This is a genomic window from Cupriavidus campinensis, from assembly GCF_905397395.1.
Lineage (GTDB): Bacteria > Pseudomonadota > Gammaproteobacteria > Burkholderiales > Burkholderiaceae > Cupriavidus > Cupriavidus campinensis.
Window position 1 is genome coordinate 1 of record NZ_CAJPVH010000037.1, and the last position, 57,671, is coordinate 57,671.

Genomic DNA, 57,671 nt, shown 5'->3' on the forward strand with positions numbered 1-57,671 from the left:
TGCATCTGGCTGTGGTCCATGCCCTGCATCGAGTCCATGCCTTGCATCTGGCTGTGGTCCATGCCCTGCATCGAGTCCATGCCTTGCATCTGGCTGTGGTCCATGCCCTGCATCGAGTCCATGCCTTGCATCTGGCCGTCGGTGGCAGCGGTGCCGCCAACCTTGCCCGAAGACTTTGCTTTCGGAATGGACTTCGCCTTTTCCGCGACGGCGGGCGACGAAGTTTGCGTTGGAACCGCTTCGGTGTGGGCGTGCTGGGCCCAAGCTGCGCTCATGCCAGCGGAAGCAAGCACGGCGGCAAGTACTGTTCTTGTTGGTTTTTCCATGTGCATATCGGTTAGGGTCAGGCCACCACCACTTCGCGGAACATCCCGGCGTCCATGTGCAACATCAGGTGGCAATGCCAGGCCCACCGGCCCAAGGCGTCGGCGGTGACGAGGAAGCTGATGCGTTGCGCCGGTTGCACCGCGATCGTGTGTCGACGCGCGAGGAAGGCGCCATCCGGCGATTCGAGTTCGCTCCACATGCCATGCATGTGCATTGGGTGCGTCATCATGGTGTCGTTGTGCAAAATGACGCGCAGCCGCTCGCCATACTTAAAGTGCACCGGCGTCGAATTTCCGAACTCCACCCCGTCGATGGACCACGAGTAACGCTCCATATTACCGGTCAAGTGCAGTTCCACTTCGCGCCCGGGACCGCGTTTGTCCAACGGACCGCCAATGGTGTGCTGATCGGCCAGTGTCAGGACGCGGCGCCCGGTGTCGCGCAAACCGATGCCCGGGTCGTCCAAGTTGGTGCGCGCCATGTCAACGCGCATATCGGTGGTGGCGCCATACTCGGTCTTGGCGTGGCGCGCCTTGGTGCTGGGCACCTTCAGCGACGCATCGGTCGCCATGCCCCCCGACATGCTACCCATGGCATGCTGGCTGTGATCCATGGCCATAGCGCCATGGTTCATGCCTTGCATGCCCATCGAGCCGTGGTCCATGCCTTGCATGGCCATGCCGCCATGGCTCATTCCGCCCATGGCGCTGTGATCCATGCCGCCCATGCCTCCCATACTGCCCATCATGTCGGCCATGGTGAGCCACTGCGGCTTATCCACGGCGGGCACCGGTGCCGCCAGCCCGGCTCGAGTTGCCAGGGTGCCGCGGGCATAGCCGGTGCGATCCATCGACTGCGAGAAAATGGTATAGGCCTCGTCGCGCGGCTCGACCAGCACGTCACAGGTCTCGCCCGGGCCGAAGCGGAACTCATCGACGGTTACCGGTTCGATGTTCTGTCCATCGACTTGGATGACCTTAAGCTTGAGGCCGGGAATGCGCACATCGTAGAACGTGTTGCCTGCGCCGTTGATAAACCGCAGACGAACCTTCTCGCCCGGCTTAAACACGCCGGTCCAGTTGCCGGCCGGTGTGACGCCGTTCATCAAGTAAGTCAGCGTGGCGCCCGAGAGATCCGCCAGATCGGTCGGGCTCATCCGCATCTCGTTCCACATCTTGCGCTTAGCGAGCGCGCTCTTCATCCCTTCACTGGAGACGTCGCGGAAAAAATCGATAACCGTCGGCTGGTTATAGTTGTAGTAGTCGCTCTGAACCTTCAGTTTCGAGAGCACGCGCATCGGATCTTCGTCGGTCCAATCCGAGAGCAGCACGGTATAATCGCGATCGGCTCGCACGCCATCCACGCCGGTGGCTGGATCGATGACAATGCCGCCATACACGCCGGTCATCTCCTGGAAGCCCGAATGCGAGTGATACCAATAGCTACCAATCTGGTCGACCTTGAAGCGGTAGGTGAAGGTCTCGCCCGGCGCAATGCCCGCAAAGCTGATCCCCGGCACGCCGTCCATCTCGAACGGCAGAATGATCCCGTGCCAATGAATCGACGTGTGCTCGCGCAACCGGTTCGTGACCCGAATCGTCACCGTTTCGCCTTGACGCCAGCGCAGCGTCGGCCCCGGCAACATGCCATTGATGGTGGTCGCGACGCGTGGCGTCCCGGTGAAGTTGACCACCGACTCGCCGATCACGAGGTCGAAGTCGGTCCCGCGCAGCACTGGTGCTGTGCCGGATAAGACATCTGCCGGTCGGCCTGACGGCTGAGCCCAGGCCGCACCGCCCAAGCCAGACAGCCCCGCCATCACGCCACCGGCGGCCAGACCCTGTACAAAACGGCGGCGCGGCAGATTAGGCAGCACAAGGCCAGACGGTCGATCACGTCGCATGAAATAGTCCTTTTTGCTTGAATGGCCGCGTCGGAAGGCGGCAGCAAGAGAGTAACGACAGCGAGGCTACCGTCAACTTACCCAAACATTACATTCCGGTAAGGTCTGGGTTACCCACAGAGCGTCTCGGTAGACTACCCCGTATTAGAGCCGGTCCAACAGGCGGGCACATAATCCGAAAGACGAGGGGGAGGGCACGAAGATGAAGCTGCTGGTGGTAGAAGATGAATCCAAGACCGGCGAGTACCTGCGCCAGGGGCTGACCGAGGCAGGATTCGTGGTCGACTTGGTCGCCAACGGGCTGGACGGACAGCACTTGGCGCTTAACGAAGCGTACGACCTGATTATCCTCGACGTCATGCTACCCGATCTCGATGGCTGGCGTATTTTGCAGACGATCCGCGCCGCGGACAACCCGGTTCCGGTGTTATTTCTGACCGCCCGCGACAGCGTGGCCGATCGGGTCAGGGGGTTGGAGTTGGGCGCTGACGACTATCTGGTCAAGCCATTCGCGTTCTCGGAACTACTGGCGCGCGTACGTACGCTATTGCGGCGCGGTACTGTACAGCTAGCGATGGACCGCATTCAGGTGGGCGATCTGGTGCTGGATTTGGGCAGGCGCCGGGCGTCGCGGGCCGGGCGCCGCATCACGCTGACCAGCAAGGAGTTTGCGCTGCTGGAGTTGCTCGCTCGCCGGCGCGGCGAGGTGCTGCCACGCTCGTTGATTGCCTCCCAGGTCTGGGACATGAACTTTGACAGCGATAGCAACGTGATCGATGTGGCCATTCGCCGCTTGCGGGCGAAGATCGACGATGACTTTGATATTAAGCTGATTCAGACCGTGCGCGGCATGGGCTACGTGCTGGAAGCGCCGGAGGAGCAGGCATGACGCATCGCCTGTCCCTGACGATGCGTCTGACCATCCTGTTTTCGCTCTGCTCTGCCGTGGTGCTGCTGGGCTTGGGCGTTCTCATCTGGCTGGCGATGGACCGCCACTTCGCCACCGAGGATTATGTGGTGCTCGGCGACAATATTCGCCTGATCGAAAAGATCGCGCAGGAAACGCCGGCCGAGCGCTTGCCCCAGCGGCTTCGGGAAATGGTCGATCACCATCCTGGCTTCGTCGCGCAGGTGCAGACCGCACAAGGCCACAAGCTGTATGCGACCAAGGACTTCGATTTTGCGATTGCTTTCGAGGCGATTCCGCGCGAATTGGCGCGTGACAATACCTTCGTCTGGCAGCAAGGCGAGCAGGAGTATCGCGGCATGCGCGCGCAGGTTGGTGCGGCTGACCCGCGCATTGCACCTTTGCGCGTCGTGGTCGGCATGGACACGGAAATCCACGCGCACTTCATGCATGCATTTCGTCGTTCGCTGGCCTTCTATACCACATTGGCGGTGCTCGCCAGCGGTCTCTTTGGTTGGTGGGCGGCGCGACGCGGGCTCGCACCCCTGCGCATGATGGCCTCACGCGCCAAGGGCGTCACCGCGAACAAACTGGATGCGCGCATGCCGGTCGAAGCCGTGCCGGTCGAGATGGCAGATCTGGCGATCACGTTAAACGCGATGCTGGAGCGACTGCAGGATGATTTTCGGCGGCTCTCGGAATTCTCCTCCGATTTGGCGCATGAGCTGCGCACGCCCATCACCAACCTGATGACGCAGACGCATGTCGTGCTATCGCAGCCGCGAGATGCCGCCAAATATCGAGAGGTCCTGGCCTCGAATGCCGAGGAATTGCAGCGGCTTGGGCGCATGGTGTCCGATATGCTGTACTTGGCCAAGATGGAGCACGGCATCACACTGCCGAATGAGGAAGCGATCAACGTGGCTGATGAAGTACAGGCGCTGTTCGAATTCTACGACGCGCTGGCAGAGGACAAGGGCGTCAATCTACGGCTTGATGGGCAGGCGAAAATTACCGGCGACCGTCTGATGTTACGCCGAGCGCTCAGCAATCTGCTCTCGAACGCTCTACGCTATACGCCGTCCGGCAAAGAGATCCGGGTCGAGACGCGCGAGCAGGGCGGCAGCACGTCGATCGTAGTCGAGAATGAGGGCGAGGAAATCAGTCCCGAGTTGCTGCCATCGCTATTCGACCGCTTTTTCCGTGCCGACAAATCAAGGACCCGTGCGGAGTCCGAAAGCGTGGGACTGGGTCTCTCCATCACGCAAGCCATCATGTTTGCGCACGGGGGCCAGATTTCGGCGGAATCGTCGGAAGGCACTACGCGCTTCATTTTGACGTTTCCCCGCCAGCGAAACGCCGCCCGGAGCTAGACGGTTGGCCTCCAGCGCGTCGCCGCATAAAAATAGCCACGGCGTTGCGGCGCCGTGGCTAGTGGTCCTTCGGTAAAAGGACCGTTCAACCTATTGATCCGGCATTGTATCTAGAATCTCATGCGGCATCACGAAGCGGTTTGGGCTCGAAACTCGCTTTTGGTCCGCTCGGGCTGTCGTTGACACCTTCACAGGTACATGGACGTCGCCTTGACCAGTTGCAGCTTGGTGCGCGCCGGCGCCAGCGTTGTGACGGCCGGCTTGAGGTCGGCGAAGGCCCTCTCGTCCGGGGTTGAGTTCGGGTCTGTAGCTTGGCCGGTAGAAGACTTCGATTTCGTGCTTGTGCTCGGCCAACCACGCCTTTACGGGCTTGCTGTGATGCACGCGCAGATTGTCCAGGATCAGGTAGACCTTGCGCTTAATACCCTTGACCAGCCGTTTCACGAACTTGATCAGGATGTCGGAATTGAGCGCGCCGTCGAATATCTTCCAGCGCATCGTTCCCTGGTTGGTAACGCTGGAGATGACCGACAAGCCATGGCACTCGTTGTTCGCCCGTACCACCGCCGCCTGGCCTTGCGCAGCATGGCCGCGCATGCGTACGTCGTTGCTGCGCAAGCCGGTCTCATCGCCCCAATGGATCTCGGCGCCTTCTGCCTTGGCGCTCGCTAAAATGACCGGATACTCCTCATCGAGCCACTTCTTCACTGCCGCTGGCGGCTCGTAGGCCTTCTGGATCGGCCTCTGCGGCGTGAAGCCCCAGCGTTCGTGGTAAAGACCTAGGGTGCGTGCAGCGAGTTCGATGCCGTAGCGATCGCGGATCAGTTTTGCCACCGCCTGGCGCTGCCACAGCGGGTACCCCATCTTCATCTGATCGGGCGTACGGTCGCGAATCAGGCGCAGCACTTCACTCTCCTGCTCGGCCGTCAGCGTGCGTCCAATGCCGCGGGGTCGTCCCGGCCGCGTAGTGTCCACCGCCTTCCAGCCGCCCGCTTCATACGCCTTGAATGCCGCACTCACCGTCGCGCGCGTCAGCTCGCACTGCGCCGCCGCCTCGTTCACGCTCACGCCTTGAAGCCGCATTCTCACCGCTCGCCGTCGCCGCTCGTTCAACGCGTCGACCGACAGCGTCCTCGAGTCGATTTTGTCATGCATCATCTGACTAACCCTCTCGAGAACGTCCCCTATTTGTGTGCCGGATCAACAGGTATTCAGGCGGCTTTGCTTAAAACTTATGGCGTAGACCCAGCACGACACCGGTCTGGTTGTCGCCCGGCACGACATTGACCGGCGCGCCACTGCTGGCGTTAAAGCCGTTCAAGCCCAACTGTGAGCCACCTTTGTTACGGACATAGCCGACATTGAAGTACATGTCGGTGCGTTTGGAAAACGCGTAATCGGTCGAGGCCACGAACATCAGCGGATCGGCGCCGGAACCCCGCACATCGGTATAGTACGCTGCGCCGGTGAGCGACAGCGCCGAGGTCAGCTGATAACGCAGGCCTGCCCAATACAAGTTGGAGCGCATTGCGCTTACCGCGCTCGAGATATTTCCGTTGAGCCAACGATATCCGGCATACAGCTTTGCTGGTCCGATCCCATAGCTGATCCCCACTAACGCGCGCCGGTCCTTTTGCCCCTGCGATGCAACGGTTGACCCCTGGTACTCGTCGTACAGGGCGCCCAGGGAAAGCGGTCCAGTCGAATACACCAGACCCGCACTCATCTCCCGGTCCACCTTCAGCTCGCCGGGGACTTCGCCGCCGCCAGTGCGGCCGAAGCTGTACAGTGCCATGGCGGTCACGCCGCCAAACGTGCCCTTGTACTTGACGGAATTGTCCGCGCGACCGGCAATGGTATCGTCGCTCTTGAAAAGCGAGTATCGCGGCGCGAAACCCATCGGATCAAACTGAATGGCGGTGTCGTATAGCACCGTGGTCTGGCGACCAAGGGTCAGCTGACCATATGGGCTGGACAGCCCGACCAGTGCGCCCCGGTCAAATAACCGGCCGGCGCTACTCGACTGCGCGGTATCAAGGGCGAAGCCGCTCTCCAGTTCGAACACCGCTTTGAGGCCACCGCCGAGATCTTCCGTACCCCGCAAGCCCCAACGCGAGGTCGACATATTGCCGGCCGACATGCGCACCTGGTTGGTGCCGCCGCTCGACGATGGCACATTCGATAAATATTCGATGCCGACATCGGCGACGCCGTATAGCGTGACACTCGTCTGCGCATAAGCCCCCAATGACAGCGACCCCAGCAGCATGCCAGCGGCGGTCATCTTTCTTCTTTTCATAGCGTCTCCAGTTCGCCACGTTATTGGTATTCGATAGGCACTGAAGTCTAGTGAGACCAAGCTTACTGCGACATTGCAAGCCGGTTACATTGTTGGGGCGGATGCAACTTGTGCAGCGCGCAGCGGTCGCCCATTCCCACGGAGTTAGCAGGCATGCGCTCGCGCTGGGCTAATGGGAAGTAGACGACAGGAGAGTGCGCGATGGCGGGATGATGTCTTGTCATGTTCTCGTAATCTCTGTGACAGACCGGCCGCCCTAGAATCAATCGCGTTGCCGCCTTGGGTCAACAGGAGCGCCCCGTTCTTTCCAGGTGCCAGGTGGCATGCCGCGTCATGATGCTGGCCGTCAGATCCCACGAAGACAGCCTGCGTCCAGTTCTTTTTTAGGGAGACTTCGATTGAATCTGATCCGAACCGGCTTATCGGCGTTGCTTGTTAGTCTTAGCGCTTCTGCGTTGGCGCACGCCCCCATTTTGGATCTTGATCGGGGTCCTGCCGCTTTCGTGCCCGGTGGCCTGGCCGAGCCGCGCCCTACGGAGTGGCTGATCGACGTCGGGGCGCGGGTCAACGCGACCTGGCGCCGAACACTTGGTGCGGGGGAGGGGTGTGTGCTGGTTTTGGACAATCCCCGCAACGAGCCAGCCGAGGTCACCGTAGTGATTTCCCAGGATGACGCCGGACACGCGATGCCCGGAACGCGCCCGGTATCGCTGCGCATCCCTGCTCATGGTCGCCATGCCCTGACACTGCAGGCCTCTCGGTCGCTTAGCGTGTCCGTGTACGCTGAGAAATAATGCAGCGCTCGCTCATCGCTCGGGCCGCGTGGGTGACGCTGAGCATGGCAAGCGGCCCGGACGGGCTCCGAGCAAGGGCACTGCACGGCGCCCGCTTGCTCAGAGCCCGTGTCAGGTCGCCCGCTTAGCCGCCTTCGCGGTGACCTTTGATGAGGGCGTCGTCCAGACGGAACACCTCATTGCCCTTCATCAGGATCTTGCTACCGTCTTTGGTCTCCATGACCTTGCCTTCTGGCATGCTGACGGACTTGCCGTACTTGTTCTCCATGCCCATCTTGCCGTCTTTGAAAACGTGGACTTTTGATCCGTCTTTGAGCTCATAGGTTTTCACGACCGTGCTCAAATCGGTCGCGGCGGCAGTAAGCGATACCGCGGCAATCAGGCTTGCAACGACAAGTTTGCTTTTCATCTTCGAGATCTCCTTTGGCTCGGTGGCACAGGTTGAGACTGCGTTGGCACACGCGGAAAGCGCGTACCGAAAAAGGGGGAACGTCTAGACTATTGCGGTGGCGCCGGTCGGGGCTGGCCGCAGTCACGGTTTTGTCGCTTCGCCTCTCGCGACGGCTTAGATTTGGCAGTATTCGATGGCGCCGCGGCGCCGTTGCCGTGCTTGAATAAGCGGTGCCGGGGGTTCACGGCAAGCGCATACTGCGGGGTTTCCTTGTCCCGCTGCGCTGTACAGTCCAGCGACCTGCTTTCCCATTCATGGTCCACGGCAGGCCACATCGCGGGCGCGGCAGGAGCCGGCACGCCACCGCACTGCAGCCACCAGTTACTGCTGAGCTCTTGCCTGGGCTCCCAGCCGATTTGAATGGCGCCAATCGCACCGGGCGCGATGCCCATTGCCGCGCCACCGAGCAGGACCAGCAGCTTTCCGGCTTTCATGGGTCCTTTCCTGAGTTGGCCGGCGACGTGTGCCACGCGCGCCAGCATGGCACGCGGAGAGGACGCAGACTAATGCCCCATCAAACGGGGCCCCCCTATGGCTGCTTGCACGTGCGTCATAATGACCATTCTATTTTCCCGCGCGCGGCCTTCGCAGGCGTGATACGAAATGTAATCGCACAGTAAGTTGGCGGTTAACCAGCAGCGGGCTTGAACCTGGCCGGCGTCTCAAATGGGTTCAGAACCAGATTCGCACGCCGGCAACGATTTGCTTGTCGGTGGTCCGCTCTCCGGCAGCACGCGCAAAATCCGCGGTATTGCCCAGCTTCTTGCCCCACACCACGCCTAGGTAGGGGGCGAACTGGCGACGGATCTCGTATCGCAGTCGCAAGCCAAGCTTGAACTCGGACACGCCGCTGCCAATGCCTCGCGCCTCATCTGCCTTGCTATAGGCGTTCGCCTCGAACTCCGGCGTCAACAGCAGACGTTGGGTGAAGCGAATATCGTAGGTAGCCCGCACTCGGGCGGCAGCGCGTCCCGACGACCCCAGATAAGCCGTGGCTTCGATATCAAACCAATAAGGCGCCAGGCCTTGCACGCCAAAGGCGCCCCAGGTCCGCGGCGGCCCATTGCCGAAATCCTGGCGCACGCCCAGTTGCCAATCCCAGAACGGCGCAAAGGCGTGTCCCCACAGTGCCTCAGCTCTGGCATCCTCTGTGTTGCCATACAGACGCGTGCCTTCCGACTTGACCCATAACCGGTTCAGATCCCGTCCTACCCAGGCGAGCATGTCCCAGGCCAGTCCAGAGCCGCCGGGTGCCTTGACGTACTCGAGGCGATCGAATAGCACCTGATAGTAGATATCGTTATCGGCCATCGTATCCCCAGGCATGGGAATGCCTCGGTTCGGATCTGCCATCGGCACCGGGGCCTCATTCACCTGGATGATCGCATTCGCGCCGCCGGGCACTGAGGCAGATTCTGTCGGACTGACTGCGGGATGGCTTGGCGCTGGCTTCCCGGCTGGAGCTGCGGTCTTTGGTGGCATCGGGGCATCGTGCGCCATGCCTGGCATCGGCGTATCGTGTGTCATACTTGGCATCGGCGCCATCGTCTGCGCCGCCACGCTGTGGCACTGCACGCTGGCCAAGAGAGCCAGGCTTGCGAGAAGGATGAGACGGTGGTTGGGCACGTCAATCTCCCTGGCGTTGGCGAGGTTCAACCCGCTCATGCGACCACGACCTTGCGGAACATGCCGGCTTCCATGTGGTAAAGCAAGTGACAATGAAAGGCCCATTGTCCCGGCGCATCGGCCGTCACCAGGAAGCTGACTTGTTTGGACGGCTGGACGTTGATCGTGTGCTTTCTGACCAGCGCCTGGCCTTCGTGATTTTCCAGCTCGCTGAACATCCCGTGCAGGTGCATCGGGTGGTTCATCATGGTGTCGTTGATCAGCGTGATGCGCAGGCGCTCCCCGTAGTAGAGCCGGATCGGTTCGGCTTGGGAAAACTTCTTGCCGTCGAGGCCCCAGATGAAACGGCGCATATTGCCGGTCAAGTGCAGTTCCAACTCCCGGCTGGGCGGGCGCTTGTCGATCACCGGGCCGAGCGTTTTAAGGTCCGCGTAGGTCAACACTCGCCTGCCGTTGTTGCGCAGTCTTGGCCCCGGATCCGACAGCGAGCGGGAAGGGTTCATCGAGCGCATGTCGACCTGTGGCCCCATGCCAGGCATATTGCCCATCTTGCCCATGTCATGCCCCATCTCGCCACCGGTTTTCTGCATCCCCGGCTTCGCGTCGGACTTGCCGTGGTCCATGCCGGCCATTCCGGCATGGGCGTCCTTCGCTGGCCCGGACATGGTCGACATGTCATGCCCCCCCATGCCCCCCATGGCGCCCATGCCCGCCTCCGGCGTCATTGGTTGCATCGTGGGTGCGCCACCCATGGACTCCATCCCCATGCGATCCATGGCCATGGATGGTTTCTGATCCATCTTCATGGCCCCCATTTCCATGCTGCCCATATCCATGTCCGCCATGTCGCCCATGCCCATATCGGCCATGGTGAGCCAGGTCTTCGGATCGAGCTTGGGCACGTCGGCTTCCATCCCGACTTCCGGTGCAAGTGTCGCCCTGGCGTAGCCGCTGCGATCGATCGACTGAGCAAAGATGGTGTGCGCCTTATCGTCCGGCATCTGCACCACTACGTCGTAAGTCTCGGCGACGGCAATGCGGATTTCATCCACCGGTACCGGTTCGACATCCTGCCCATCAGCCGATACCACCGTCATCTTCACGCCGGGAATTCGGACGTCAAAGTTGCTGGTCGCCGAGCCGTTGATAAAGCGCAACCGCACGCGCTCCCCGGCTTTAGCGATCGCTGTCCAATTTTTATCTGCGGGCGTGCCGTTGATCAGGTAGGTAAAAGTGGCTCCCGAAACATCGGCCAAATCGGTCGGATTCATTCGCATCTGGTTCCACATCGCGCGCTTAGCCAAGGCCTCGGACAGCCCCATTTCGGACACATCTCGGGCAAAGTCGCCCACCGTCGGCATCTGAAAGTTATAGACGTCGCTCATCTTCTTGAGCTTCGCGAACACCATTTCCGGGTTTTCATCCGTCCATTCGCTGAGCATCACGACATAGTCGCGATCGACCTTGATCGGGTCTGGATGCATTGGCTCGATGACCAGCGGTCCGTACAAGCCGGTCTGCTCCTGAAAACGGGTATGCGCGTGGTACCAATAGGTGCCGGCTTGCCGCACTTGAAAGCGATACACGAACGTCTCGCCCGGCCCGATGCCGGGAAAGGAGATACCGGGCACGCCGTCCATCTGAAACGGCAGCAAGATGCCGTGCCAGTGAATCGATGTTTGGGTATCGAGCAAGTTGGTCACGCGCAGCGTGACCTCGGTGCCTTGCTTCCAATGCAGAATCGGCGCGGGGATGGAGCCGTTCACACTGGTGGTAGGCCGGATACGGCCGGTAAACGACATGGGCGTCGCGCCAATGGCCAGGTCAAACGTGGTCCCTGTCAGCACGACCGGATAGCCTTGGCTCTTCAAGGCCCAAACGGCGCGTGGATACGCGCCCAGGCTCGCCAAGCCGCCTCCGGCGATCAGACTTCCCAGCAGTCGGCGGCGGCTCAGTGAGACGGGGCGAAGCATGGCATCGCTAGGGCGTTCGAACACGTTGTCTCCTCGCGCAATGGTGAAACGTCCACTTAGCATAGTGCGCGCCACGTCGAAGCAAAAGCTCCTTTAGCGTCATCAGCCTGGCCAAAACATGTGCTGTCACCGGTTTCGTCATCGTCGCGTAATGCTCCTGTAAGGCAGTCGCTCCCATGCTGTCGTCTGCTTCCTGTGGCGCGCGAATTGCTCTCAATTTGGCGGCGTCTCGCAACGCTGGTCGAATTTCTTTAGGAGCTTTGCCATGCCACATGAAAACTATCTATCTTGTATTGAAGCCTGTCACGCCTGCACAGTCGCCTGTCATCACTGTGCTGCGTCTTGTCTGCGTGAGCCAGAGGTTGAGGCCATGAAACGCTGCATCGCACTCGACCTGGACTGTGCCGAAACATGTGCCTATGCCGCGGCGATGATGGCGCGCGACAGCCAGTACGCGCGCGCGATATGCGCGCTGTGCGCGAAGGTCTGTGAAGAGTGTGGGACGGAGTGCGCCAAGCACGAAGCGCAGCATTGCCAAGAGTGCGCACGTGCCTGTCAGGAGTGCGCGCAGGTCTGTCGCGCCATGGCGTAGATCCAGGTAGCCCAACGACTCGATCTTGGACGGCAACGCGCGGCTCGGGTGGTGAAGCCATGGCACGCCGCGAACTTGAGCCGTGTAACGGCAGGCATAGCGCGTTGTAGTTCTTTCCCGCGCTAGCGCCAGATGTAAGCCAGGATCCCGACCTCGGCAACGCGTGTTGCCAGCGTGGCGAGGGTCAAGGAGACGGAGTGTTCACCAACCCCAGGTATCCGCCCATTGCCGACTATGCCGTCATTGGCAACACGCATAGCGTGGCGTTGGTGAGCACGTCGGGATCCATCGACTGGTGCTGTATGCCGCACTTTGACGCCGGCGCCGTATTTTGCAGATTGCTCGATGCTAACCGAGGAGGCTACTTTCAAATCCGGCCGACGGGTCGTGCGATCAGTTCGCGCTATTACCGGGTCCCAGGGGGCGTACTGGAAACCATGTTTGAAGCCAGCGGCGGGATCCTTCGCCTGACCGACTTCATGCATAGCGAGCGTCTCGCACGCAGTCGGCTGGACCATGACTCACCCGAGTGCCATCGGCTGTTGCGGCGCATTGAGGCGACCGTTGGCGAGGTGAGGGTGGAACTAGTGTTCAGTCCGAGCTTTGACTATGCGCGCAAGCCCCACCAATGGGAAGTCGGTTCGCATGGCGTGACCGCTGTATGCGAACACCAACGTCTCAGCCTGGTATGTTCGCCGCCGCTGCCGCTGGCGACCGAAGCGCACCGCGCCAAAGGCGTGGCCATCGTGCGGCCCGGCGCGCCGCTGTGGGCGATTGCGTCCTTCCAACAAGACGGGCCGGACCGGCCTGTGCACGACCCCCAGGCGGTCCTTGATGAGACCCTACGACATTGGGGCGAGTGGCAGCAGCAATGCACCTATCGCGGTCCCTTCGAACGAGAAGTGCGCACCAGCGCCTGTGTTCTCAAGTTGCTGACGTTTGGCCCGACCGGAGCACTGGTGGCGGCGCCAACCACCTCGCTGCCGGAGTGGATCGGTAGCAGCCGCAATTGGGACTATCGGTTTTGTTGGCTGCGCGACTCGGCCATGGTGCTGCGCGCGTTGATGGCGCTGGGCCATCACGAGGCCGCAATGGACTTCTTTCGTTGGATCGAGCGATTTTGCGATCTCAAACGACTGCAGATCATGTACCGGATCGATGGCAGCCCGAACCTGCCTGAGCAGGAGCTTCGCCATCTTGACGGGTACCGTGCGTCCCGTCCGGTGCGTATCGGCAATGCGGCGGCGGAACAGGTGCAACTGGATGTCTATGGGCATGTCCTCGACGCGGCCTGGGTGTGCCAACAGGGCATGCCAATGACACTGTCCGCCCCAATGCGGCGCGTGCTCGCCCGGCTAGCCGACGCCGCCGCGGCGCGCTGGCGTGAGCCGGACCAAGGATTCTGGGAAACGCGCGGGGTGCCCCAGCATTTCGTATCATCCAAGCTGATGTGCTGGGTCGCGTTGGACCGTGCCATTGCGCTGGCACAGGCTGGGCAACTCGACGGAAACGTTGCTGTCTGGAAGCTCGAACGGGACGCGCTGCGTCGCGTCATCGAGGGGCAGGGGTTTCACCACGGGACTGGCGCGTTCACGCAAAGTTTCGGATCGCCAGCTTTGGATGCGAGCGCGCTACTGATCCCGCTGACCGGCTTTCTCCCCCCAACTGACGCGCGCGTGAAAGCAACCGTGGCCCGCATTCAGCGGGATCTCACCAAGGATTCGCTGGTCTATCGGTACCGCATCCACGATGGCGTGCCAGGAGAAGAGGCGACCCTCGCCATCTGCAGCTTCTGGCTGGTACAAGTCCTGGCCCGACAAGGCCGGGCCAAGGAGGCGATCAAACTCTTTCGGCACATCTGCTCGTTTGCCAGCGATCTCGGCTTATTCGCGGAAGAGATCGACCCGGATAGCAAGGCGCTGCTGGGCAACTATCCGCAAGGCTATACCCATCTGGCACTGATCCAGGCTGCGCTGGACATTCAGCAAGCGCAGCAACGCGGGGAGGCCTGAATGCATCCGCCCAACGTTGTTGTCGTCACCGGTGGCACCGCAGGCGTGGGGCTCGCTGCCGTGCGGGCCTTTGCGCAGCGCGGGGACTGGATCGCAATCCTGGCAAGAGAGCCGGATCGCCTGGCCCGGGTCTGTAGCGAATTGCGCGACCTGGGGATCCTGGCGCTGGGCATCCCCGTCGATGTCGCCGATGCCCAGCAGGTGGAGGCAGCAGCGTCGCGCATTGAGCTCGAACTGGGACTGATCACGATTTGGGTGAACAATGTCTCGACGACCGTGTTTGCGCCGGTCGCCGAAACAACGGCGGCCGAGTATCGCCGCGTCACGGAAGTGGTCTATCTGGGCGCGGTGCATGGCACGTTGGCCGCGCTGAAACGCATGTCGGCGCGCAATCATGGCTGTATTGTGCAGACCGGCTCGGCGCTGGCCTATCGGTCCATCCCGCTACAGTCAGCATACTGTGGGGCGAAGGCGGCGATCCGTGGCTTTACCGATTCCCTGCGTTCGGAACTCGTTCACGATCATTCGTCGGTGAGACTGACGATGGTGCATTTATCGGCGTTCAATACGCCGCAATTCGATTGGTGCCGCAGCAAGTTGCCACGCCGTGCCCAACCAGTGCCGCCAATATTCCAGCCGGAAATCGCCGGCGAGGCCATTGTCTGGGCAGCCACGCACGGCCCTCGCGAGGTATGGGTGGGCTGGCCAGCCGCCAAAACCATTCTGTCCAGTCGATTTTTCCCAGGCCTGGGTGATCGTGTGGCGGCCAGACAGGCCTATGAGGCACAGCAGACCCAGGAACCCGCCCACCCCGATCGGGCCGATAACCTGTTTGTACCGGTCGTGGGCTTGTTTGCAGCACATGGCCGCTTTGACAATCAAGCGAAGTCAACCAGTGCGCAGTGGTGGATCTGCGTGCATCGCTGGCAAGTGTCCGCAGCGATCGGTGTGGCCGCCGTGGCTGGCCTGCTCGGTCTCTTCATGATAGTCAGATAACACCCCGGCAAGGAGTCGGCGTTGGCACATAGCACGGACACGATTTTGGTAGTGGGGGCAGGATCGCTGCTCGGCCGCGCCGTAGTGGCGCGCCTGTTGCAGCAATACCGTGTGGTCGCGCTCGATGGCGAAGACCTTGCCGCAGCGTTCCCCAGTGCGCTAGCGCTTCGCATCGACGCGACACGTGAAAAAGATATGGCGCAGGCATTCGATGCGGTGATAGCCGGTCACGGCGAGCTTATAACGTCGGTCGTCTATGTGGTCAGCGAGATGGAAGACGCGCCCAATGCGGACGGCAGCGTGCAGCGGATCGCGGCGGAACTCGACCTTGTCGGCAACCTGCAACGCATCATTGTTGAATTGCTGCGGTGCGCGGTGGGTCAATTCGTGCTGGCCGGCACCTTGCTAGTCCATGCCCCGTCGCAACCCGGCAATCCGATCAATGAAGCCTCGCCCATCGATCCCAAATCGCCATTGCGGGCGATGATGATCAGGGCGGAGCACCTGCTCCAGCACGAACTCGGCGCCGTACCGCGGTTGATGCTGCGGCTCGCGCCGCTCTACGACGATCTCGGTCATAACGCTTTCCTGGTGCAGCAGATCGCGGCAAGCTACGAGTCCAGCCTTGTCGCCCGGGCCGACGCACATCCGGACACCGCCCATGTGTTCCTGCACGTCGATGACGCGGCAGCGGCGGTCGCGCACGCTGTCGCAGCGCGCGGCCAGTTGCCTTGCAAGTTGTCGTTAGTGCTTGCCGAGGAGGAGGCAGTGACACCAAGGCAACTGCGGGCAGCAATTTTGCACGCACTGGATGGCCCGGGCGAAGCGATGCGGCCGCAGGCCGGCGTCGGGGCGCGCCTTTACTCACGCTGCCAGCATGCGCGAAATGTCGGTGACGCCTCTGACCCGGAACTGCGATGCCTGGCAAGCGATCATTATGAAGTGGACAGCGCCAGCGCGCGCGAGAGGCTAAATTGGCGGCCTGAGCGCCGAATTCTAGAAACGATGCCTCGCATCATCGCGGCGCTGAAGCAGGACCCGGTCAGTTGGTATCGCGCTAACCGGCTAAACACGGCCATCATCGCCGACCATCACCCCGTGGTGCGACACGGCAGCGTGACCGTCAAGGGCGCGCCGGAAATCAGCGGCTCCGCCGCTAAGCACGAGCACGAGCACGAGCACGAGCACGAGCACGAGCACGCGCAGCATATGCGCGACGCCCATTACAGCCTGTTATGGGCGCATTATCTCAACATCTTGCTTGGTGCCTGGTTACTCACAAGCCCTTTTGTCTTGGGCGCCTTTGATACTCGGGAGTTTGGCACGCTGGTAATGCAAGTGACCGCAGAACGCGGTCTTGCGCCCCCTGCGTTGCGCATGACGTGGCTGGGCTGGAGCGACATGGCCAGCGGCAGCCTGATCATGGGCTTCGCCACATTGTCTCTTTCGCGTCGCTTTTCATGGGCGCAGTGGGGCAACGCCTGTGTCGGGCTCTGGTTGCTGTTCGCGCCACTGGTGTTCTGGGCGCCGTCCCCGGCCGTCTACAACAACGATGTGATCGTCGGCGGCTTCCTCATCGCCTTTGCCATCCTCGTACCCATGATGCCAGGCATGAGCATGGCGTCGATGAAGGACCAGTCCGATCTGCCGGTCGGGTGGACGTACTCGCCGTCCACCTATTTGCAGCGGCTGCCCATTATCGGGCTGGCCCTGTTCGGGTTCCTGATCGCACGCCAGCTCACGGCGTATCAACTCGGCCATGCGGCGGCGGTTTGGGAGCCGTTCTTTTCTCCTGACGCGCAAAAAAACGGGACGGAAACCATTATTACCTCCGCCGTGTCCCGGTCCTGGCCGATTCCGGACGGTGGCCTTGGCGCGGTCAGTTATCTGCTGGAGGTGTTGATGGGCGCGATGGGTGGGCGCCAGCGTTGGCGCACCATGCCTTGGATGGTGGCGGCATTTGGGATCGTCGTCGTGCCCCTTGGCGTGGTGAGCATCTATTTCATCATTATCCAGCCAATCGTGATCGGGACCTGGTGCACGTTGTGCCTGATCGCTGCGGGCGCAATGACGCTGATGATCCCTTATACGTTGGATGAACTGGTTGCAATGGGTCAGTTTCTGGGACAAGCGCATCGGCGCGGCGAGCCGGTACTTCGCCTCTTCTTCGTGGGCGGCGCCTCGCCAGGAAGCCAGCGCGACCGGCGTCCCGGTTTCGATAGCGCATTGTCCGACGCGATGGCGTCGGCGTTGCGTGGTGTGCAATGGCCCTGGACACTGGTTGCGTGTGTCGGAGTTGGCATCGCGCTGATGTTCACGCGCCTGTTGTTTGGCACCATTCCGCCGTTAGCGGACAGCGATCATTTGATCGGTGCGCTCGTAATTGTTGTCGCTGTGGCCGCGCTCGCAGAGGTAGCAAGGTTACTGCGCTGGATCAATGTCGGCTTTGGCGCTTGGTTGGTCATCGCACCGTGGGTGCTCAGCGGCGGAAATTCCGCGGCGGCGGCATTTGGGGCCGTCGCAGGGCTTGCGTTGATCGGATTGAGCCTGCCGCGCGGCTGGCGCAGCCGGGAGCACTATGGTAGCTGGGTCGGCTCATTCGGTAGCGGAATGCGGCGAACTGGCGGCGGAGTCGCCGCCAGTTTGACCGTCGGCCAGCGTGCCTTTGTTATCGGACCTCGCCTTCATGCATCATGCCTAACAATCATCTAGCCATCATTAACCTCTCCCGCCTTGACATCCTGATTGCGTCGCTTCAGGCAAACGCCGCCTTGCAACGTCGCCGACTTGTGCGCAGTCGGCCAGCAGCAGCGAAGGACGGCCGGGCGCAAAACTTGCTGGAAGTACAACTCGCAGCGCTCACCGCCCTACGGGCGATACGCTTTAATCTAGTAGAGTCGGCACCAGCGCCACGCAATGTTGATGGCGCCGCAATATTTGATCAGGCCGCACGGCGGCAGTCTGGCTGCCATCGATACGATCCGGACGATGAACGTCAACGATGTGCGCAAAGTCCCGGCCGACGCGCCGACCTCCTTCATCAAGAAGCGCTGGGAGCCACTGGTACGCACCAAGAACGGCATCGATCGTCGCTACTATGAGCTGTGCGCGCTGTCCGAACTCAGAAACCGCCTGCGCTCCGGCGACATCTGGGTCCAGGGCTCGCGCCAGTTCAAGGATTTCGATGAGTACCTGCTGCCCGCCGAGAAATTCGTCGCACTCAGACAGAGCCGCTTGCTGCCCCTGCCCATCGCCACCGATTGCGAGCGCTACTTGAGCGAGCGGCGCGGGCTGCTTGAACTGAAGCTGGCCACCGCCAACCGGTTGGCCGCCGCCAACAAGCTGCCGGACGCGATCATCACTCAGTCGGGCCTGAAGATCTCGCCGCTCGATGCGGCCGTCCCGATGGAAGCGCAGACCCTGATCGATCAGACCGCGCTCATGCTGCCGCGCGTCAAGATTACGGAACTGCTGATGGAAGTCGACGGCTGGACCGGCTTTACCCGGCATTTCACGCACCTGAAGACCAGTGAGCCTGCCGCCGACAAGACGCTGCTGCTCACGACCATTCTTGCCGACGCCATTAACCTCGGGCTAACGAAGATGGCGGAATCCTGCCCGGGCACCAGTTACGCCAAGCTCTCCTGGCTGCAGGCCTGGCATATTCGGGACGAGACCTATGCTCAGGGCCTGGCGGATCTGGTCAACGCGCAGTCCGCCCATGCGTTCGCTGCCCATTGGGGCGATGGCAGCACCTCATCGTCGGATGGCCAGCGATTCAAGGCGGGCGGCCGTGCCGAAAGCACCGGCCACGTCAACCCAAAGTATGGCTCGGAGCCCGGCCGGATGATCTACACGCACATCTCGGATCAGTACGCGCCGTATCACTCCAAGCTGGTGAACGTCGGCGTCCGTGACTCCACCTATGTGCTCGACGGCCTGCTGTACCACGAGTCGGACCTGCGGGTCCAGGAGCACTACACGGACACCAACGGCTTCACGGACCACGTCTTCGCCCTGATGCATCTGCTCGGGTTCCGGTTCTCCCCGCGCATTCGCGACCTCGCGGACTCAAGGCTGTACATCCCCGGCAATCCTGACGACTATCCGGCATTGGCCCCTATGATCGGCGGCGCGTACAAAGAGAGACTGATTCGCACGCACTGGGACGAGGTGCTGCGCCTCGCGACGTCGATCCGGCAGGGCACGGTCACCGCCTCGCTGATGCTGCGCAAGCTCGGCAGCTACCCGCGACAGAACGGACTGGCGGTCGCCCTCCGCGAGCTCGGCCGCATCGAGCGGACGATATTCACCTTGGACTGGCTGCAGGACCTGGAACTGCGTCGGCGCTCCCATGCGGGGCTCAACAAGGGGGAAGCGCGCAACGCCTTGGCACGGTCCGTGTTCTTCTACCGGCTTGGCGAGATCCGCGATCGCAACTTCGAACAGCAGCGCTACCGTGCCAGCGGACTGAACCTGGTCACCGCGGCCATCGTCCTGTGGAACACGGTCTACCTTGAACGTGCCGTGCAGGCGCTGGTGGAGCGCGGCATGCCCATCGATCCGTCCCTGTTTTCGTACCTGTCGCCGCTCGGCTGGGAACACATCAACCTGACCGGCGACTACGTGTGGCGTCAGAGCCAAAAGCTCCAAGATGGAAAATTCCGCCCGCTGCGATCGCTTCCGGAGGTGCGTTGGCCTAGCGCTGCCTGAACCCGCAATTCACCGGCGTTACGACTTCACGACCGTTCTCGGGCAGGGCCAACACCGGCATGGCACTTACACGGCGCCACATTGTCGTATCCAACCACTGGGCCGCCCCTCGTTGGCCAAGCCGAGGGCGTCGTAGAGGAATGTACGACTGGATCTTACAGCACAAGCGCGCCTTGCAAGCGCTGCGCCCGCTGGTGCCGCTTTGTCCCCCCGACGATGTCTGACTCGACTAGGTCGCTTGCCCCTCGATACGGGGCATATGAGGCTGGCTGCGCCGAAGCCGTACAAAAGAAGCCGGAACGAACTGGGGCAGCGTAGCCCGCGTCCACTACGTCCTTTGGCGCACTTATCCCGCTTGCAGCGCTGCGATCAGCGGGCAGGATACGTTACCCTGGCTGGCATGACAGGCGCCCACCAGTTCGGACAGCACGGCCTCCATGCGTCTCAGGTCGGCCAGCTTTGCGCGCACGTCATTGAGCTTGCGCTCGGCTAGGCTGCTCGCTTCCTCGCAATGGGTGCCGTCCTCCAGGCGAAGCAGTTCACCGATTTCTTCCAGACTGAATCCCAGCCGCTGCGCCGATTTCATGAAGCGCACCCGGACCACATCCGTTTCGCCATAGCGACGAATCCCGCCGGCGGGCTTATCTGGCTCTGGCAGCAGCCCCTTGCGCTGGTAGAACCGGATCGTTTCCACGTTGACACCAGCCGCCTTGGCGAAGGCGCCGATGGTCAGGCTCTCCAATCCGCTCCGCATATCGCTTGACTCCGTACATAAGTACGGAAGTAAGGTTACGCTATCCCTACCTACTAAGAAAGGAAAAACGCATGTCACGACTGCAAGCCGGGCGCCGTGCGCTCTTTGCCGGTGGCATCGCCGCAATCCTCGCCTCCACCTGCTGCTTGGGGCCGCTGCTCCTGATCGCGCTCGGTTTCAGCGGGGCCTGGATCGGGAATTTAACGGCGCTGGAGCCATATCGGCCGCTGTTTCTCGGCACCGCAGTGCTGGCTCTGTTCGTCGCCTGGCGGCGCGTTTTACGCCCGGCGCAAGTCTGCAAGCCGGGCGAGGCCTGCGCTATCCCGCGGGTACGCGCCACCTACAAGCTCATTTTCTGGGTCGTCGCCCTGCTGGTTCTGGTTGCGCTCGGCTTTCCCTACGTGATGCCATGGTTCTACTGATCAGGAGTTCGCCATGAAGAAGCTGTTTGCCGCCCTCGCTCTCGCCGCCGTTGCTCCGGCGTGGGCCGCCATGCAAGCCGTCACGCTGTCCGTGCCGGGCATGACTTGCGAAACCTGCCCGATCACGGTCAAAAAGGCGCTCTCCAAGGTCGACGGCGTGACCAAGACCGAAGTGAGCTTCGAGAAGCGCCAGGCCGTCGTCACCTTCGACGATGCCAAGACCAGCGTGCAGAAACTGACCAAGGCGACCGAGGACGCGGGCTATCCGTCCAGCGTCAAGCGGTAAGCCCCGGATCGAACATGGGAGTGACCGCATGGGACGGATCACGCGCGTGACCAACAAGGCAGGGGCGCTCGGCGGTATCGTCTCGGCGATGGGTTGCGCGAGTTGCTTTCCCGCCATCGCCGGCTTGGGCGCGGCTATTGGCCTAGGCTTCCTGAGCCAGTACGAAGGGCTGTTCATTAGCGTTCTGCTGCGGGTGTTCGCTGGTATCGCGCTACTCGCCAATGCGACTGCCTGGTTTAGCCATCGGCAGTGGCAACGGACCGCACTCGGCGTGATCGGCCCACTCCTGGTACTGACGGCGGTGTATTTGACGGTTGGCCGGCGCAGCGAGGCGCTGCTCTATGTCGGCCTGAGTTTCATGGTCGGCGTATCGATCTGGGACTTCATCTCGCCGGCAAAGCGCTGCGGGGCACCGAACGCCTGTGAACCCCCGGTCAAGCGCGGCTGACCGCATTGGCCGCTGCCGAAGTGAACATTGGAACTGTGGTATGACCCACTTGAAGATTACTGGAATGACCTGCGACTCGTGCGCCGTCCACGTCAAGGATGCCTTGGAGAAGGTGCCGGGCGTGCGGTCTGCGGTCGTGTCCTACCCGAAGGGGACGGCGCAAATCGCCGCCGAACCCGGCACGTCGCCAGATGCGCTGACTGGCGCCGTGGCCGGACTCGGCTACCGGGCCATGCTCGCCGAGGCCCCGCCGGCGGAAAAGCGCGGCAGCCTGCTCGACAAGGCGTTCGGCTGGCTGGGCCGCGGTGAGAAATCCGCAGGCGAAGGCTGCGGGCTTCGCATCGCCGTCATCGGCAGCGGCGGCGCCGCGATGGCGGCGGCCCTCAAGGCCGTCGAGCAAGGCGCCGAGGTGACCCTGATCGAGCGCGGCACCATCGGCGGCACCTGCGTCAACGTTGGCTGTGTGCCGTCCAAGATCATGATCCGCGCGGCCCACATTGCCCATCTACGCCGCGCAAGCCCGTTCGACGGGGGCATCCAGGCCACGCCACCGGCGATCCTGCGCGAGCGCCTGCTCGCCCAGCAGCAGGGGCGTGTCGATGAGCTGCGCCACGCCAAGTACGAGGGCATCCTCGCGAGCACGCCGGCCATCACGGTGCTGCGCGGCGAGGCCTGCTTCCAGAACGGACACACCTTGAGCGTGCGCCTGGCCGAAGGCGGCGAGCGCGAGGTGGCGTTTGACCGCTGCCTGATCGCTACTGGTGCCAGTCCGGCTGTGCCGCCGATCCCCGGTCTGAAGGACACCCCGTACTGGACCTCGAACGAGGCGCTGGCCAGCAACATCCTTCCTAAGCGGCTGGCCGTGATCGGCTCGTCGGTGGTGGCCGTGGAGCTGGCGCAGGCCTTCGCCCGGCTCGGCAGTCAGGTCACGATCCTGGCCCGCAGCACGCTGTTCTTCCGCGAGGATCCGGCCATCGGCGAGGCCGTCACGGCCGCCTTCCGTGTCGAGGACATCACGGTGCTGGAACACACGCAGGCCAGCCAAGTGGCCTACGCGAACGGCGAATTCGTGCTCACTACCGGGCACGGCGAAATCCGCGCCGACCAGTTGCTGATCGCCACCGGCCGCGCGCCGAACACGCGTGAGCTGGCACTGGAGGCGGCGGGGGTGACGGTCAACGCGCAGGGCGCCATCGTCATCGACAACGGCATGCGAACCACCGCGCAACACATCTACGCCGCCGGCGACTGCACCGACCAGCCGCAGTTCGTTTACGTGGCCGCGGCGGCCGGCACCCGCGCGGCGATTAATATGACCGGAGGCGATGCCGCGCTTGATCTGAGCGCCGTGCCGGCGGTCGTGTTCACCGACCCGCAGGTCGCCACCGTGGGCTACAGCGAGGCGGAAGCGCACCACGACGGCATCGAGACCGATAGCCGCCTGCTCACGCTCGACAATGTGCCGCGCGCGTTGGCCAACTTCGACACGCGCGGCTTCATCAAGCTGGTTGCCGAGGCAGGATCGGACCGCCTGATCGGCGTGCAGGCGGTGGCGCCTGAAGCGGGTGAGCTGATCCAGACGGCGGCGCTGGCGATCCGGGCGCGGATGACCGTGCAAGAGCTGGCCGACCACTTGTTCCCATACCTGACGATGGTCGAGGGGCTGAAGCTCGCGGCGCAGACCTTTGCCAAGGACGTCACGCAACTGTCTTGCTGTGCGGGTTGAGAAAAAGCCAACCGTCTGGAACTCGGCGATGGCCAAGCTGGCCAACTGGAATACCGCCCTCGAACTGTTCCGCGGGGACTACCGGGTGCCGCTGGTGCCCTCGAAGTCTGCGGCCTACCTGGCGGTGTCAATCGAGCTGACCGCCCCAGCTCTGCTGTTGCTGGGACTAGCGACCCGCGCCGTGGGGATGGTCCTGCTCGGCATGACGGCGGTGATCGGCGTCCCCTTGATTTCGGTGCAATTTACCGGGGTAGCCACCCTTAGCATTCACGCGGGTTTCCGGGCGGCGTCCGGGAAAATACCCCAGTAAATCAATAAGTTGCTGTCTACTGTCGCCAGTTGGGCGCGATTGCCTCATAGCGCACTTATTGTGTCGAAACGTTGCGTCCCGGTCTCATTGCCGATAACCTCAGCGGTCCGTCTTACGCTTGGGAGAGCGCGATGGATCACTGGCAACTGGCGTATCTGGGCATGCGGCAGATTCCGCGCGAACTCAGCGAGTTTGAGCTTACCACGTTCTTCACCTTCTCCGCCAAAGAGCGGGCCCTGATCCATGCGCGGCGCAGCCATTTGTACCGCTTGGCCTGTGCCGTTCACATTGGCTTTGTCCGCATGACGGGGCGCACCCTCGATGCCTACAAGCAGGTGCCAAAATTCCTCTGGGCCTTTGTGGGCGCGCAACTCGGCATCACGCCGCCGGACATGGGCACGCTGAGCGCGCTGTATGACGGGCGCACCGATACCTTGGTGGACCATCAGATGCTGGCCTACCAAGCCCTGGGGTTCAGCCCGATGGCAGAGCATCAGCGACGTTACGTGACGCGCTGGCTCAAGGAGCGGCTGGCAGGGCAACCGAGCCGCAGTGACCTGCTGCACGAGTTGAAGCGCTGGCTCTACGAGCATCGCATCCTGATTCCGCATGACCGAGCGCTGAAGCGGCTGATCAGCCAGGCCGGAGAGGCATTCGAGTCGGCCCTGGCTGACGCGCTGGTGCAGGCCTACGGCGAGGTTTCCCTCGATGCGTGGGGTGCCCTGCTACCGCGGCCAGAAAACGACCGGCCGAGCCTACAACAATGGCTGTGGGCTGTCCCGCTACGCAATTCGACCCATCAGATGGGCGAGTTGTTCGACAAGATCGACCGCCTGTACAAGCTGGGCATCCACAGCGGTTGGCCGGCAGCCTGCAATGAGGCGGTGGTGCGGCACTATGCGCGGCGCTGTGCCAACCGCCCGGCGTCGGTCAGCAAGCGGGTCGCGCAACAGTCCCGCCGCCTGGAATCGGCTTGCTTTTTACGCTATGCCTTATGCGCGGCCACGGATCAATTGTCGTCCATGCTGCGGCACTGGATTCGCAAATGCGTCAACGATGCCGGACGCCTAATTGACGCGGGCCGACCGGACCCAGGTACCAAGTTGGGGGAATTCGCTGCCGCCGTCAAAGCGCTGGTCGCAGACGAGACGCAGACAAGGGATGCCCTCTGTCAGCAACTGAGCAATCTGGCTGACGAGGCAGCTGGTCAGCATCTAGCGAGCCGTGCCAGCCTCATCCGCGCGCAACTCCTGTCGCGACACAGGCTATCCCGTGCCTTGCTGGGCAGACTGGTTCATCTGCCATTTGCGGCACAGTCGGCCCACCCGGTGATCGAGGCAATGGAGGTACTGCGCAAGCTCTATGCGCGCAGGGCCGACTGGCTCCCTGATCGGGTGATGGTTCGATTGGGACGCGCCTGGCAGCCAGCACTAGAGGGCTTGGATCGCAAGCGGGCCCTGGCCGCCTTCGAGTGGGGGACGCTGTTTGCCCTGCGGGTGGCGCTGCGCAATGGCTCGGTCTTCCTGGACCACAGCTTCGCCTTCCGCAGTCAGGCGGCCCTACTCATCTCCAAAGAGGATTGGCAAGCCCGGCGTAACCATTTCTACGGTCATCTCAAGCTGCCGCAGGACGCCAAGGCGTTCCTCGATCCTGTGGTGGCGCACCTGGACGCGGGGCTCGCCAGGTTGCGCGATGCAGTCCAGCGTGGGGAGCTGAACATTGATAGCGCCATCCATATCGATCCGCTCACGGCAAAGAAACCGGAAGCCTCTGTGGAGGCGCTGCGACGCGCGCTGTTCGAGCGGCACCCCGGTGGACAATTGCCCGAAATCCTGCTGGAGATTGACAGCAGCACCCACTTCAGCTGGCTCCTGCTGGGTCGGGAACCGCATTCGCGCAGCGAGCTGCTGATGATCTACGCTGCAGTGCTGGCGCACGGCACCTCAATGTCGGCGGCGGACCTCGCACGGATGGTGCCGGAGTTGTCGCCCAGCGCGATCCGGCAAATGATGCATCGCATCGCGGACGAGCGCAAACTGCGCCAGGCCGCCGATGCCGTCCTGATCTTCATGCATCAGCACCCGATCGCCCAGCACTGGGGGCGCGCCGATCTGGCGTCGTCGGACATGATGTCGCTGGAGACCACGCGCACAGTCTGGCGGGCACGGGCTGATCCGCGCCGGCGCACGGCATCGATCGGTATGTACACGCATGTCCGGGACCGCTGGGGCATCTTCTATGACCAGCCGATCCTACTGAACGAGCGGCAGGCCGGTGTCGCCATTGAGGGCGTCATCCGCCAGAGCGGATCGGAAGACGTGGCACAACTAGCGGTCGATACCCATGGCTACACCGATTTCGCCATGAGCCTGTCCCGGCTACTTGGCTTCGATCTCTGCCCGCGGCTTGCCCACCTGCGCGATCGCCGCCTGCATGTGCCCAGGGATCACGAGATACCGGCGGAATTGGCTGCGGTGGCGGACGCGGATGTCCGGCTGGTCTTGATCGAACGTGCCTGGGACGAACTGGTCCGGATCGCGGCATCGGTGCAAAGCGGGGCAATGTACGGCAGTGCAGGCCCTGATGCGTTTCGGTGCAGCGGCGAAAGGTCAACCCATCTATGAGGCTGGCGTGCATCTCGGGCGGCTGTTTCGCACGATCTTCCTCATCGACTATTTCACCAATCCCGCGTTCCGCCATGAGATGCAGCATGCCTTGAACCGCGGCGAGGCGGTCCACACGGTGCAGCGGGCCATCCACTATGGCAAGATTCCGTTGGAATTGACCCGGCACGATGCGTCGCTGGCGGCGGTGTCGTCGGCTCTGACCTTGTTGTCCAATGCCGTGATGGCCTGGAACACGCTGCACATGCAGCGCGCGCTGGACGCGATTGAGGCCATCGGCGGCGAATCCATGCGTGCCGAGGATTTGCGCCAGATTGCGCCGACTCGTCTGGAAGGCATCAATTTGCGTGGTACTTTCGATTTTCCGATTGCACGTTACGCCCATCGGCTGCTGCCGAGTGCGACGAGCACGCCGGACTCACCATCGCAGTGGCGCACTGCATAGCCCATTTTTTTTCGGATTGTGCCGTTATCCTCGCGGGTTGGAGTCGGTGATGTCATCCTTAGGGCCTGCCTTCCTTACCGAAGGCGCGCTCGAGGCTATCAAGGAAACGCGATGCGGATTGATAGCCGATGACCCGCACCGGGCTCTCTCGCCCATCGGCGCCGAACAAGATGATGCCGGGCGGCCCGAATAGGCCGAAGCGCTTTAGCAACGCCTTGTCGTCGGCGTTGTTTTGTGTCACATCAGCTCGAAGTACGACAACCCCGGCCAACTGCGTCTGAACTCCGGGATCGCTGAAAGTCGTCTCCATCTCCTTACAGCTGACACACCAGTCGGCATAGAAATCGAGCAGTACCGGCTTGCGGGCCGCAACGGCCTGCGCCAGACGTGCGTCGAGCTCGGCCACCGAGCGGATCCGCGCGAAGTGCACCACCGCGTGGTCGGCGGCGGTGGCTGGCGACGACTGGCGAGTGCGCAGGTGCGACAGAGGCTGCAGCAGATCCCGCCCGCCCGACGCCAGCCCGACCAACAGGATGGTTCCCGCCAGCGCGGCGATCAGGCCCAGGCCCTTGCCCAGCCGGGCCACGCCATGCGGTTTGGGGCCAAGCGAATCGAAGGCGCCCAGGAAAACTGCGGCGATCAGCAGCAGAGCGGCCCACGTTGCCATCACGGCCCAGGGTGGCAATAGCGGGGTGATCACCCAAGTTCGCCTCGCCCAGCAGCAGAAAGCCAAGGCAACGCTTGGTCACCTCCAGCCAGTGCCCGGCGCGCGGCGGGAGATTGCCGGCGGCGACGCCGGCCAGCACCAGCGACAACCCCATGCCGATCGCCAATGCGAATAACGCACCGCCTCCGGTCATGGCATCACCGGTTCGTGCGAGATAGGCGAGCGTGCTCGATAGCGGCGCCGGCATGATGCGCGCGACGGCCAACGCGGACATCGCCCCCAGTGCTGCGGCAGCCCGACGATCCAGCTGCTGTGCGGATGTCGTCGATCGGGGCTGCCGCAGCAGCGCGCGGAGCCCGAACATCGATAGCGCCAGGGCCACGAGCAACGTGGCGAAGGCCCCGAGCGCCCAGGGCGTCAGCAGCCCTGTCAAGACCCTCTCACCGAGCCACCCGGTGGCCATGCCGACGCCGGCATAGGCTACCGCCGAGCCGAGCACGTAGTCTAGCGAGATGATCAGCGCACGGCTGCGTGTCACGTGCTCGCCCACGACGATGGACCAAAGGATCGGCACCATCGGCAGCACGCTCGACGTGACCGTCAGCAGCAGGCCGAAGCCGAGGAAGAGCAGCGCGATTGCCCCAAGCTGGTGGCTGGTCAGCGCGCGAATGATGCGGTCGCCGTCATCGCCATGTGGCACGATCTCCGGTATCGCATGCCCGCCCTGGTATTCGCCCGCTCCGGGAGAGGTTACTGCAGTCGGTGGCACAAGCATCGCCATTGGCGTGCCACCCTCGCGCTTATCAAATAGGCCCGCCGAGCGGGCTGCCGCCCACCTTGTATACGCTCTCCATCGGTGGATAACAGATTCCCTTGTCGGCGCAGCCTTGCGATGTCACGACCAGCGTCCATTCGCCATCCGCAGGAGTGACCTCCACTGGCACGCGAATCTTGACGCCACCATGGTAGATCTCCATCTCCTTGCCAAACGCCTCGTCGTACTTAACCTGCCCTGGTGGAAGCACAGGTGTACCGAGCTTCACCCCTGCCGGCCGGGCAGCAAAGGCGAATCGCTCACGGTAGAGGTGATAGCCGTCCGCGATGTCGAAGTGCACCTCGATGGCGTGTTCGTCGAGTTGCCGGGCCGCAAAGCGCAAGGCCCGCTCAGGCGGCAGAAGATCTTCCTCGCCCACGGCGCGGGAAACGCCAGCGGCGCCCGCGATACAGAGCCACGTGACGAGGAGCAGCCCCAGGAGGAATTGCCCCGGAGCCAAGCGCCATACTCGCCCGGTGTCGCCCGTACGCGCCACTGCCATGCCAGTTTGCATAGCCCACCTCTGGAACTGAATTACCGGCCACGCAATGCCGCGGCTCGTGCCACTTGCATTCCGACCGGTGCCACGTGCCGCCGCAACTCCGTTCAACGGGCATCGTTATCTGGCCCTGCGGCCGATCTGTGCCTCGCCGCATTCATGGGCGCTCATCCCCGCCGGCACCCAACGCACCAGCCGATTCGGGTCATTCGGCTGTATCCACTGACGCTCCCGGGGGAACGTGTAGATGCAAGAACCTCTCGACGGCGATTACCGCCACAATCCCGGCGCCTGGCACGGTGGATTGTCCTACCTCGATGATCGCTTTGGTGATGGCCTCGACGTCGCTTTCCTCCGCGAAGATCTCGATCTTGGTGTGCACGGGTGGTCAGATCGCTCGAGAAGAAATTCCGATACTCGCCGTACCCCTTGACTTTCGTTGCGGTCAATCCGGGCGCGTGGACGGTTGCGAGGCGCTTCTCCAGCTTCTCCAAAAGCTCAGAGGGCACGATGGCAATAACACATATGGTACTCATGGGCGCCTCCTTGACAACGCAGGGTTGGACGATCAGCAGTGCACTGTCGGGGTAAGTCATCATCCGGTTCCATTGCGATCCTGGCCGATCACCAGACGGGTTTCGCCTTGATACGCGTGCGGTGGGATCTCCAGATTGAGCGGCGCTGGGACGTTGCGGAACACGCGGCCGGCCAGGTCAAACTTGGAACCATGGCAAGGGCAAAAAAAGCCACCAGGCCAGTCATCCCCCAAGTCCGCCGCGCCGACGTCCGGGCGATAGGTCGGTACGCATCCCAGATGGGTACAGATGCCTACCGCCACAAAGAAGTCCGGGCGGAGCGAGCGTGTCGCATTACTCGCATACGCGGGCTGCTGGTCCTTCTGGGACAGGGGATCGCTCAACAGGCGATCGTGCCTGCCCAGACGCGCCAGCATGTCGCGGGTCCGGTGCAGTATCCAGACGGGCTTGCCGCGCCAGGCGACGGTGACGAGTCCCCCTGGCTCCACGGCGCCGAGCCTCACATCGACGGGCGCGCCCCGCGACCTTGCGGCGTCGCTTGGCGCCATGCTGGCCACGAATGGCACCATGGCGCCGACCAGGCCTACGCCTCCCATGGCGCCGGTGGCCAGCAGAAGCAATCGGCGCTGGCGTGCGCTCTGTGTGTCTGCCGTCGGATTGTTCATGGCGATTTACTCCAATCCCGGGGGGGCATGTGGCCAGCAACGTGACTGGCTGCCCAACCGCTCACTCCCAGAGCTTGCCCAATAGCTGCGCCCATTGGCAGCGGCCCGGCAAGAACACGGGCACCCGCTTGCGATACGCCTCATAGTCCGCCGCGAAGCGGTGGGCCAGGTCTTGCTCTTCCTGCCTTGCAAGCATCAATTTCCCACAAGGTTGCCGAGTCCCCTTGCTTCGCCATGGCAGGAGGGCACGCACTTGCCCGTCTACTTCAGGCGCTGCTCCCCAGCTTGCACCCGGGCTAGCAAAGACTGAACCCGCCCATCATGCGTTGATGCATCACGAGCATGCCTACCGCGCCAAAGGATGCAGCACGCCGATGATGGCGAACACGATCAAGAGGACTCTCCATATCAACGATTTGTTCACGTGTTACCTCTCTCTTCGTTGGCGGCCCGGGTACGCGTCCGCCATGCGTGCCAATTGCTCTGCCGTCCTGTCACTCCTTGATTCGAAATGGATGGGGCTTCTGCTTTGGCGCTTGCTCGGTCATTCCGCCCACTTGATCGTCCTGCGCGCTCATGCTCTTCATCATCAGCCACATCGACAATGGGCAGATCAAGAGCAGGAGATACGGCCCAATACCCAGGACAAGCGCTCGGACCGGCGGCAATAGGGCATAGGCGGCTGCCAGCATTGCCGCCAGAGCGATGCCTGCGGTGATCATTGCTTTCGGATTGCATTTCATGGTGGTGGTACTCCTTTTCAAATGGTTCGGATCTGGACAGCGTCCTTACTTCGTCGGTGGCGTCTGGATCTTGTCCGCGTACTTGCGCATGATCTCGCCCATCGCCTGCATCATGTCCGCATGCATCTGCATCGAAAGCTTCTCGTTGCCAGGTGGCAGGCCCATCATCGGGCAGCTTCCCATCATGCCGCCGCCCATCATGTGGTCCATCATCATGTCGTGCCCCTTGTCCTGTGCACCCGTCTTGGCGCTTTCGGCGCCACGGGTTGCACCGGCCGCTGCGGACCAGCCGCTGGCGCCAAGCATCACCACGGCTAGGGTTGCGGCTACTAGTGATTTCGTATTCATGGCGATCTCCTTATCGATCGCGATTCAATGACCACGCGCCAATCCAGTACCAGACAAGTGGGCGGGCAGACAGTCAGTCCGGCTCCCTCAGGGCGGATGCCAGAGGCCGGATTGCACGGATGCATGCTTTGCCTGGTCGGCCGAAGCACCCTCAGTCACTTGGACTCGGAAGGCCCCATCGGGCTGCCGCCGCCGGTCGACTGGGAATCCATTTGTTTCATCATTGCATTGCAGCGCGCCAACATCGATGCCTGAGAGGCTGATGTACTGGAGGTCGCCGCAGGGTGTTGCGCTGCAGTGCGCGCGCGATTGATGACGTCCCAGTCGGGACCCGCGAGCGCCTGCGCGGTCGCGACGGCGAGTGAAATGAGAACGAGAGTCTTGAGAGTGGAATGCATGATGATCTTCCCCAGTATTCGGTTTTGTCTGGCTCAACCGCAACGGGTCAGAGCACCCACGCTCGGGTAGAGCCACCAAAGTCAAGCACGTGGCCGAAGTGGGCCACGCGTAGGGATAGATCAGATGCGCAAGCGGGCCGTTGCGAGATAGACCGGACCAGGCGAGTTGTTCGCGCTGTCAGCCGTGTGGAAGATGCGGAAGGTGTATGGCGTGGGCGGCAGAACGTGTTCAAGCCCAGCCATAGTCGGCAAGACACCGAGATCGGGCCCGTGACCGTTGCTGTCGGCCCAGTGCCGACCGTCCTGTTGATGGTCAGCGCACAAGGCCAACAACAGCAGCGCAAGCAAGCGAGTGAAGGGGCTGCGGCTATGCTTCATGAATCACGCCAGCATTTGTCCTAGTCTAGCCCCCCGATCTGGGCAGCAAGGCAAGGAGACACGGGTTGGTAGAGTCGAATTCACACATGACAATAGCTACGCCACGCGGCGTCTGAGTCGTAGCGCATTGGAGATCACTGAAACGGAACTCAGGCTCATGGCCAATGCCGCGATCATCGGCGACAGCAACCAGCCGGTGAACGGGTACAGCAACCCCGCCGCCAGCGGGATACCCAGCGCGTTATAGATAAAGGCGAAGCCCAGGTTCTGCCGCATGTTGGCGATAGTGGCCTCGGAGAGTTCGCGTGCTCGGGCGATACCGCGCAGATCGCCCTTGACGAGGGTCATCTGGGCGCTGTGCATCGCCACATCTGTGCCGGTTCCCATCGCAACGCCCACATCGGCCTTTGCCAATGCCGGCGCGTCGTTGATGCCGTCGCCCGCCATCGCAACCACGCGGCCTTCCCCTTGCAGCTTCTCGACGAGCGCCAGCTTGTCGGCCGGCTTCACTTCGCCATGAAACTCGTCGATGCCCAGGCGACCGGCTACCGCCTTCGCCGTGACAGCGCCGTCACCTGTCGCCATCACCACGCGGACCCCGGCTTGCCTGAGCGTCATCAGAGCCTCGGGCGTGCTGGCCTTGACGGGGTCGGAGACGGCAAGCAGACCGGCCAATGTTCGATCTGCCGCCAGATACATGACACTGGCGCCTTGCTGCCGCAGGGTATCCGCCTGAGACGCCAGTGGTGCAACGTCGACCTGTTCCTGCTGCATCAGGGCGGTGTTGCCCAGCACGAGCTGGTGGCCACCGACGCGGCCGCGTACCCCCATGCCCGTGTCCGAGGCGAAATCCTCCGCCTTCGCCAGGGCCAGGCCGCGCTCACGCGCGGCGGTGACGAGGGTCGCGGCTAGCGGATGTTCGCTGCCCTGGTCGAGGCTCGCGGCCAAACGAAGCACCTCGGTTTCCGTGAACGGATCGACACGATAGGCCCGTTCAAAACTCGGACGGCCTTCTGTCAGCGTGCCGGTCTTGTCCACGATCAGGGTGTCGACCTTGCGGAATTGCTCGATGGCCGCCGCGTCCCGGAACAGAATGCCCTTGGTCGCGCCATTCCCGCTGGCCACCATGATGGATGGGGTGGCCAATCCCAGCGCGCAGGGACAGGCAATGATCAGTACAGCCACCGCATTGACCAGGCCAAAGACCCAGCTCGGCTCGGGGCCGAAGACGCCCCAGGCGAAGAACGTGAGCAAGGCGATGGTTACGACCACCACCACGAACACGCCGGCGACCCGGTCCGCCATCCGCTGCATCGGCGCCTTGGAGCGCTGTGCCTGGGCCACCATCTGCACGATCTGCGACAGCACCGTCTGGGCGCCGACCTTTTCTGAGCGCATCACCAGGCTGCCCGAGGTGTTGATGGTGGCGCCGATCACGTGGTCGCCGACGCGCTTGGAGACGGGCAGAGGCTCACCGGTGATCATCGATTCGTCGATGGCGCTGGCCCCTTCGTTCACGACGCCATCCGTGGGCACCTTTTCGTCGGGCCGGACCCTCAGGAGATCGCCGACATGCACGTGCGTGAGCGGAATATCGGCCTCGCTGCCGTCCGGATTGAGGCGGCGTGCCGTCTTGGGGGCCAGGCCGAGCAGCGACTTGATGGCTGCCGAGGTCTGCGAGCGCGCCCGCAACTCGAAGATCTGGCCGAGCAACGTCAGCGAAATGATGACGGCCGCGGCTTCGAAGTAGACCGCGATCCGGCCGTGCATGAGAAAGGCGCGGGGAAACAGCTCTGGGGCAACGGTGGCGGCGACGCTGTAGACGAACGCCGTACCCGTACCCAGACCGATCAGCGTCCACATGTTCGGGCTGCGGTTTCGGAACGACTGGAGGCAGCGGACGTAGATGGGCCAGCCTGCCCAGAGGACCACCGGTGCGGACAAGACGAGTTCCACCCAGCTTTGCGTCGCGGGCTCCAGCACCCCGAGGCGGTCCCCAAGCATCACCAGCGACACGACGGCGATCGTCAGCGGCAAGGTCCACCAGAAGCGATGGCGAAACGCCGCGAGTTCGGGATTCTGGTCGTCGTCGAGGCTTGGCATGAGCGGCTCGAGTGCCATGCCGCACTTTGGGCACGTCCCGGGATGGTCCTCGCGGATTTCGGGGTGCATCGGGCACGTATAGGTCGTGCCCGGCGCCGTCTCGCCTTCATCGGGCGCCGAAACGCTTGGTGTCTCGACATAGCGCGTCGGCTCGGCCTCGAACCGCTTCTGGCAGCCGGCACTGCAGAAGAAGTATTGTGCCCCGGCATAGCTTGCCTGGTATGGCACATCCCGCATGACCGTCATTCCACACACAGGATCGCGTGCACTGGCCCCACAGACGGCAGCGCCGTGACTGGTGGAATCATGGTCTCGTCGATTCGGCGCATTTCCGCTGCCGTGCCCTACGTGCTCATCGTCTCGCGCTGCTGCCATCGCGTGATGTGAGGCAGGGTCGAGAGATTGCCGTTGTCGATCGCTCGTGGTCATCGCGCTCACTGCCTGGTTGCACGTACTGCCGCTCGATGTTTCGGCGGTTCGCCGCTGAACTCATCCAGGATCGGGCATTCGGGGCGGTCATCGCCTTCGCAATGTCGCGACAAGTACAGGAGCGTGTCACGCATGCTGGACAGTGAGGCAATGCGGGCGTCCAGCTCCTGGATTCGCTGTTCCGCAATCGCCTTTACCGTTGCACTCGCGCGCCGTTTGTTTTGCCACAACCCGAGCAACTCGCGGATCTGGGCCATCGAGAAGCCCATCGCCCGCGCTCGCCCAATGAAGCGCAGGGTATGAATGTCAGCTTGACCATACACCCGGTAGTTCCCCGCGCTGCGTGCGGCTGAAGTCACAAGACCAACGCTTTCGTAGTAGCGGATCATCTTGGCCGAGACGCCGGATGCGCCGGCGGCTTGTCCAATATTCATGATGTGCTCCTTACCTTCAATCCCTGTTGTCTCGGACACGCAACTTGAGCAAGCTGCGGGGTGGATGGCATCCAGGGTTCGATGACTCAACGATAGACCTTGCCCCGGTGGGAAGGTCAAGGACACGATCCTTCGGAAACTTGGGCCACGTTGCGAGAAGACCCGGGGCGAAAGGTCCGGTTGCATTACCCGCAAAAGACAGTATCCTTGCGACTATCACGCCCACCGCAAAGAACTCTTGCGTCACTCGGTCCGCCGGCATCCCTGGTTCGCCGGCCTCCTTCTCGTTGTGTTTCTGACAGTCCAACTGGCAGCGGCCGCGTACGCCTGTACCGGTAGCCGCTATCAGGTGGAAGGCAGCGGCACGACGGCGGCAATGACCGAATCCTGTGCCGATATGGCGGCTGGCGGTAGCGACCAAGGCACTGACCAGAGTGCGCTCTGCCTGGCGCACTGCCAGGCAGATTCCAAGAGCGCGGACCATGTTTCACCGCAGCTTCCGGCCTTCCTGCCAGTGCTGAAGAGCGTCGTGGAACCCACGCGCGTGGTCACGGCCGAGGTTCGCATCGCGCTGCGCGCCGAGGTCGAGGCGCGCGGCCCGCCGCCCCTGAACATCCTTCACTGCAGTTTTCAAACGTAGCCTCCAGATCGACGCCCATTCGGTGCTGCCCAGCTAGACTCGGGTAGCTGTCGTCGTTCACGGAGGCTTTATGCTTTTTCCTCGTCGCCTGACGCTGGCGCTGCTTTGCGCGCCTGCCTTCAGCATGGCGGTGTCGCATGCCGCGGCTGCGCAATCTGCCCCTTCTCTTTCCCTCGAGGAGACCGTCGCGCTCGCGACCACTCACGCCGGCGATGCCGAATCCTCGCGAGGCGCCGTCGAGGCAGCCGTGCAAATGGCGGTTTCCGCCGGCCAATTGCCGGACCCGGTGCTCAAACTTGGACTCAACAACGTCCCCGTGACCGGGCCGGACCAGTTCTCGCTCACGCGGGATTTCATGACCATGCGGTCCATCAGCGTGATGCAGGAATTCACGCGCTCGGACAAGCGCCGCGCCAAGGCGGCGCGCTTTGAAGCCGAGGCGACTGCCGCCGAGGCGCAGCGCGCGGTCGGACTGGCCAACGTGCAACGGAATGCCGTCGGTGCCTGGCTCGATCGGTGGTATGCCGAGCAGACCGGTGTCCTGCTAGGCCATCACGGCCATCCCCTGGACCTGGCGCTCCAGGCGGCGACCGCCGCCTATCGCAGCGGGCGTGGCACGCGTGCGGATGTCTTGGCGATGGAGCTGGAAGTCCAGAAGCTGCATGACCGCCTCGACGAAAACCGGGCCGCCGTAGCCACCGCCATGCTTAATCTGCAGCGCTGGGTCGGGCCTGCGGCTAACCGCACACTGTCGCAGCGCCCGCCGCTCGACGTACCCCAGAGCATTCAGCAACTGGCGAAAGACGAATTCGACGCGGTTCCCGAGATCGCGGCGGCACGGCGCGACGTGGCCCTGGCCGAGTCGGAGATCCAGGTGGCAACGGAGGCCAGGACACCAGATGTGACGGTCGAGCTGATGTACAGCCAGCGCGGCCCAGCCTTCTCCAACATGGGGTCGATCAACGTCAGCTTCCCGGTGCCCTGGGACCGGGGCAATCGCCAAGACCGCGACGTCGCTGCCCGGCTGGCACAGGCCAATGAAGCGCGTGCCAAGTCCGAAATCATCCGGCGCAATACCCAGGCCATGGTAGGCGCCAAACTTGCCGAGCTGCAGCGCAACCTTGAGCGGCTCCAACGCTACGACGAGAAGACCTTACCGCTCGCCAATCAGCAGGCGGAGGCAGCGCTCACGGCATACCGGGCCAATACCGGATCGCTGCTTGCCGTCGCCGAGGCCAACCATCGCGCCATCGACACAGCGGTGGAGCGGCTGACGCTGGAGGCCAGGACGGCAAAGCTGTGGGCCGACTTGACCTTCCTGATCCCGCTGCCTACCGCGCAGACCGAGCCAGCCACCAAGGAACGCAAATGAAGAAACCAGTCATTGCCGCGGTCGCCGGCGTCGTTGTCATCGGTGCCGCCCTCTATGGCGCCTACCACCTCGGCGTCATGCGCGGCACACAATCTGCGCAGACGGCCGCGCCAGGCGCGGCGTCTGCGCTCAAAGCAGGCGACACCGATCCGAACACTGGCAAGAAGATCCTGTACTGGCACGATCCGATGGTACCCGGCCAGCGTTTCGACAAGCCAGGCAAGTCCCCTTTCATGGACATGCAGCTCGTGCCCGTTTATGCGGATGGGGATGCCGGAGGCAGCGGAGGCAGCGGCGTCACGGTCGACAGCCGTGTCGCGCAGAATTTGGGCATCCGCACGACTGAGGTCAAGGCGAGCCGGATGAGCGCCGTGCTCGAGGCACCTGGCAATGTCGCCATTGACGAGCGCAGTGTCCAGGTGATCCAGGCGCGGACGAATGCCTTCGTCCAGCACGTAGCGGTCAAAGCGACCCTCGACCCGGTCCGGCGCGGCCAAGCACTGGTGACGCTGTACTCGCCCGATTGGGTGGCCGCGCAAGAGGAATATCTTGCCGTGTCCCGCATGGCCGCGGGTGGCCAATCCGACCTGCGCAGCGCGGCCAAGGCCCGCATGCTGCAGGCTGGCATGACCCCCGGCCAGGTCAGCACCGTCGAATCATCCGGCAAGCTCCAGCCTACTCTTGGCATTGTGAGCCCCGTCGACGGCCTTGTGACAGAGGTTGCGGTCCGGGAGGGCATGACTGTGTCTCCTGGCATGACCCTGTTTCGCCTGGCCGACCTGAGCCAGGTCTGGGTGATTGCCGAGGTACCGGAGGGACAAGCCCACGCCATCGCTCCGGGCCGGGCGGTCAAGGTGTCGCCGACCGGCGCAACCGAGTCAATCGTTGGCAAGGTCGATACCGTCCTGCCCGATGTCAATCCGGCCACGCGAACCATCAAGGTGCGCATTGTCCTGCCCAACAAGGGCAGGCACCTGTTGCCGGGGATGTTCGTGACGGTCCGGTTTGACAGCGGTGATCAGAAGGAATTGCTGATGATTCCGCTGGAGTCCGTCATCCGCACCGGCCAGCGCAGCATCGTCATGGTCGATGCGGGCAAGGCCGGCTTTGTGGCAACCGAAGTCAAGACCGGGCGCGAGGCCGCCGGCATGGTCGAGGTGCTGGACGGGCTGAAAGCGGGGCAGAAAGTGGTCACCTCCGGGCAGTTCCTCATCGATTCGGAAGCCAGCTTGCGTGGCACGGCCGAACGCATGAGCGCCACGACAGCGGCTTCCGCGCCGGCTGCGGCTGCGCCCGAGCACGAGGGCGTCGGGCGCATCGAGGCCGTGACGCGCGAAGGCCTGACCATCTCGCACGGGCCGATTCCCTCGGCACAGTGGGGCGCGATGACCATGGATTTCGCCGCGCCGCCTGCCGGCCTGCCGAAGGGGCTCAAGACCGGCGACCGCATCCGGTTCCGCTTCCACCTGGACAAGGATGGCCTGGCGATCCTGTCCGCAGTCGAGCCGGCCGGCACCACCCAGGGGGCCAAGCCATGATCGCCCGGCTCATTCTTGCTTCCATCCGCAACCGTTTCCTGGTCCTGCTGGTCACGGTCATGCTGACCGCCTGGGGACTGTGGGCCGTGCGCAGCACGCCGCTCGACGCGTTGCCGGACTTGTCCGATGTGCAAGTGATCATCCGCACGCCGTTTCCCGGCCAGGCGCCACAGATTGTCGAGAACCAGGTCACCTATCCACTGACCACGACCATGCTGTCGGTCCCGGGCGCCAAGACCGTACGCGGCTACTCGTTCTTCGGTGACTCGTTTGTCTATGTGCTATTCGAGGACGGCACCGACCTGTATTGGGCGCGCTCCCGCGTGCTGGAATATCTGAACCAGGTGCAATCCCGCCTGCCCGGCGCCGCCAAGCCGGCGCTGGGGCCGGACGCCACCGGCGTCGGCTGGATCTACGAGTACACGCTGGTGGACAAGACCGGCCAGCACGACCTCAGTCAACTGCGTGCGCTCCAGGACTGGTTCTTGCGCTTCGAGCTGAAATCGCTGCCCAATGTTGCCGAGGTCGCGTCCCTCGGCGGCATGGTGAAGCAGTTCCAGGTCGTCCTGATGCCGGACCGGCTACGCGCCTACAACCTGTCGCAGGGCAAGGTGCTTACGGCGCTCAAGGGCGCCAACCAGGAAACCGGCGGCTCGGTGCTGGAATTGGGCGAGGCGGAGTACATGGTCCGGGCCAGCGGCTACCTGAAGACGCTCGATGATTTCCGGCAGATCCCGCTGGTGACCAGCGACGCCGGCATCCCGGTGCGGCTGGGCGATGTCGCCACCGTCCAGCTTGGTCCCGAGATGCGGCGCGGCATCGCCGAGCTCGACGGCCAGGGAGAGGTCGCCGGCGGTGTCATCGTGATGCGCTCGGGCAAGAACGCGCTGGAAACCATCGAAGCGGTCAAAGCCAAACTCGCCACGCTGCAGAAGAGCCTGCCGGCAGGCGTCCAGATCGTCACCACGTACGATCGCTCCGCCCTGATCAACCGGGCGGTGGAAAACCTGACCCACAAGCTGATCGAAGAGTTTATCGTCGTCGCGGTGGTCTGCCTGGTTTTCCTGTTCCACCTGCGCTCCGCGCTGGTTGCCATCGTTTCATTGCCGCTGGGTGTGCTGGCCGCGTTTCTGGTCATGCGATACCAGGGTGTCAATGCCAACATCATGTCGCTGGGCGGCATCGCCATTGCCATCGGCGCCATGGTCGATGCCGCGGTCGTCATGATCGAGAACGCGCACAAGCATCTCGAGCATTGGCATGCGGATAAGCCCGGCCTGGATCTCACCGGCCATGAACGCTGGAGCGTGATCGGCGAGTCGGCGGCTGAGGTTGGACCGGCGCTGTTCTTCTCGCTGCTGATCATCACGCTGTCATTCATTCCGGTGTTCACGCTGGAGGCGCAGGAGGGCCGACTGTTTTCGCCGCTGGCCTTTACCAAGACCTACTCCATGGCCGCGGCGGCGGGCCTCTCCGTCACCCTGGTGCCGGTCCTGATGGGCTACATGATCCGTGGCAGGATCCCCACGGAGCAGTCCAATCCCCTCAGTCGGTGGCTGATTCGCGCCTATCAGCCAGTGTTGGCCAAGGTGCTCACCTACCCGAAGACCACTGTAGCGATCGCGGCAATTCTGCTCGTCGCGACCGCCTGGCCGATCATGCGAATTGGCGGCGAGTTCATGCCGCCTCTCGATGAGGGTGACCTACTCTACATGCCGTCGGCGCTCCCGGGGCTGTCCACCGGCAAGGCAGCGCAGTTGCTGCAGCAGACCGACCGCCTAATCAAGACCGTTCCCGAGGTAGCCACCGTGTTTGGCAAGGCCGGCCGCGCCGACACGGCGACCGACCCGGCGCCCATCGAGATGTTCGAAACCACCATCCAGTTCAAGCCGCGCGACCAGTGGCGTTCCGGCATGACGACGGACAAGCTGGTGGAGGAGCTCGACCGCGTGGTGAAGGTGCCCGGCCTGTCCAATATCTGGGTGCCGCCGATCCGCAACCGCATCGACATGCTCGCCACCGGCATCAAGAGCCCGGTCGGCATTAAGGTGGCGGGCACCGACCTGAAGGAAATTGACCGACTGGCCACGAGGATCGAGGATGCTGTCAAGGCGGTGCCGGGCGTCACCTCTGCACTCGCCGAACGCCTGTCCGGCGGGCGCTACGTCGATGTCGACATAGACCGGATGGCCGCCGGGCGATATGGGCTCAACATCGAGGATGTCCAGAGCATCGTGTCCTCGGCCATCGGTGGCGACAACGTCGGGGAAGTGGTCGACGGGCTGGCGCGCTTTCCGATCAATGTGCGTTATCCACGGGACTACCGCGACTCGGTGGAACAACTGCGCAGCCTGCCCATTGTCACCGACCGTGGCCAGCATATCACGCTGTCCGACGTGGCGCGCCTCCAGGTGGTGCAAGGACCGCCGATGCTGCGCAGCGAAAACGCCCGCCTGTCGGGCTGGGTGTACGTCGATATTCGCGGACGTGACCTGCGTTCGGCCGTCCAGGACATGCAGGCCGCCGTGGCCAAGGCGGTCCCGATGCCAGCGGGCTATTCCCTCAGTTGGTCGGGTCAGTTCGAGTATCTGGAGCGGGCCACCGCGAAGCTGAAGGTGGTGGTGCCGTTCACGCTGCTGATCATCTTCGTGTTGCTGTACCTGGTGTTCGGCCGTCTCGATGAAGCGCTACTGATCATGGGCACGCTGCCGCTGGCGCTCATCGGCGGATTCTGGCTGCTTTACTTGCTGGGCTACAACCTTTCGGTAGCGGGGGTTGTCGGCTTTATCGCCCTTGCCGGCGTGGCAGCCGAGTTCGGCGTCATCATGCTGCTCTACCTGAAGCAAGCCTGGAGCGAACGCGAGGGCCGAGGCGAAACCAGCGTGTCCGCATTGCTGGACGCCATTCAGGAAGGGGCAGTGCTGCGGGTCCGCCCCAAGGCCATGACCGTCGCTGTCATTCTTGCCGGCCTGATTCCCATCATGTGGTCGCATGGCACCGGCTCGGAGGTCATGCAGCGCATTGCGGCTCCGATGGTTGGCGGCATGGTCACCGCGCCATTGCTTTCCCTGTTTGTTGTGCCGGCGGTGTACTTGCTGATACGCAGACGGCAGGCCGAATCTGTCTCACTTTCCACCCACCCCTCACTCCCGGAGGAATCACAATGAAATACGTCAAAACTCTTGCCATCATGGCTGCTCTCGCTGCCACACCGGCTGCGTTCGCGGCAGGGTCGATGGACGGCATGGATATGAAGGGCATGGACATGAAGCCGTCAGCCGAAACGAAGCAGGCCCCCCACCCGGTTGCGGCAGAGGTAAAGAAGATCGATGCGAAGGCAGGGAAAGTTACCCTCAAGCACGGCCCGATCGAAAATCTCGGCATGTCCGCCATGACCATGGCGTTCCCGGTCAAGGATCGCGCTTCGTTGAAGGACTTCAAGGAAGGTGATGCGGTTACCGCCGTATTCGACACGGTCGACGGCAAGCCGACAGTCGTGGACATGCAGCGCAAGTAAAACTCAGGCGGCACCACCGCTCGCATCGGGGCAGTGTGCCGCCTGCCATGGCCAAAATCCTCCGTCACGCCGCTTCGGTAGACCTCCGAATGGCGTCGTCGGGATCGAAACCGCTTTCCATGAACGTTCGGCCACAGTGAGCCGCCCACCCTTCGACCTGCCACGTGAAGTCATCGTTGTCATCGTGTTTGCCGTGGCGTTCACGGTGTGTGCTACAGGTTCGCTTGCCTGGCATTTTCGTCGCCAGATGCGCATCAAGCGCGGCCTCGAGAATGACAGATCAGGTTCGTCCACGCGACGTCGCATAACTTCAAGACGGCGCAAATAGTCCTGTCAGATCCCACCTGAGCATTCATGCTGGATGCAGCTTGCGAGCCGGTTTCACCAACGAGAGCGGCTTTAGACATCAGCATCGCGGCCCTGCGAGACGTCTTCGGTGGCCAGACGAACTTGCGGATCCGGTCGTTCAAACGGATAAATCAGTTGCTCGCCGTAGCGGTGCGGCACCGGGTCGCCTTCGATGCCGATTGCGCCCAGTGGCGCCTGCGGTTGATAGAAGGTACCGAAGAGGTGGTCCCATACCAGCCAGAACTCCCCGAAATTGACCTGCGCGTCCGCGAAGCGCTCCCGATGGTGCCAGCGATGGAGTTCTGCCACGCCTAACATATACCGCACCGGCCCCAGGCTATAGTCCAGGTTGGCATGCTGGAATGCCAGATGGACCGCCAGGATTGCGAACCAGCCGGCCACTACCTCGGCCGGCGCGCCTAGTATGCCCAGGACCAGTAAGCCCGGACCCGCCATCAGGGCTGCATGCAGCGGGTGGCGGCGTTCCCCGTTTAGCCAGTAGAGCCGCCGCGACGAATGATGAATGCTGTGCAGCCGCCACAGAAAGCCGTAGTGGTGGCTGAGCCGATGGACGGCATACAGCGACAGGTCCAGTGGCGCCCCTGCGAGTAATACCTGCAACAAGTATGGCCATTCCGCAGGCCACCATAGCTTGGGCCAACCCGTTCCTTCCCGCAGCACCACGAACCCCAGCACGGCACCGTGCATCACGGCCAAATTCACAACGGCATGGGCGACATCCGCCGGAAAGTCGAGATCCCGCTTTTGCCACCGTGCATCGAACGGGACAATGCGCTCCAGCCAAGCAACAAGAAATAGCCCGGCGGCGGCCCACAACGCCAGCCAAGCCAGCGGCGTGCCGTGGGATGGGGCGACCGAAACCCCTGTGATTACCAGGGCCATGATGGTCGGATAGGCGCCGTACCGCACCACAGAACGCGCTGTCATTGCGACTCCAGAGTTCAATTTCCTCCAGTTTCTCCAAGCGACAGACAGCTAGCTTGAATAAACATGCTGTGTGCGGGCGACGTCTTGACTCTATAGCAGGTACGGGGTGTGAAATTACTCAGATCTTCTGTGGAAACAGGCGGGTTAACAAAGGAGTTGCATGAACGACCACTTCCCCGACAAAGAACGCCTTGACCTCGACGCGAGTCAGGCGGCCGACCGCCGGATTCTGTGGCTGGTACTACTGATTAATGTCAGCCAATGTCTGGCAGGTATGGGCGTGGGCCTTTGGGCGGCGTCCACGGCGGTGCTTGGTGCGGCTCTGGACAACCTTGCCGACGCGTTGGTGTATGGCGTCAGCCTGTACGCCGTCGGCCGATCGCGAGCCATCAAGGTGCGGGCAGCGCGGCTATCGGGGTGGCTTTTGATTGGGCTGGCCCTGATGCTATGCGTGGAAGTCCTGCGCCGGTTCTTTGGCGGCGAGGCGCCATTGGGGCCGGCGATGATGGTCATGGCAGCGATCAATGCGGCGCTGAACATTATTTGCTTGCGCTTACTGAAACGCCACCGCGGGGAAGACGTCAACTTCAAGGCTTCCGCCATATTCACCAGCAACGACTCGATTGTGAATCTGGCCATTGTGTTGTCCGGAGCGCTCGTGATGTGGTCGGGCTCCAACCTGCCAGACCTGGTTCTGGGTCTGGTGGTATCTGCGATCGCCGCTAACGGAGGTCGTGAAATCCTGGTTGACGCGACAGAACATGAGGAAAAGGCCCGTTCCGAGGCAACTTAACCTCCGACCAGGAGGCAGAGCCCTTGACTCTGTATCTACTTTAGGGTGTGAAATTCTGACATATACAGAAAGAGGCGAATGATGAAACTCGACCAAGCCCATGCCGAAAGTGATGCGAGATCAACTCAAGAAAGGAAGAAGGCGGAGGACCTGAACGGCGCGACATCCGTCTTCCGCATTCCCAACATGGATTGCCGCAACGAAGAAGCGGCAATCCGTGCACGGCTTGCCAAATTGCCAGCGGTAGAGTCCCTTTCGTTCGACCTTCCCCAGCGCCGCCTCACCGTCCGGCATGGGCTACCGAACCCGGGGCCGTTGCTGGAGGCCCTCCATGAGATCGGCATGCAAGCATCGATGGAGGACGACGGCGAAGCCGCGGGCAACGCCGCTTGCGGATCCGCGTGCGCTGGATCCTGCGCCGGCAGCCAGAGCGCTGCGTTAGAAGAGTCAAAAGACACATTCACGATTCCAAACATGGATTGCCGCTCCGAAGAGGCGGCGATCCGCGCGCGGCTGGAGCCGTTGGCCGGCGTCCGGTCGCTCGAGTTCGACCTACCCGCACGCCAGCTGTCTGTCGTCCACACCTTGTCCTCGGTGGAACCCCTGCTGACGGCGTTGCAATCGATCGGCATGCAGGCAAGGCTGGGCGAAGACACAACTCCTCCGGGCGCGAATTGCGCAGCGACAACGGAGACTGCCTGCGGTCCCTGCGGCACGCCCCCCGTCTCCTTCGTCCCTGCAGCCACGGGCAATACCACGCAGTTCCTGATCACAAACATGGACTGCCCCACCGAGGAAGCTTTGATCCGCAAGCGCCTAGGCAAGGTGGAGGGCATCGAACGCCTCGACTTCGACCTGATGAATCGCCGACTGGAGGTGCAACACCGCCTGCCCGATCCGGCACCGGTCCTCGGCGCACTGCGCGAGATCGGCATGCATGCCACGGTCGAGCGCGAGGCAGGGGCAAGTTCCAAGGGACGAGCCACCTACTTGATCGAAAAGATGGACTGCCCGACCGAAGAGGCGCTGCTGCGCAAGGCGTTGGAAGGCATGCCGGGTGTCAGCAGCCTGCAGTTCAACCTGATGAGCCGGACCCTGACCGTCAGCCATTCGCTGAAGGACGAGGTGCCAATCACAGCGGCCATTGAGCGACTTGGCATGCAGCCGGTGCTGCGCGACCATAGTCGGCCTGCCCCCGCAGTCACGAGGGACTTTGGCACCGGCATTTCGAAGGCGGAGTGGCTGCGCATGGGGGCCGCCGGCGTGCTGGCGGTTGGCGCGGAAGTCCTCACATTCGCCGGGATGGGTGAATCGGCATGGCCGGTGGTGGCCGCGTCGCTGGCGGCCATTGCGTTGGGCGGTATCGAGACCCTGAAGAAAGGCTGGATCGCGCTGCGCACGCTGTCACTGAACATGAACCTCCTGATGACGATTGCCGTCATCGGTGCCGCTTTGATCGGCCAGTGGCCGGAAGCCGCCGTGGTGATCTGGCTGTTCGCCATCGCGGAGATGATCGAAGCGCTAAGCCTGGACCGGGCGCGCAACGCGATTCGCAAGCTGATGGACCTGGCGCCGGAAACCGCACTCGTCCGCCAGGACGACGGTCGCTGGCAAGAGGTCAAGGCCGAGACAGTGCCGCTTGGAGCCGTCGTGCGCGTTCGTCCCGGCGAACGTATCGCCTTGGATGGGGTCGTGGTGTCGGGCGCATCAGCCATCAACCAGGCGCCCATCACCGGCGAAAGCATGCCCGTGGAAAAGAACCCCGGCGACACGGTGTTCGCGGGCACGATCAATGAGCGCGGCACATTGGAATTCGAAGTGCACTCGCGCAAGGGAGAGACCACGCTCGACCGTATCGCGCGCTCGGTCCAGGAAGCCCAAGGCCAGCGCGCGCCGACGCAGCGTTTCGTTGATCGTTTCGCGAGCGTCTATACCCCCTCTGTCTTTGCGCTGGCGATCGCCATTGCCGTGATCCCGCCGCTGTTCTTTGGGGCGCCTTGGTTCGAATGGGTCTACAAGGCGCTGGTGATGCTGGTGATTGCTTGTCCCTGCGCCCTGGTGATCTCGACACCGGTGACGGTCGTCAGCGGCCTGGCTGCGGCCGCGCGGCGTGGCATCCTCGTCAAGGGTGGCCTGTACCTGGAGCAAGGGCGTCTGCTGCGCGCGGTGGCACTGGACAAGACTGGCACCCTTACGCACGGCCGCCCGGCGCTGACCGATACGGTACCGACGGGCGCGCTCTCGGAGACGGAAGTGCTGCGCATTGCCGCCAGCCTGGATGCGTTGTCCGAACATCCAGTGGCCACAGCTATCGTCAACGCCTACGGCGACAAGCCGCACGCCTCAGTGCAACGCTTCGAGGCTCTGGCTGGCCGTGGCGTCAAGGGCGACATCGACGGCCAGACCTACTACGTCGGCAACCACCGCCTGGCAAATGAGCTTGGCGTGGCCAGCGAGCAGGTCCGCAAGCTGCTGGAGAGCCTGGAAGCGCAGGCCAAGACAGCAGTGGTGCTTGCCACCGATAAGCAGGCACTGGGTGTCCTGGCAGTTGCCGACACGGTCCGGGACAGCAGCAAGCGTGCGGTAGCGGCGCTCAAGCAGTTGGGCGTAGAGCCGGTGATGCTTACCGGCGACAACCGCAAGACCGCGGAAGCGGTGGCCGCCCAGGTGGGCATCACCGACGCGCGCGGCGACCTGCTGCCGCACGACAAGTTGGCTGCGATCGCAGAGCTTGGCGCGAAGGCGCCGGTAGGCATGGTCGGGGATGGCGTCAACGATGCGCCCGCGCTGGCCAAATCGAACATCGGCTTTGCGATGGGCGCTGCTGGCACCGACACCGCGATCGAGACCGCCGACGTGGCGCTGATGCAGGACGACCTGCGCAAGCTGCCTGAGTTCATCAAGCTGTCGCGCCGGGTGGGTGGCGTGCTGAAGGCAAACATCGCCTTCGCGATCGGTACCAAGGCGGTCTTCATGGTGCTGGCCTTCACCGGCCATGCCAGCCTGTGGCTCGCGATTCTTGCCGACATGGGCGCAAGCCTGGCCGTGGTGTTCAACGGACTGCGCCTGCTGGGGACCAGCCCCTCCACTGAGAGTGACCACCATGCGGGCTGATCGCAGCATTGGCCTGGGTTTCGTATTGGCGGCCCTTATCGTGGCGATGGATATCGGGACGAAAGTAGCCATCGTGGCCTGGGTCGACTACGGTGCAAGCCTCGACTGGCTGCCCGTCCTCAACGTCGTGCATGTGCTGAACCGAGGTGCCGCCTTCAGTTTTCTGCACGGCGCGGGGGGCTGGCAGCGATATTTTTTCATTGGAATTGCCTTGGCGGCCTCCGCGTTCCTTGTGTACATGATTCGGCGTACTGGTACCACCGATACCGAGCGGATCAGCTACGGACTGATCTTGGGCGGCGCGTTGGCCAATATGATCGACCGGGTCGCACGCGGAGCGGTGGTCGACTGGATCGATCTTCATTGGGGTTCGTACCATTGGCCGGCCTTCAATGTGGCTGACATCGGCATCACACTCGGTGCTGCCTTGATCGTGTTCCATGAGCTCTTCGGCAGAATGCAGGCACGCCCAGCCCGCGGATGAACACGAAGCATCCGACAGGCAGCCGCTGCTGACCATCGGCCGCGGCTGGGCCATTTACATCGGACCGATAGAGGCCGGTCGGTTGCACCGACATCAAGCAGCTCAGTTGGCATGGAGCAAACAGGGGATGTTGCTCCTCGAAGGGGCCTGGGGCGGATTGCAGGCCCCGGGACATTTTCTTGCGGCCGGGGTGCCGCATCGTCTCGTAGCGGCCGGCCCGGTGCGCATGGTGTTTCTCGACCCGACCATGCACAGCGTTTGCCCTACTGGCCGTCGGCCCGCAGCCACGATGGCGCCGAGCCCCGTGCAGGCGGATATGCTGGAACATGAGCTGGACCGCTGGCTGCGAGGCGCAATGCCGTCTGAAACAGCGAATGTGTCACAACCTGCCACGGAGGCTTCGCGTTGGGCTGCGGTCCTCCAGTGGCTGGAAACGTCGCTGGAGGGACCCGTGCATGTCGCACATGCCGCCGACGCCGTAGGCCTGTCGTCCTCCCGTTTCATGCATTGGTTCGCGGAGGCGAGCGGACTGTCGTTCCGGGCGTACGTGCGTTGGTTGCGCCTGCAGCGTGCGGTGCGCACCCTCTCCGATGGTTGTACGCTCACCGAGGCTGCTCATCTCGCCGGCTTCGCCGACAGCGCGCACCTGACGCGCACCTTCGTGTCCACATTCGGAGTCCGGCCAGCGCCGCTGCGTGGCGCTCGGATTGTCTGTACGGCACAGTCCAAACCTCCATTCACACTGCACGGACTTGAATTTGTCGACACCATCCGGCATGGAGGGCGTCAGACAGGAGCCCAACAAAGGGGAAAAGCATGAAGATCGGCAAACTTGCTCAAACCGCCGGCACCACGGTGGAGACTATTCGCTTCTACGAGCATGAAGGCTTACTGCCGGCGCCGGCTCGTTCCTCTGGAAACTACCGACTCTACGCTTCCCAGCACCTTGAGCGGTTGGCGTTCATCCGCCATTGCCGCTCGTTGGACATGACCCTGAACGAGATTCGGTCCTTGCTGCGTCTCAAGGATGCGCCCCACGAGGACTGTGGAGAGGTCAACGTCCTGCTAGAAGGCCACATTCGACACGTGGCGCGCCGCATACAAGAGTTGATGGCATTGGAACGTGACCTGAAGCAATTGCGCAGTCAATGCGGTCTGTCGCGAGAGGCCAAGGACTGCGGCATTCTGGAGGGCCTTACGAAAACAGCCCATCAGACACCACAGCTGTTGGGAGAAGAGTAGGGACGCGGATCCCACGAAGGACTACAGGCAGATCCGCCTTCAGCGAACGCTTTCCTGTCGCCGGCGCTAAGCGGCATGTGCGCCACCCCAAACAGCGCAGGCGGAAGCGTTCCCGACGCGCAAGGCAGCCTCTGCCATAGCCCCGCAGAAAGGCACAGACTCCCAAGTGCGCCTCCCAAGCCGCCAAAACGTCTGCCGGGAAATGCATGCCTGCGACCAGACGCGACCAGCCAACAAGGTCCACGCCAGTTTGGGCTAGCCCCTTCTAGTGCTTCATCTAGCACTGTGTAGCTGCCATAGGGTCAAGGAAAACGCTACGCGTTTGCCGAACTTTTCTCCTGAAGTGCGGCGCGGGTGCTTTGTTCGTAGCAGGCGGCATATATGCGTGCAGCCTTGTCTTGACCCTGTAGCCACTACATGGTGTCAAATCGCACCGACATATCAGCTGACAGGCTGCCAATGAGAGGCGCTGGGCTAAAGGCGACCGGCCATATCATTGGGGCATGCCTCGGCACTGCTCTATAACCTGCCGAGCGCGGGATCCAAGCCGACCGATCCAATGTGCTGCAACATCTTCGATTTCACTACACTCGAGCCCATGAATTTCTGCATGCCAAACGCCACTCCGAGAAGTAACCGGTAACCGCCATACACTCACAAAAGGTACGGCTCCGTCGCTCATGCAAACGCCAACCCCACATCCGAAAACTCTGATAGCGGCGGCGCTGTCCGCCGCCATGCTGTGCGCGGTAGGACCGGTGCTAGCGCAGCCAGCGCGCATTGCCGTAGTCAATTCCGAACTTATTCTGCCGGACTCGTTGCCAGCCAAGCAGGCCCACAACAGGCTTGCACAGGAGTTTTCCACGCGCGACCGTGAACTGCAGGACATGGACCGGAAGACCAGGGCCTTGGCTGACAAGCTCGAGAAGGAAGCGGCCGTGCTCACAGATCTTGACCATCAGCGCCGCCAGCACGAAGTGGCCGAGCTGACCCACGAATTCCAGCGCAAGCAGCGTGGATTCCGAGAGGACTTGCAACAGCGCCGCAACGAGGAACTGAATCGCCCCGGGTTTTGCGGAGGCTCTCACTCTTGAGAGAATGCGAGCCATGAGCAAGAACAACGCAAACAAGTTTTCCCCGGAAGTGCGCGAGCGCGCCGTGCGCCTGGTGCAGGAGTCGCGCGGCGAGTACCCGTCGCTGTGGGTGGCGGTCGAGTCCATCGCGCCCAAGATCGGCTGCTCGGCGCAGACGCTGCTGACCTGGGTCAAGCGCCACGAAGTCGACAGCGGACAGCGCGAAGGCGTCACCACCAGCGAGCGAGAACGCATCAAGGAGTTGGAGCGGGAGAACCGAGAGCTGCGCCGCGCCAACGACATCCTGCGCACTGCCAGCGCTTTTTTCGCGCAGGCGGAGCTCGACCGCAAGCTGAAGTCGTAAACACCTACATCGACCGGCACCGGGAGGTTTACGGGGTCGAGCCGATCTGCAAGGTGTTGCAGGTTGCCTCGTCGGCCTATCGGCGCCATGCCGCACGGCTGCGTGATCCGTCACGGCGCAGCGACCGTGCGCGTCGTGATGAACGGCTCATGCCGCAAGTCCAGCGAGTGTGGCAGGAGAACCATCGCGTCTACGGCGCCGACAAGGTCTGGCGGCAACTGAACCGCGAGGGCGTGACGGTTGCCCGCTGCACGGTCGAGCGATTGATGCGCGCCCAGGGACTGCAAGGTGTGCGGCGCGGCAAGCGGCTGCGAACGACCATCGCTGACGACGCCGCCAGTCGCCCGGTGGATCGCGTCAACCGGCAGTTCCGGGCCGACCGTCCCAATCAGCTCTGGGTCTCGGACTTCACCTACGTCTCGACATGGCAGGGTTGGCTGTACGTGGCCTTCGTCGTCGACGTCTACGCCAGGCGCATCGTCGGCTGGCGCGTGAGCAAATCCATGACGACGGACTTCGTGCTCGATGCGCTGGAGCAGGCCCTATACGCTCGCCAGCCTGGCAACGACGGTTCTCTGACCCACCACTCCGATAGGGGATCGCAGTACGTCAGCATCCGCTATAGCGAACGCCTGGCCGAAGCCGGCATCGAGCCGTCGGTCGGCAGCCGTGGCGACAGTTACGACAACGCCTTGGCCGAGACGATCAATGGCTTGTACAAGGCCGAGCTGATCCATCGCCGCGCGCCTTGGAAAACCAGGGAATCCGTCGAACTGGCAACACTGGAATGGGTCGCTTGGTTCAACCATAAGCGCCTGCACTCATCCATCGGCTATATCCCGCCCGCCGAGGCTGAGGCAAACTACTACAACCAACTCGGCAAACCGCCGACGAGGCCGTTTTACTTTAACCAAACAGCCTCCGCGAAAACCGGGGCGATTCAAACTGGCACGGGTGCAAGAGCGCGCCCAGCAGGCGATTCGCCAGCTTGCCGAGCAGCGCGGGTACGACCTTGTCATACAGGCAGTCTATGTGAATCCGCGCATTGACATCACTGAAGACGTCATGAAAGCGCTGGACGCCAGCAGCAAGTAGGAAACCTTCATGGGAGGTCGCAGCAGGCTGCGCGGAGATGCTTGGCCCCGCTCTGTAGGTAATTCATGTTCACTCACGCGATGTGACCCTTCAAGGCATAGAAGCATCATCCACTTTGTCTGACATGGTGCAATGCTGGGTTCATTCCATCGAGGCCGGCTGAGGTCCCTGCGGCACTGCCATCTCGCTCGTCCCTGCAGCCACGGGCAACACCACGCAGTTCCTGATCACCAACATGGACTGCCCCACCGAGGAAGCCCTGATTCGCAAGCGCCTGGGCAAGGTGGAGGGGATAGAACGACTCGACTTTGACCTGATGAACCGCCGGCTGGAGGTGCAATACCGTCTACCAAATCCGTTACGGCATGCATGCCACGGTCGAACGCGAGGCAGGGGCCTGATCTGTCCGATGAAACGGCCCCCCTCCTTCAGCGCCCCGAGAGAATGAGAGCCACCGCAAGCGTGTAGGCACCACAACGGTCGAAATCCCAGTCATCGCCATCCCAAAAGCCGACCGGTAGGATGCCGCGCATAGCCAACCGCGAACGTGATACGACCGAGCAGATACAAGCTCACCAGAATCGGCATCAGCCTAAGTTCGGCGCCATACAGCACTGTCGCAAGAATCAAATGCGCGCCTACCGCCAGTACGGTCTGTTCGAGCGAGTTCTGTAGCACCGCCACGCGCAGCTCAATAGCGGGACTAGGACGCGAAAACGCCGAGCCCTGGATATCGGCTTGCGATAAAAAGCGTCCCTTGCTTACGGCTCTCACGCAATCTGCTAACCATAGGAAAACAGGGAGATCGGCCTTGAGCGCAAACGCGACACGGTCGCCAATACCAAGCTGTCCATCGAGGCCGAACAGAGCGGGGGGAAGCCAGATATAACCCGCGCCAAGAACTACCGCGCAAACTAAGCAGGCAAGCATCGAATCGCGTACGATGCGACGTTGTTGCAGACTCCATGGCATGGTTGCACTCCTCGCCTGTTACCCCGGCACGACGATCCTTGGTACGTTAAGCAGCCCCCTTCAATAACCGGCTCGAAAGAGCCAAACTGCCGAGCGCTACTAACCAGCCCGCCAAGACGTCCGCCGGGAAGTGCATCCCTGTGGCCAAACGTGACCAGCCGACTAGCGCGACATAGGTAAGTAGAGCCGGTCGCCAGTGGGCGCGGACCATTGGCCATAACCCACCAGCAACCAGAGCGGCGTACGTGGAATGTCCACTCGGAAGACTGTAGTGCGTCTCAATTGAACCGATTGAATGCCACAGGTGACCGAACACGGCAGCCGGCCGCGGGAAATCGAAGAGAAACTTTGATGCTCCAACTACAGCAAATGCCATACCGAATGCGACTACAAATCGTGCCAAGTGAGCCTGTAGCTCCAACGAACGATCTACATCCGAGGTTGTTCTTGACCAGACCCAAAAGCCTCCCATGACAACAGGCGCGGTCCAATAGTTGCCCAATAGGTAGCTAAACAGCTTGGCCAAAGGCAAGAACATTGCCGGCGTGCCTTCATTGACCAGTAGGAAGATCTCTCGATTCCAGCCGCTCCAGTCGTAGAGAACAAGTGCCCAACTCATCGGATCACCATCCTCCGCCCCTCGCATCCCACCATACGGTAAGGACTCGCGATATGGGAGCGTTGGGTTCTATTGTTCGCAATCGTGCGAACGCCTGAAAGCCGAGGCGGAGGGTCGCCCGAAGTTGTGCGCACCTCACGTAAGCGCATTGCACCCTCCCGCATCTTGCACGCGGCTGCACTTGGCTCGACCCCATACGAGCAATCCGCCGGAAGTCCCCATCGGTTTGTGTTGCGCTGACTCAAAGTAGGTCGCCAGTATTGACTAACGTTGTTATTTCTACGCCCTCTAGCGGCTATAGAGTCAAGCGCGATTCCCCATACTTCCATCACCAAGATGGGTCGCTCGCGCAAACGATATGAATTACAATCATTCGCATTTGTCCGCGAAAACTGCCGCCCGCCCGGCGTGTTCCTCATGCAAGCCCTGCGCATCCTCTCCCTCGTTCTAGTCTCCTTGGCGCTATCCGTCTCGACGGCTTTGGCCGAGCCTCTATCCACGCAAGACAAGGCCAAGCAAGTCTGGCAATTGCTGGACTACCTTGCCGTTGACTATGGCGGTTCAGTCAACGATGGCCGCATCACCAATGAGGCTGAATATGCCGAGATGCAAGAGTTCGCGCAGACGGTCGCGCGACAGCTAGGCGAATTGCCGCCAGGACCCGCCTCCGAACAACTAGGCAAGGAAGCTGGCGCATTGCGTTTGTCCATCGCAGCGAAGGCCTCGCCAGAAACTGTCGCCGAACTGGCTCGGAAGTTGGCCAGCGGCGTCCTCACAGCCTATCCGGTTCCTATGGCACCAAGCAAGGCGCCTGATTTGCAGAACGGGGCGAAGCTCTATCAAAGCCATTGTGCGTCCTGCCACGGCGTATCCGGTAACGCGGACGGCCCCCTCGCAGCGAAACTCAACCCGCCCCCGATTGCGCTGGCCGACCACGCGCGCGCGCAGGAACGCAGCGTCTTTGCCTTGCAACAGATCATCACGCGCGGCGTGGAGGGAACATCGATGCCGGGCTTTGCCCATCTCTCCGAAGACGACCGATGGGCTCTGGCCTATTTTGCTTCGACGCTGTCTTATTCAGATACTGACCGCCAGGCGGGCGCCAAGCTTTGGACTGCTGAACCGGGGCTGCGCGCGGCGGTTCCCACGCTCGACAAGCTTAGCCAGACCTCGGAGGCGGCACTTGCTAAATTCGTGGGTGCACAGACCTCTCGTGATGGTCTTGCATACCTGCGAAGCTCACCGGACGTACTGGCCGCATCGACCACCGATAGTCTCTCAATCGCCAAGGAAAAGCTGAAGGAAAGTGTCACTGCGCTTGACAAGGGAGACACGCGGGCCGCATCGCAACTGGCTTTGTCCGCATATCTTGATGGGTTCGAACCAGTTGAGCCTGCGTTGGCTGCCAAGAACCAGGCTCTCTTCCTGGACATCGAGAAGACGATGGGACTCTATCGAAATGCCGTCGCGAATGGCCAGGCAGAGCGCGCGCATGACATCGCAGCGCAACTGCAGTCAAGGCTGGACGAGGCGCAGGAAGCGCTCGCAGGCGCCAATGACGCATTCTCGACCTTCCTTGGCGCCTTTACGATCCTGCTTCGTGAAGGGCTTGAAGCGCTGTTGGTAGTCGTAGCCATGCTGGCGTTCCTCAAGAAGGCCAATCGCACTGACGTCCTTCCCTACGTTCACGCGGGTTGGGTCACTGCGCTGGGAGCCGGTGGATTGACGTGGGCGGTAGCTACCTACGTCGTTGATCTGAGCGGCGCTAGTCGCGAAATGACCGAAGGCTTCTCCGCGGTCTTCGCGGCGGTCGTCCTACTCGGCGTCGGCATGTGGATGCACCAGAAGAGTCTGGCGGGACGCTGGCAATCGTACGTGAAGGAAAAGCTGTCGTCGGCATTGAACAGGAAATCGGCGTTTATGCTCTTCCTGCTATCGTTCGTCACGGTCTACCGGGAAGTATTTGAGACCGTGCTCTTCTACGCGGCCCTGTGGTCCGATGGCAACGGTGCCTACATGCTCGCGGGACTCGGTTGCGGTATTGCTGTGCTGGCAGTGATTGCGTTTCTGCTCCTGCGATCGACGGCGCGTTTGCCGATTCGACAATTTTTCGCGTTCAGCTCCGCCTTGGTTGGCGTGCTTGCCGTGGTCCTGATTGGCAAGGGCGTGGCGGCACTGCAGAAAGTTGGCCTGTTGCAAGTGACGCCGCTCTCTATGCCGCGTATCGATGTCTTGGGCGTTTACCCCTCTGTGCAAACCATTGCCGCGCAAGTGGCTATTCTCCTCATCATCGTTGCCAGCGTGACCTATAACTTGCGATCGCAACGTACCGCGAGGGTGTGAGCCCCTGTCAGGCGCGAAGCTTTGTTCGTCGACCATTTCAAAGTCAGCGATTTGGCCCAAATGTGGCGGACTTTTTGCGACTACCTTCCATTCGCGGCAGGATCGATGGACGGCATGGACATGTAGGGCTGCCAAGGATGTCACGCAACTGTCGTGCTGTGCGGGCTGAGAAAAAGCCAACCTTCTGGAACTCGGCGATCGCCAAGCTGGCCAATTGGAATGCCGCCCTCGACCTGTTCCGCGAGGACTACCGGGTGCCGCTGGTGCCCTCGGAGTCTGCGGCCTGCCTGGCGGTGTCAATCGAGCTGACCGCCCCAGCTTTGCTGTTGCTGGGACTGGCGACCCGCGCCGTGGCGATGCGACAAGGCAACGCGCGCTGTCGCTACGGCCCATCATCCGCAAACGTGGCATCGACAAAGGCCCGCAACTGCGTCAGGTCGGTCCTGGCATAGGCCGCCGTGGTCTGCACCGAGGCGTGGCCGAGCAGCGCCTGGGCGGCCGGCAGCGGCACCTGGTGGTCGACCACCAGTGTGCGCGCATAGGCATGGCGCAGCCAGTGCGGGGAGGCCGCGCGCAGTAAGAGCGCCTGCGCCGGCTCGCGCGCCTGCAGACCATCGGCCACGGCCGCAAAGATCGCCTTGACCTCCCGGTACAGGCCTGCCGACTGTAGCGCTTCGCCCTTGTTGCCGTGGATTACAGGCAGCGCCTCGTGCGCCGGCGGCTCGGACGGCAGGCCGCGTGCTTGTCGGTAGGCGCGCAATACCGTCACGCACGGCACCGGCAGCGGAATGGCCCGTGCCTTGCGCCCCTTGCCGCAGACATAGAGCGTCCACCGCCCGGGCGCCTCGGCCTCCAGGCGGGGCAGTGCGATCTCTGTCGACCAGGCCAGTTCCGCCAGGCGCACGCCGGCGTAACGATACAGCGCCCAAATCGCGCGCCGCCGCTGCGCCGCCAGCGTGTTGGTCGTGTTGGCGGCGGCAAACTCCGGCGCCTCAAGCCAGGCATCGCACGCGGCCAGCAGCGCTGGCGGGATCAGCCGCGTCGGCGCGAAGCCGGCCCGGGTGCGGCTGCCGGCGGACAGGCCCGCGGCCGGATTGGCATGCAAGTAGCCGGTGTCGTACCAGTAGCCGTAGAGGCTTGCCACCACCGCCAGCGCGCGCGTGCGGGTCGCTTCTGACAAGGGCGGCGCGGCGTCCTCCCTGCCGGTCTCCCCGTGCTGCAGCGCGTGCCGGTAGCCGAGCAACCGCTGGCGCGTGAGGTCCGAGAGCGGCCCAAGCTCGTGCGCGCCGCACCAGCGCATCAGGCGGCGCAGTTCGGCGCCATAGGCGCGCAACGTGTGGGGCGAGCGCCCGGTTCGGTCGCGCAGGAAGAGCGCCAGCGCCTGTGCATCGTCGGCGGCGCCGAGCGTGTTGGCCGCCGCGTGCGGCTGGGCGAAGCGGCCGGCGCGCGTGAGCCACGCGTGGTCAGCAGGGCCGTAAGCGGCCAGCCACGGGTTCGCCGCGACAGCTCCCCTCGCTTCCGCGGCGGTCGGCACCGTTGCTTCGCTCGCTAAGGCGGCGGTGGACCGGATGCGGCGCCGGTGCGTGTGCAGCAGCCGCGCGAGGACCGTCTCCGGGCGGGGCGCCAGATCCGCCGTCACCGTGCGCAGGCGCCCGCGCTCCCAGTATTCGACTGCCCCATCGTGCGCCAGCAGCAGCTTGAGCACGGTCGGCTGCGCGGCCTTGGCGTCGGCCAGCGAGCCATAGCGGCGCTTGACGCGCGCCAGCGTCCAGTGCGCGTAGACCGGGTGCCCGAGTGCCTCCGCCAGGTAGGCGAGGGCCGCCGCGACGGTGGCCGGCAGTGGGCGCGGCGGCACCGCGCCCGTATCGATCCAGTCGGCCGGCTTCATGACTGGGCGGTCCGCTTGGCGGCCGCCTTGCCCGTCGATCTGGGCACGCGCGTCTTGGCCGCTGGTGGCGCCGCGGCCAGGGTCGCACGCAGCAGCTCGTCGAGCTGGGCGCGCTGGCTGGCGGTGACGGCCTTGAGTGCGCTCGCCTCGCCCGCGGCGGTCTGGCGCGCGGCCCGCTCGCTGGCCAGGTCGGCGTCGAGTCGTGCGCGCTCGTCTTCCAGCGCGGCGATGCGCCGCTCGGCGAATTTGAGTTGGGAGGCCAGTTGCGCGCGCTCGGCCCGCACCGCGTCGCGCTGGTGCGCGGTTTCCTGCAGGAGCTGCTTCGA

General features: G+C 62.9%; 42 protein-coding genes, 11 pseudogenes and 1 other annotated feature (1 of these 54 running past the window's edge). Of the genes and pseudogenes, 30 read left to right on the forward strand and 23 right to left on the reverse strand.

Annotated features, from left to right (window positions below; genetic code table 11):
- A pseudogene (locus KHO18_RS28515) lies at window positions 1-326 on the reverse strand (copper resistance protein B); the annotation flags it as partial.
- 17 nt (window positions 327-343) lie between these two features.
- Window positions 344-2,230: a copper resistance system multicopper oxidase gene (locus tag KHO18_RS18925; RefSeq protein ID WP_053821776.1), complete on the reverse strand. Its 1,887-nt coding sequence runs from the start codon at window positions 2,228-2,230 to the stop codon at window positions 344-346.
- A gap of 202 nt (window positions 2,231-2,432) precedes the next feature.
- Here KHO18_RS18925 and KHO18_RS18930 point away from each other — a divergent pair, with 202 nt between their 5' ends.
- Both KHO18_RS18930 and KHO18_RS18935 read left to right on the forward strand, forming a co-directional pair.
- Window positions 2,433-3,119, forward strand: a complete 687-nt coding sequence (locus tag KHO18_RS18930) for a heavy metal response regulator transcription factor (RefSeq protein WP_053821777.1) — start codon at window positions 2,433-2,435, stop codon at window positions 3,117-3,119.
- Window positions 3,116-4,510: a heavy metal sensor histidine kinase gene (locus KHO18_RS18935; RefSeq protein WP_053821778.1), complete on the forward strand. Its 1,395-nt coding sequence runs from the start codon at window positions 3,116-3,118 to the stop codon at window positions 4,508-4,510. Before KHO18_RS18930 ends, KHO18_RS18935 begins: the two co-directional genes overlap by 4 nt.
- 118 nt (window positions 4,511-4,628) lie before the next feature.
- On the opposite strand, the pseudogene KHO18_RS18940 reads toward KHO18_RS18935, so the two are convergent.
- The 6 genes and pseudogenes from KHO18_RS18940 to KHO18_RS18965 form a co-directional block, all read right to left on the reverse strand.
- A pseudogene (locus tag KHO18_RS18940) lies at window positions 4,629-5,665 on the reverse strand (IS630 family transposase).
- A 70-nt stretch (window positions 5,666-5,735) separates the two neighbouring features.
- Window positions 5,736-6,809, reverse strand: a complete 1,074-nt coding sequence (locus tag KHO18_RS18945) for a porin (RefSeq protein ID WP_053821779.1) — start codon at window positions 6,807-6,809, stop codon at window positions 5,736-5,738.
- Between the two features lie 918 nt (window positions 6,810-7,727).
- Window positions 7,728-8,012: a periplasmic Cu(I)/Cu(II)-binding protein CopK gene (gene copK, locus KHO18_RS18950; protein WP_053821780.1), complete on the reverse strand. Its 285-nt coding sequence runs from the start codon at window positions 8,010-8,012 to the stop codon at window positions 7,728-7,730.
- 89 nt (window positions 8,013-8,101) lie between these two features.
- Window positions 8,102-8,488 carry a hypothetical protein gene (locus KHO18_RS18955; protein WP_144200242.1) on the reverse strand — a complete coding sequence of 129 codons (387 nt, stop codon included), beginning with the start codon at window positions 8,486-8,488 and terminating at the stop codon, window positions 8,102-8,104.
- A 238-nt stretch (window positions 8,489-8,726) separates the two neighbouring features.
- Window positions 8,727-9,719, reverse strand: coding sequence for a copper resistance protein B (locus KHO18_RS18960; protein ID WP_223819835.1), 993 nt, complete (start codon window positions 9,717-9,719; stop codon window positions 8,727-8,729).
- Window positions 9,716-11,653 carry a copper resistance system multicopper oxidase gene (locus KHO18_RS18965; RefSeq protein WP_053821781.1) on the reverse strand — a complete coding sequence of 646 codons (1,938 nt, stop codon included), beginning with the start codon at window positions 11,651-11,653 and terminating at the stop codon, window positions 9,716-9,718. Before KHO18_RS18965 ends, KHO18_RS18960 begins: the two co-directional genes overlap by 4 nt.
- 265 nt (window positions 11,654-11,918) lie before the next feature.
- Between KHO18_RS18965 and KHO18_RS18970 the strand changes: the two genes are divergently transcribed.
- From KHO18_RS18970 to KHO18_RS18990, 5 genes and pseudogenes are all read left to right on the forward strand, one after another.
- Window positions 11,919-12,245 (forward strand): four-helix bundle copper-binding protein, encoded by a 327-nt coding sequence (locus KHO18_RS18970; RefSeq protein ID WP_062799392.1) that lies wholly within the window; start codon window positions 11,919-11,921, stop codon window positions 12,243-12,245.
- Between the two features lie 197 nt (window positions 12,246-12,442).
- Window positions 12,443-14,257, forward strand: a complete 1,815-nt coding sequence (locus tag KHO18_RS18975; RefSeq protein WP_053821782.1) for a glycoside hydrolase family 15 protein — start codon at window positions 12,443-12,445, stop codon at window positions 14,255-14,257.
- Window positions 14,258-15,253 carry an SDR family oxidoreductase gene (locus KHO18_RS18980; RefSeq protein ID WP_053821783.1) on the forward strand — a complete coding sequence of 332 codons (996 nt, stop codon included), beginning with the start codon at window positions 14,258-14,260 and terminating at the stop codon, window positions 15,251-15,253.
- A gap of 21 nt (window positions 15,254-15,274) precedes the next feature.
- Window positions 15,275-17,965, forward strand: coding sequence for a vitamin K epoxide reductase family protein (locus tag KHO18_RS28655; protein WP_116359820.1), 2,691 nt, complete (start codon window positions 15,275-15,277; stop codon window positions 17,963-17,965).
- Window positions 17,966-18,214: 249 nt separating this feature from the next.
- Window positions 18,215-19,966 (forward strand): annotated as a pseudogene (locus tag KHO18_RS18990) (Tn3 family transposase); the annotation flags it as partial.
- A gap of 346 nt (window positions 19,967-20,312) precedes the next feature.
- Here the strand turns inward: KHO18_RS18990 and merR are convergent.
- A complete protein-coding gene (gene merR / locus KHO18_RS18995) occupies window positions 20,313-20,720 on the reverse strand; it encodes an Hg(II)-responsive transcriptional regulator (protein WP_062799388.1) in 408 nt (135 codons plus the stop codon).
- Window positions 20,721-20,791: 71 nt separating this feature from the next.
- Between merR and merT the strand changes: the two genes are divergently transcribed.
- The 6 genes and pseudogenes from merT (at window position 20,792) to KHO18_RS19025 (ending at window position 26,981) form a co-directional block, all read left to right on the forward strand.
- A complete protein-coding gene (gene merT, locus KHO18_RS19000) occupies window positions 20,792-21,142 on the forward strand; it encodes a mercuric ion transporter MerT (protein ID WP_062799386.1) in 351 nt (116 codons plus the stop codon).
- Between the two features lie 13 nt (window positions 21,143-21,155).
- A complete protein-coding gene (gene merP / locus KHO18_RS19005; protein ID WP_062799383.1) occupies window positions 21,156-21,428 on the forward strand; it encodes a mercury resistance system periplasmic binding protein MerP in 273 nt (90 codons plus the stop codon).
- A 28-nt stretch (window positions 21,429-21,456) separates the two neighbouring features.
- Window positions 21,457-21,876 (forward strand): organomercurial transporter MerC, encoded by a 420-nt coding sequence (merC, locus tag KHO18_RS19010; protein ID WP_062799381.1) that lies wholly within the window; start codon window positions 21,457-21,459, stop codon window positions 21,874-21,876.
- A 40-nt stretch (window positions 21,877-21,916) separates the two neighbouring features.
- The gene (merA, locus tag KHO18_RS19015) at window positions 21,917-23,602 is read left to right on the forward strand and encodes a mercury(II) reductase (protein ID WP_062799379.1); all 1,686 of its coding nucleotides are present in this window, start codon (window positions 21,917-21,919) and stop codon (window positions 23,600-23,602) included.
- Window positions 23,562-23,825: pseudogene (locus KHO18_RS19020) on the forward strand (DoxX family membrane protein); the annotation flags it as partial. The gene merA and the pseudogene KHO18_RS19020, both read left to right, overlap by 41 nt.
- 218 nt (window positions 23,826-24,043) lie before the next feature.
- Window positions 24,044-26,981 (forward strand): annotated as a pseudogene (locus KHO18_RS19025) (Tn3 family transposase).
- Between the two features lie 58 nt (window positions 26,982-27,039).
- Here the strand turns inward: KHO18_RS19025 and dsbD are convergent.
- Window positions 27,040-28,976, reverse strand: a pseudogene (dsbD, locus tag KHO18_RS19030) (protein-disulfide reductase DsbD).
- A gap of 232 nt (window positions 28,977-29,208) precedes the next feature.
- Between dsbD and KHO18_RS19040 the strand changes: the two are divergent.
- Window positions 29,209-29,394, forward strand: coding sequence for a hypothetical protein (locus KHO18_RS19040; RefSeq protein ID WP_170265909.1), 186 nt, complete (start codon window positions 29,209-29,211; stop codon window positions 29,392-29,394).
- A gap of 162 nt (window positions 29,395-29,556) precedes the next feature.
- Here the strand turns inward: KHO18_RS19040 and petA are convergent, their stop codons facing one another.
- From petA to cueR, 8 genes are all read right to left on the reverse strand, one after another.
- On the reverse strand, window positions 29,557-30,162 hold the full coding sequence (petA, locus tag KHO18_RS19045; protein ID WP_062799377.1) for a ubiquinol-cytochrome c reductase iron-sulfur subunit: 606 nt from the start codon (window positions 30,160-30,162) through the stop codon (window positions 29,557-29,559).
- Window positions 30,163-30,223: 61 nt separating this feature from the next.
- A complete protein-coding gene (locus KHO18_RS28660) occupies window positions 30,224-30,358 on the reverse strand; it encodes a hypothetical protein (RefSeq protein WP_262389825.1) in 135 nt (44 codons plus the stop codon).
- 298 nt (window positions 30,359-30,656) lie between these two features.
- Complete coding sequence (locus KHO18_RS19055) at window positions 30,657-30,905, reverse strand: DUF2933 domain-containing protein (RefSeq protein ID WP_062799375.1); 249 nt, start codon at window positions 30,903-30,905, stop codon at window positions 30,657-30,659.
- A 45-nt stretch (window positions 30,906-30,950) separates the two neighbouring features.
- Window positions 30,951-31,253: a hypothetical protein gene (locus KHO18_RS19060; protein ID WP_062799373.1), complete on the reverse strand. Its 303-nt coding sequence runs from the start codon at window positions 31,251-31,253 to the stop codon at window positions 30,951-30,953.
- Between the two features lie 155 nt (window positions 31,254-31,408).
- Window positions 31,409-31,651, reverse strand: a complete 243-nt coding sequence (locus KHO18_RS19065; RefSeq protein WP_116359830.1) for a hypothetical protein — start codon at window positions 31,649-31,651, stop codon at window positions 31,409-31,411.
- Between the two features lie 120 nt (window positions 31,652-31,771).
- Window positions 31,772-32,029 carry a hypothetical protein gene (locus tag KHO18_RS19070; protein WP_062799371.1) on the reverse strand — a complete coding sequence of 86 codons (258 nt, stop codon included), beginning with the start codon at window positions 32,027-32,029 and terminating at the stop codon, window positions 31,772-31,774.
- Between the two features lie 96 nt (window positions 32,030-32,125).
- Window positions 32,126-34,561 (reverse strand): heavy metal translocating P-type ATPase, encoded by a 2,436-nt coding sequence (locus KHO18_RS19075; protein ID WP_371558780.1) that lies wholly within the window; start codon window positions 34,559-34,561, stop codon window positions 32,126-32,128.
- 5 nt (window positions 34,562-34,566) lie between these two features.
- Entirely contained in the window at window positions 34,567-34,995 is a 429-nt protein-coding gene (gene cueR / locus KHO18_RS19080; RefSeq protein ID WP_062799367.1) for a Cu(I)-responsive transcriptional regulator, read from the reverse strand.
- 238 nt (window positions 34,996-35,233) lie between these two features.
- Here cueR and KHO18_RS19085 point away from each other — a divergent pair, with 238 nt between their 5' ends.
- The 5 genes from KHO18_RS19085 to KHO18_RS19105 all read left to right on the forward strand — a co-directional run bounded on the left by KHO18_RS19085 (window position 35,234) and on the right by KHO18_RS19105 (window position 42,062).
- The gene (locus tag KHO18_RS19085) at window positions 35,234-35,635 is read left to right on the forward strand and encodes a hypothetical protein (RefSeq protein ID WP_062799365.1); all 402 of its coding nucleotides are present in this window, start codon (window positions 35,234-35,236) and stop codon (window positions 35,633-35,635) included.
- A gap of 70 nt (window positions 35,636-35,705) precedes the next feature.
- On the forward strand, window positions 35,706-37,007 hold the full coding sequence (locus KHO18_RS19090; protein ID WP_062799363.1) for a TolC family protein: 1,302 nt from the start codon (window positions 35,706-35,708) through the stop codon (window positions 37,005-37,007).
- Entirely contained in the window at window positions 37,004-38,545 is a 1,542-nt protein-coding gene (locus KHO18_RS19095) for an efflux RND transporter periplasmic adaptor subunit (RefSeq protein ID WP_062799361.1), read from the forward strand. The genes KHO18_RS19090 and KHO18_RS19095 overlap by 4 nt, the downstream gene beginning before the upstream one ends.
- The gene (locus KHO18_RS19100; RefSeq protein ID WP_062799358.1) at window positions 38,542-41,712 is read left to right on the forward strand and encodes an efflux RND transporter permease subunit; all 3,171 of its coding nucleotides are present in this window, start codon (window positions 38,542-38,544) and stop codon (window positions 41,710-41,712) included. Before KHO18_RS19095 ends, KHO18_RS19100 begins: the two co-directional genes overlap by 4 nt.
- Window positions 41,709-42,062, forward strand: a complete 354-nt coding sequence (locus KHO18_RS19105) for a copper-binding protein (RefSeq protein ID WP_053821791.1) — start codon at window positions 41,709-41,711, stop codon at window positions 42,060-42,062. Before KHO18_RS19100 ends, KHO18_RS19105 begins: the two co-directional genes overlap by 4 nt.
- Window positions 42,063-42,461: 399 nt before the next feature.
- Here KHO18_RS19105 and KHO18_RS19110 read toward each other — a convergent pair whose 3' ends face one another.
- Window positions 42,462-43,358, reverse strand: a complete 897-nt coding sequence (locus KHO18_RS19110) for a sterol desaturase family protein (protein ID WP_082371464.1) — start codon at window positions 43,356-43,358, stop codon at window positions 42,462-42,464.
- Between the two features lie 160 nt (window positions 43,359-43,518).
- Between KHO18_RS19110 and KHO18_RS19115 the strand changes: the two genes are divergently transcribed.
- The 9 genes and pseudogenes from KHO18_RS19115 to KHO18_RS28750 all read left to right on the forward strand — a co-directional run bounded on the left by KHO18_RS19115 (window position 43,519) and on the right by KHO18_RS28750 (window position 51,971).
- Entirely contained in the window at window positions 43,519-44,151 is a 633-nt protein-coding gene (locus KHO18_RS19115) for a cation transporter (protein WP_053821792.1), read from the forward strand.
- 78 nt (window positions 44,152-44,229) lie between these two features.
- The gene (locus KHO18_RS19120) at window positions 44,230-47,265 is read left to right on the forward strand and encodes a heavy metal translocating P-type ATPase (RefSeq protein WP_170265910.1); all 3,036 of its coding nucleotides are present in this window, start codon (window positions 44,230-44,232) and stop codon (window positions 47,263-47,265) included.
- The gene (lspA, locus tag KHO18_RS19125) at window positions 47,255-47,749 is read left to right on the forward strand and encodes a signal peptidase II (protein ID WP_053821794.1); all 495 of its coding nucleotides are present in this window, start codon (window positions 47,255-47,257) and stop codon (window positions 47,747-47,749) included. Before KHO18_RS19120 ends, lspA begins: the two co-directional genes overlap by 11 nt.
- Entirely contained in the window at window positions 47,706-48,569 is an 864-nt protein-coding gene (locus tag KHO18_RS19130; RefSeq protein WP_082371465.1) for a helix-turn-helix transcriptional regulator, read from the forward strand. The genes lspA and KHO18_RS19130 overlap by 44 nt, the downstream gene beginning before the upstream one ends.
- Window positions 48,566-48,991 carry a Cd(II)/Pb(II)-responsive transcriptional regulator gene (gene cadR, locus KHO18_RS19135; RefSeq protein WP_053821795.1) on the forward strand — a complete coding sequence of 142 codons (426 nt, stop codon included), beginning with the start codon at window positions 48,566-48,568 and terminating at the stop codon, window positions 48,989-48,991. The genes KHO18_RS19130 and cadR overlap by 4 nt, the downstream gene beginning before the upstream one ends.
- A 680-nt stretch (window positions 48,992-49,671) precedes the next feature.
- Window positions 49,672-50,049: pseudogene (locus tag KHO18_RS19140) on the forward strand (OmpH family outer membrane protein); the annotation flags it as partial.
- A gap of 40 nt (window positions 50,050-50,089) precedes the next feature.
- Window positions 50,090-51,338: pseudogene (locus KHO18_RS19145) on the forward strand (IS3-like element ISRme15 family transposase).
- Window positions 50,383-50,499 (forward strand) — a sequence feature (AL1L pseudoknot). Its footprint overlaps the pseudogene before it by 117 nt.
- 32 nt (window positions 51,339-51,370) lie before the next feature.
- Window positions 51,371-51,523 (forward strand): annotated as a pseudogene (locus tag KHO18_RS19150) (OmpH family outer membrane protein); the annotation flags it as partial.
- 226 nt (window positions 51,524-51,749) lie between these two features.
- Window positions 51,750-51,971 (forward strand): heavy-metal-associated domain-containing protein, encoded by a 222-nt coding sequence (locus tag KHO18_RS28750; protein WP_336510614.1) that lies wholly within the window; start codon window positions 51,750-51,752, stop codon window positions 51,969-51,971.
- 44 nt (window positions 51,972-52,015) lie between these two features.
- Here KHO18_RS28750 and KHO18_RS19160 read toward each other — a convergent pair whose 3' ends face one another.
- On the reverse strand, window positions 52,016-52,495 hold the full coding sequence (locus KHO18_RS19160) for an MAPEG family protein (protein WP_115737192.1): 480 nt from the start codon (window positions 52,493-52,495) through the stop codon (window positions 52,016-52,018).
- 46 nt (window positions 52,496-52,541) lie between these two features.
- Window positions 52,542-53,114, reverse strand: a complete 573-nt coding sequence (locus KHO18_RS19165) for a phosphatase PAP2 family protein (RefSeq protein WP_115737191.1) — start codon at window positions 53,112-53,114, stop codon at window positions 52,542-52,544.
- A 417-nt stretch (window positions 53,115-53,531) separates the two neighbouring features.
- Here KHO18_RS19165 and KHO18_RS19170 point away from each other — a divergent pair, with 417 nt between their 5' ends.
- Both KHO18_RS19170 and KHO18_RS28520 read left to right on the forward strand, forming a co-directional pair.
- Window positions 53,532-55,457, forward strand: coding sequence for a cytochrome c/FTR1 family iron permease (locus KHO18_RS19170; RefSeq protein ID WP_053823089.1), 1,926 nt, complete (start codon window positions 53,532-53,534; stop codon window positions 55,455-55,457).
- 182 nt (window positions 55,458-55,639) lie between these two features.
- Window positions 55,640-55,816: pseudogene (locus KHO18_RS28520) on the forward strand (DoxX family membrane protein); the annotation flags it as partial.
- Between the two features lie 23 nt (window positions 55,817-55,839).
- Here KHO18_RS28520 and KHO18_RS19180 read toward each other — a convergent pair.
- Window positions 55,840-57,345, reverse strand: a complete 1,506-nt coding sequence (locus KHO18_RS19180; protein ID WP_004635319.1) for a tyrosine-type recombinase/integrase — start codon at window positions 57,343-57,345, stop codon at window positions 55,840-55,842.
- Window positions 57,342-57,671, reverse strand: a pseudogene (locus KHO18_RS19185) (DNA-binding protein); its annotated part runs 127 nt beyond the window's last position; the annotation flags it as partial. The pseudogene KHO18_RS19185 and the gene KHO18_RS19180, both read right to left, overlap by 4 nt.

What these genes read in the sequence shown, in the direction of transcription:
- KHO18_RS18955 (WP_144200242.1), bottom strand. Translation starts at nt 8,488, where the DNA reads ATGAAAGCCGGAAAGCTGCTGGTCCTGCTCGGTGGCGCGGCAATGGGC.
- KHO18_RS19060 (WP_062799373.1), bottom strand. Translation starts at nt 31,253, where the DNA reads ATGAATACGAAATCACTAGTAGCCGCAACCCTAGCCGTGGTGATGCTT.
- lspA (WP_053821794.1), top strand. Translation starts at nt 47,255, where the DNA reads ATGCGGGCTGATCGCAGCATTGGCCTGGGTTTCGTATTGGCGGCCCTT.
- KHO18_RS18945 (WP_053821779.1), bottom strand. Translation starts at nt 6,809, where the DNA reads ATGAAAAGAAGAAAGATGACCGCCGCTGGCATGCTGCTGGGGTCGCTG.
- petA (WP_062799377.1), bottom strand. Translation starts at nt 30,162, where the DNA reads ATGAACAATCCGACGGCAGACACACAGAGCGCACGCCAGCGCCGATTG.
- KHO18_RS18970 (WP_062799392.1), top strand. Translation starts at nt 11,919, where the DNA reads ATGCCACATGAAAACTATCTATCTTGTATTGAAGCCTGTCACGCCTGC.
- merA (WP_062799379.1), top strand. Translation starts at nt 21,917, where the DNA reads ATGACCCACTTGAAGATTACTGGAATGACCTGCGACTCGTGCGCCGTC.
- KHO18_RS19040 (WP_170265909.1), top strand. Translation starts at nt 29,209, where the DNA reads ATGCAAGAACCTCTCGACGGCGATTACCGCCACAATCCCGGCGCCTGG.
- KHO18_RS19100 (WP_062799358.1), top strand. Translation starts at nt 38,542, where the DNA reads ATGATCGCCCGGCTCATTCTTGCTTCCATCCGCAACCGTTTCCTGGTC.
- merP (WP_062799383.1), top strand. Translation starts at nt 21,156, where the DNA reads ATGAAGAAGCTGTTTGCCGCCCTCGCTCTCGCCGCCGTTGCTCCGGCG.
- KHO18_RS19120 (WP_170265910.1), top strand. Translation starts at nt 44,230, where the DNA reads ATGATGAAACTCGACCAAGCCCATGCCGAAAGTGATGCGAGATCAACT.
- KHO18_RS19110 (WP_082371464.1), bottom strand. Translation starts at nt 43,358, where the DNA reads ATGACAGCGCGTTCTGTGGTGCGGTACGGCGCCTATCCGACCATCATG.
- KHO18_RS28660 (WP_262389825.1), bottom strand. Translation starts at nt 30,358, where the DNA reads ATGCTTGCAAGGCAGGAAGAGCAAGACCTGGCCCACCGCTTCGCGGCG.
- KHO18_RS19070 (WP_062799371.1), bottom strand. Translation starts at nt 32,029, where the DNA reads ATGAAGCATAGCCGCAGCCCCTTCACTCGCTTGCTTGCGCTGCTGTTG.
- KHO18_RS19165 (WP_115737191.1), bottom strand. Translation starts at nt 53,114, where the DNA reads ATGAGTTGGGCACTTGTTCTCTACGACTGGAGCGGCTGGAATCGAGAG.
- KHO18_RS19090 (WP_062799363.1), top strand. Translation starts at nt 35,706, where the DNA reads ATGCTTTTTCCTCGTCGCCTGACGCTGGCGCTGCTTTGCGCGCCTGCC.
- cueR (WP_062799367.1), bottom strand. Translation starts at nt 34,995, where the DNA reads ATGAATATTGGACAAGCCGCCGGCGCATCCGGCGTCTCGGCCAAGATG.
- KHO18_RS19075 (WP_371558780.1), bottom strand. Translation starts at nt 34,561, where the DNA reads ATGACCACGAGCGATCGACAACGGCAATCTCTCGACCCTGCCTCACAT.
- KHO18_RS18965 (WP_053821781.1), bottom strand. Translation starts at nt 11,653, where the DNA reads ATGCTTCGCCCCGTCTCACTGAGCCGCCGCCGACTGCTGGGAAGTCTG.
- cadR (WP_053821795.1), top strand. Translation starts at nt 48,566, where the DNA reads ATGAAGATCGGCAAACTTGCTCAAACCGCCGGCACCACGGTGGAGACT.
- KHO18_RS18930 (WP_053821777.1), top strand. Translation starts at nt 2,433, where the DNA reads ATGAAGCTGCTGGTGGTAGAAGATGAATCCAAGACCGGCGAGTACCTG.
- merR (WP_062799388.1), bottom strand. Translation starts at nt 20,720, where the DNA reads ATGCGGAGCGGATTGGAGAGCCTGACCATCGGCGCCTTCGCCAAGGCG.
- merT (WP_062799386.1), top strand. Translation starts at nt 20,792, where the DNA reads ATGTCACGACTGCAAGCCGGGCGCCGTGCGCTCTTTGCCGGTGGCATC.
- KHO18_RS18960 (WP_223819835.1), bottom strand. Translation starts at nt 9,719, where the DNA reads ATGAGCGGGTTGAACCTCGCCAACGCCAGGGAGATTGACGTGCCCAAC.
- KHO18_RS19055 (WP_062799375.1), bottom strand. Translation starts at nt 30,905, where the DNA reads ATGAAATGCAATCCGAAAGCAATGATCACCGCAGGCATCGCTCTGGCG.
- merC (WP_062799381.1), top strand. Translation starts at nt 21,457, where the DNA reads ATGGGACGGATCACGCGCGTGACCAACAAGGCAGGGGCGCTCGGCGGT.
- KHO18_RS19160 (WP_115737192.1), bottom strand. Translation starts at nt 52,495, where the DNA reads ATGCCATGGAGTCTGCAACAACGTCGCATCGTACGCGATTCGATGCTT.
- KHO18_RS19065 (WP_116359830.1), bottom strand. Translation starts at nt 31,651, where the DNA reads ATGCATTCCACTCTCAAGACTCTCGTTCTCATTTCACTCGCCGTCGCG.
- KHO18_RS19130 (WP_082371465.1), top strand. Translation starts at nt 47,706, where the DNA reads ATGAGCTCTTCGGCAGAATGCAGGCACGCCCAGCCCGCGGATGAACAC.
- KHO18_RS18980 (WP_053821783.1), top strand. Translation starts at nt 14,258, where the DNA reads ATGCATCCGCCCAACGTTGTTGTCGTCACCGGTGGCACCGCAGGCGTG.
- KHO18_RS19105 (WP_053821791.1), top strand. Translation starts at nt 41,709, where the DNA reads ATGAAATACGTCAAAACTCTTGCCATCATGGCTGCTCTCGCTGCCACA.
- KHO18_RS19115 (WP_053821792.1), top strand. Translation starts at nt 43,519, where the DNA reads ATGAACGACCACTTCCCCGACAAAGAACGCCTTGACCTCGACGCGAGT.
- KHO18_RS19095 (WP_062799361.1), top strand. Translation starts at nt 37,004, where the DNA reads ATGAAGAAACCAGTCATTGCCGCGGTCGCCGGCGTCGTTGTCATCGGT.
- KHO18_RS19180 (WP_004635319.1), bottom strand. Translation starts at nt 57,345, where the DNA reads ATGAAGCCGGCCGACTGGATCGATACGGGCGCGGTGCCGCCGCGCCCA.
- copK (WP_053821780.1), bottom strand. Translation starts at nt 8,012, where the DNA reads ATGAAAAGCAAACTTGTCGTTGCAAGCCTGATTGCCGCGGTATCGCTT.
- KHO18_RS19170 (WP_053823089.1), top strand. Translation starts at nt 53,532, where the DNA reads ATGCAAGCCCTGCGCATCCTCTCCCTCGTTCTAGTCTCCTTGGCGCTA.
- KHO18_RS18935 (WP_053821778.1), top strand. Translation starts at nt 3,116, where the DNA reads ATGACGCATCGCCTGTCCCTGACGATGCGTCTGACCATCCTGTTTTCG.
- KHO18_RS18925 (WP_053821776.1), bottom strand. Translation starts at nt 2,230, where the DNA reads ATGCGACGTGATCGACCGTCTGGCCTTGTGCTGCCTAATCTGCCGCGC.